Annotated in this window: 59 protein-coding genes, 1 rRNA gene and 1 riboswitch (1 of these 61 cut by a window edge); of the genes, 36 read left to right on the forward strand and 24 right to left on the reverse strand. The window is 46.4% G+C overall.

What is annotated here, in order from left to right; translation table 11 throughout:
* Positions 1–67: ribosomal RNA gene (locus R7P67_RS00005) — 16S ribosomal RNA — on the reverse strand; the annotation flags it as partial.
* Between the two features lie 468 nt (positions 68–535).
* Positions 536–1,060 carry a DUF3087 domain-containing protein gene (locus tag R7P67_RS00010; RefSeq protein ID WP_213961339.1) on the reverse strand — a complete coding sequence of 175 codons (525 nt, stop codon included), beginning with the start codon at positions 1,058–1,060 and terminating at the stop codon, positions 536–538.
* A gap of 158 nt (positions 1,061–1,218) precedes the next feature.
* On the opposite strand from R7P67_RS00010, the gene trmY reads away from it, so the two are divergent.
* The gene (gene trmY, locus R7P67_RS00015; protein WP_017634347.1) at positions 1,219–1,818 is read left to right on the forward strand and encodes a tRNA (pseudouridine(54)-N(1))-methyltransferase TrmY; all 600 of its coding nucleotides are present in this window, start codon (positions 1,219–1,221) and stop codon (positions 1,816–1,818) included.
* A 78-nt stretch (positions 1,819–1,896) separates the two neighbouring features.
* Here the strand turns inward: trmY and R7P67_RS00020 are convergent, their stop codons facing one another.
* Both R7P67_RS00020 and R7P67_RS00025 read right to left on the reverse strand, forming a co-directional pair.
* Positions 1,897–3,240, reverse strand: a complete 1,344-nt coding sequence (locus R7P67_RS00020; RefSeq protein WP_318085838.1) for a TldD/PmbA family protein — start codon at positions 3,238–3,240, stop codon at positions 1,897–1,899.
* Positions 3,240–4,625 carry a TldD/PmbA family protein gene (locus R7P67_RS00025; protein ID WP_318085839.1) on the reverse strand — a complete coding sequence of 462 codons (1,386 nt, stop codon included), beginning with the start codon at positions 4,623–4,625 and terminating at the stop codon, positions 3,240–3,242. Before R7P67_RS00025 ends, R7P67_RS00020 begins: the two co-directional genes overlap by 1 nt.
* A gap of 356 nt (positions 4,626–4,981) precedes the next feature.
* Positions 4,982–5,092, forward strand: a riboswitch (TPP riboswitch).
* Positions 5,093–5,196: 104 nt separating this feature from the next.
* On the opposite strand from R7P67_RS00025, the gene thiD reads away from it, so the two are divergent.
* The 8 genes from thiD (at position 5,197) to R7P67_RS00065 (ending at position 11,715) form a co-directional block, all read left to right on the forward strand.
* Positions 5,197–6,069 carry a bifunctional hydroxymethylpyrimidine kinase/phosphomethylpyrimidine kinase gene (gene thiD, locus R7P67_RS00030; protein WP_318085840.1) on the forward strand — a complete coding sequence of 291 codons (873 nt, stop codon included), beginning with the start codon at positions 5,197–5,199 and terminating at the stop codon, positions 6,067–6,069.
* The gene (locus R7P67_RS00035; RefSeq protein ID WP_104035718.1) at positions 6,059–6,814 is read left to right on the forward strand and encodes an ABC transporter ATP-binding protein; all 756 of its coding nucleotides are present in this window, start codon (positions 6,059–6,061) and stop codon (positions 6,812–6,814) included. The genes thiD and R7P67_RS00035 overlap by 11 nt, the downstream gene beginning before the upstream one ends.
* Positions 6,807–7,607 (forward strand): ABC transporter permease, encoded by an 801-nt coding sequence (locus tag R7P67_RS00040; protein WP_009706843.1) that lies wholly within the window; start codon positions 6,807–6,809, stop codon positions 7,605–7,607. Before R7P67_RS00035 ends, R7P67_RS00040 begins: the two co-directional genes overlap by 8 nt.
* 47 nt (positions 7,608–7,654) lie before the next feature.
* Positions 7,655–8,605 carry an ABC transporter substrate-binding protein gene (locus R7P67_RS00045; RefSeq protein ID WP_020195161.1) on the forward strand — a complete coding sequence of 317 codons (951 nt, stop codon included), beginning with the start codon at positions 7,655–7,657 and terminating at the stop codon, positions 8,603–8,605.
* Between the two features lie 54 nt (positions 8,606–8,659).
* Positions 8,660–9,328, forward strand: coding sequence for a thiaminase II (gene tenA / locus R7P67_RS00050; RefSeq protein ID WP_318085841.1), 669 nt, complete (start codon positions 8,660–8,662; stop codon positions 9,326–9,328).
* 12 nt (positions 9,329–9,340) lie between these two features.
* Positions 9,341–10,132, forward strand: coding sequence for a hydroxyethylthiazole kinase (gene thiM, locus R7P67_RS00055; RefSeq protein WP_151515186.1), 792 nt, complete (start codon positions 9,341–9,343; stop codon positions 10,130–10,132).
* Positions 10,133–10,192: 60 nt separating this feature from the next.
* Positions 10,193–10,807 carry a thiamine phosphate synthase gene (thiE, locus tag R7P67_RS00060; RefSeq protein WP_253657617.1) on the forward strand — a complete coding sequence of 205 codons (615 nt, stop codon included), beginning with the start codon at positions 10,193–10,195 and terminating at the stop codon, positions 10,805–10,807.
* 182 nt (positions 10,808–10,989) lie between these two features.
* Positions 10,990–11,715 (forward strand): phosphatase PAP2 family protein, encoded by a 726-nt coding sequence (locus tag R7P67_RS00065; RefSeq protein WP_262606669.1) that lies wholly within the window; start codon positions 10,990–10,992, stop codon positions 11,713–11,715.
* A 71-nt stretch (positions 11,716–11,786) separates the two neighbouring features.
* Here the strand turns inward: R7P67_RS00065 and R7P67_RS00070 are convergent, their stop codons facing one another.
* Positions 11,787–14,234: a molybdopterin guanine dinucleotide-containing S/N-oxide reductase gene (locus R7P67_RS00070; protein WP_318085842.1), complete on the reverse strand. Its 2,448-nt coding sequence runs from the start codon at positions 14,232–14,234 to the stop codon at positions 11,787–11,789.
* Positions 14,235–14,256: 22 nt separating this feature from the next.
* Positions 14,257–15,351: a NapC/NirT family cytochrome c gene (locus R7P67_RS00075; RefSeq protein ID WP_258460828.1), complete on the reverse strand. Its 1,095-nt coding sequence runs from the start codon at positions 15,349–15,351 to the stop codon at positions 14,257–14,259.
* Positions 15,352–15,621: 270 nt separating this feature from the next.
* Here R7P67_RS00075 and R7P67_RS00080 point away from each other — a divergent pair, with 270 nt between their 5' ends.
* The 5 genes from R7P67_RS00080 (at position 15,622) to R7P67_RS00100 (ending at position 18,497) form a co-directional block, all read left to right on the forward strand.
* Positions 15,622–16,137: a GNAT family N-acetyltransferase gene (locus R7P67_RS00080; protein WP_005374306.1), complete on the forward strand. Its 516-nt coding sequence runs from the start codon at positions 15,622–15,624 to the stop codon at positions 16,135–16,137.
* A gap of 9 nt (positions 16,138–16,146) precedes the next feature.
* Positions 16,147–16,878 carry a glucose 1-dehydrogenase gene (locus R7P67_RS00085; protein WP_262653078.1) on the forward strand — a complete coding sequence of 244 codons (732 nt, stop codon included), beginning with the start codon at positions 16,147–16,149 and terminating at the stop codon, positions 16,876–16,878.
* A 1-nt stretch (position 16,879) separates the two neighbouring features.
* Complete coding sequence (locus R7P67_RS00090) at positions 16,880–17,350, forward strand: GNAT family N-acetyltransferase (protein WP_025768770.1); 471 nt, start codon at positions 16,880–16,882, stop codon at positions 17,348–17,350.
* Positions 17,351–17,468: 118 nt separating this feature from the next.
* Positions 17,469–17,936: an HAD family hydrolase gene (locus R7P67_RS00095; protein WP_262653080.1), complete on the forward strand. Its 468-nt coding sequence runs from the start codon at positions 17,469–17,471 to the stop codon at positions 17,934–17,936.
* A gap of 33 nt (positions 17,937–17,969) precedes the next feature.
* The gene (locus tag R7P67_RS00100) at positions 17,970–18,497 is read left to right on the forward strand and encodes a GNAT family N-acetyltransferase (RefSeq protein WP_064369517.1); all 528 of its coding nucleotides are present in this window, start codon (positions 17,970–17,972) and stop codon (positions 18,495–18,497) included.
* A gap of 37 nt (positions 18,498–18,534) precedes the next feature.
* On the opposite strand, the gene R7P67_RS00105 is transcribed toward R7P67_RS00100, so the two are convergent.
* The 3 genes from R7P67_RS00105 to R7P67_RS00115 all read right to left on the reverse strand — a co-directional run bounded on the left by R7P67_RS00105 (position 18,535) and on the right by R7P67_RS00115 (position 20,532).
* The gene (locus tag R7P67_RS00105; RefSeq protein ID WP_262591170.1) at positions 18,535–19,125 is read right to left on the reverse strand and encodes a type II secretion system protein; all 591 of its coding nucleotides are present in this window, start codon (positions 19,123–19,125) and stop codon (positions 18,535–18,537) included.
* A 153-nt stretch (positions 19,126–19,278) separates the two neighbouring features.
* Positions 19,279–19,566 carry a hypothetical protein gene (locus R7P67_RS00110; RefSeq protein ID WP_005374318.1) on the reverse strand — a complete coding sequence of 96 codons (288 nt, stop codon included), beginning with the start codon at positions 19,564–19,566 and terminating at the stop codon, positions 19,279–19,281.
* Between the two features lie 66 nt (positions 19,567–19,632).
* Positions 19,633–20,532 (reverse strand): DMT family transporter, encoded by a 900-nt coding sequence (locus R7P67_RS00115; RefSeq protein ID WP_017634359.1) that lies wholly within the window; start codon positions 20,530–20,532, stop codon positions 19,633–19,635.
* 92 nt (positions 20,533–20,624) lie between these two features.
* Between R7P67_RS00115 and R7P67_RS00120 the strand changes: the two genes are divergently transcribed.
* Positions 20,625–22,061, forward strand: coding sequence for a PLP-dependent aminotransferase family protein (locus R7P67_RS00120; protein WP_258457225.1), 1,437 nt, complete (start codon positions 20,625–20,627; stop codon positions 22,059–22,061).
* 96 nt (positions 22,062–22,157) lie between these two features.
* Here R7P67_RS00120 and R7P67_RS00125 read toward each other — a convergent pair whose 3' ends face one another.
* The 3 genes from R7P67_RS00125 to R7P67_RS00135 form a co-directional block, all read right to left on the reverse strand.
* Complete coding sequence (locus tag R7P67_RS00125) at positions 22,158–23,294, reverse strand: glycerate kinase (RefSeq protein ID WP_262653083.1); 1,137 nt, start codon at positions 23,292–23,294, stop codon at positions 22,158–22,160.
* Between the two features lie 16 nt (positions 23,295–23,310).
* Entirely contained in the window at positions 23,311–24,663 is a 1,353-nt protein-coding gene (locus R7P67_RS00130; protein ID WP_258495487.1) for a GntP family permease, read from the reverse strand.
* 158 nt (positions 24,664–24,821) lie between these two features.
* Positions 24,822–25,964, reverse strand: a complete 1,143-nt coding sequence (locus R7P67_RS00135; protein WP_005374330.1) for a sugar diacid recognition domain-containing protein — start codon at positions 25,962–25,964, stop codon at positions 24,822–24,824.
* Between the two features lie 233 nt (positions 25,965–26,197).
* Here R7P67_RS00135 and R7P67_RS00140 point away from each other — a divergent pair, with 233 nt between their 5' ends.
* A complete protein-coding gene (locus R7P67_RS00140; protein WP_005374332.1) occupies positions 26,198–26,371 on the forward strand; it encodes a hypothetical protein in 174 nt (57 codons plus the stop codon).
* Positions 26,372–26,441: 70 nt separating this feature from the next.
* On the opposite strand, the gene R7P67_RS00145 is transcribed toward R7P67_RS00140, so the two are convergent.
* The gene (locus tag R7P67_RS00145) at positions 26,442–26,804 is read right to left on the reverse strand and encodes a hypothetical protein (protein WP_017634365.1); all 363 of its coding nucleotides are present in this window, start codon (positions 26,802–26,804) and stop codon (positions 26,442–26,444) included.
* 276 nt (positions 26,805–27,080) lie between these two features.
* Between R7P67_RS00145 and R7P67_RS00150 the strand changes: the two genes are divergently transcribed.
* From R7P67_RS00150 to R7P67_RS00170, 5 genes are all read left to right on the forward strand, one after another.
* The gene (locus R7P67_RS00150; protein ID WP_262653087.1) at positions 27,081–28,928 is read left to right on the forward strand and encodes a M3 family metallopeptidase; all 1,848 of its coding nucleotides are present in this window, start codon (positions 27,081–27,083) and stop codon (positions 28,926–28,928) included.
* A 65-nt stretch (positions 28,929–28,993) separates the two neighbouring features.
* Positions 28,994–29,530, forward strand: a complete 537-nt coding sequence (locus R7P67_RS00155) for a DUF924 family protein (protein WP_140313474.1) — start codon at positions 28,994–28,996, stop codon at positions 29,528–29,530.
* Between the two features lie 24 nt (positions 29,531–29,554).
* A complete protein-coding gene (locus tag R7P67_RS00160) occupies positions 29,555–29,884 on the forward strand; it encodes a DUF4144 domain-containing protein (RefSeq protein WP_033907198.1) in 330 nt (109 codons plus the stop codon).
* Positions 29,885–30,023: 139 nt separating this feature from the next.
* Entirely contained in the window at positions 30,024–30,509 is a 486-nt protein-coding gene (locus R7P67_RS00165; protein WP_005374344.1) for a VOC family protein, read from the forward strand.
* A gap of 173 nt (positions 30,510–30,682) precedes the next feature.
* Positions 30,683–31,108, forward strand: a complete 426-nt coding sequence (locus R7P67_RS00170) for a VOC family protein (RefSeq protein ID WP_017634369.1) — start codon at positions 30,683–30,685, stop codon at positions 31,106–31,108.
* A 76-nt stretch (positions 31,109–31,184) separates the two neighbouring features.
* Here R7P67_RS00170 and R7P67_RS00175 read toward each other — a convergent pair whose 3' ends face one another.
* Positions 31,185–32,312: an MBL fold metallo-hydrolase gene (locus tag R7P67_RS00175; RefSeq protein WP_137282900.1), complete on the reverse strand. Its 1,128-nt coding sequence runs from the start codon at positions 32,310–32,312 to the stop codon at positions 31,185–31,187.
* 180 nt (positions 32,313–32,492) lie between these two features.
* On the opposite strand from R7P67_RS00175, the gene R7P67_RS00180 reads away from it, so the two are divergent.
* Positions 32,493–32,738, forward strand: a complete 246-nt coding sequence (locus R7P67_RS00180) for a Rho-binding antiterminator (RefSeq protein ID WP_025553211.1) — start codon at positions 32,493–32,495, stop codon at positions 32,736–32,738.
* A 96-nt stretch (positions 32,739–32,834) separates the two neighbouring features.
* On the opposite strand, the gene R7P67_RS00185 is transcribed toward R7P67_RS00180, so the two are convergent.
* From R7P67_RS00185 to ompW, 3 genes are all read right to left on the reverse strand, one after another.
* Complete coding sequence (locus R7P67_RS00185) at positions 32,835–34,325, reverse strand: MDR family MFS transporter (RefSeq protein WP_033907201.1); 1,491 nt, start codon at positions 34,323–34,325, stop codon at positions 32,835–32,837.
* On the reverse strand, positions 34,322–35,347 hold the full coding sequence (locus R7P67_RS00190) for an HlyD family secretion protein (RefSeq protein WP_054578558.1): 1,026 nt from the start codon (positions 35,345–35,347) through the stop codon (positions 34,322–34,324). Before R7P67_RS00190 ends, R7P67_RS00185 begins: the two co-directional genes overlap by 4 nt.
* Before the next feature lie 214 nt (positions 35,348–35,561).
* Positions 35,562–36,203, reverse strand: coding sequence for an outer membrane protein OmpW (ompW, locus tag R7P67_RS00195; RefSeq protein ID WP_017634373.1), 642 nt, complete (start codon positions 36,201–36,203; stop codon positions 35,562–35,564).
* Between the two features lie 495 nt (positions 36,204–36,698).
* Here ompW and R7P67_RS00200 point away from each other — a divergent pair, with 495 nt between their 5' ends.
* Genes R7P67_RS00200 through R7P67_RS00210 form a run of 3 tightly spaced genes read left to right on the forward strand, consistent with a single transcriptional unit; the run spans position 36,699 to position 38,329 of the window.
* Positions 36,699–37,349, forward strand: coding sequence for a Qnr family pentapeptide repeat protein (locus R7P67_RS00200; protein WP_005374358.1), 651 nt, complete (start codon positions 36,699–36,701; stop codon positions 37,347–37,349).
* Between the two features lie 9 nt (positions 37,350–37,358).
* On the forward strand, positions 37,359–37,670 hold the full coding sequence (locus R7P67_RS00205; protein ID WP_005383281.1) for a cupin domain-containing protein: 312 nt from the start codon (positions 37,359–37,361) through the stop codon (positions 37,668–37,670).
* Positions 37,671–37,708: 38 nt separating this feature from the next.
* Positions 37,709–38,329: an HAD-IB family hydrolase gene (locus R7P67_RS00210; RefSeq protein ID WP_154204125.1), complete on the forward strand. Its 621-nt coding sequence runs from the start codon at positions 37,709–37,711 to the stop codon at positions 38,327–38,329.
* A 116-nt stretch (positions 38,330–38,445) separates the two neighbouring features.
* On the opposite strand, the gene R7P67_RS00215 is transcribed toward R7P67_RS00210, so the two are convergent.
* Entirely contained in the window at positions 38,446–39,624 is a 1,179-nt protein-coding gene (locus tag R7P67_RS00215) for a lytic polysaccharide monooxygenase (RefSeq protein ID WP_047102501.1), read from the reverse strand.
* A gap of 214 nt (positions 39,625–39,838) precedes the next feature.
* Positions 39,839–40,279 (reverse strand): Lrp/AsnC family transcriptional regulator, encoded by a 441-nt coding sequence (locus tag R7P67_RS00220; RefSeq protein ID WP_262653091.1) that lies wholly within the window; start codon positions 40,277–40,279, stop codon positions 39,839–39,841.
* Positions 40,280–40,393: 114 nt separating this feature from the next.
* On the opposite strand from R7P67_RS00220, the gene R7P67_RS00225 reads away from it, so the two are divergent.
* Complete coding sequence (locus R7P67_RS00225; RefSeq protein ID WP_062730858.1) at positions 40,394–40,978, forward strand: LysE family translocator; 585 nt, start codon at positions 40,394–40,396, stop codon at positions 40,976–40,978.
* Positions 40,979–41,156: 178 nt separating this feature from the next.
* Positions 41,157–41,930 carry a siderophore-interacting protein gene (locus R7P67_RS00230; RefSeq protein WP_062730859.1) on the forward strand — a complete coding sequence of 258 codons (774 nt, stop codon included), beginning with the start codon at positions 41,157–41,159 and terminating at the stop codon, positions 41,928–41,930.
* A gap of 99 nt (positions 41,931–42,029) precedes the next feature.
* Here R7P67_RS00230 and R7P67_RS00235 read toward each other — a convergent pair whose 3' ends face one another.
* A complete protein-coding gene (locus R7P67_RS00235) occupies positions 42,030–42,902 on the reverse strand; it encodes a LysR family transcriptional regulator (protein ID WP_017633836.1) in 873 nt (290 codons plus the stop codon).
* Positions 42,903–42,982: 80 nt separating this feature from the next.
* A complete protein-coding gene (locus R7P67_RS00240; RefSeq protein ID WP_005383272.1) occupies positions 42,983–43,789 on the reverse strand; it encodes an arylamine N-acetyltransferase family protein in 807 nt (268 codons plus the stop codon).
* A gap of 293 nt (positions 43,790–44,082) precedes the next feature.
* Between R7P67_RS00240 and R7P67_RS00245 the strand changes: the two genes are divergently transcribed.
* The 5 genes from R7P67_RS00245 (at position 44,083) to R7P67_RS00265 (ending at position 48,550) form a co-directional block, all read left to right on the forward strand.
* Positions 44,083–45,231, forward strand: coding sequence for an S-(hydroxymethyl)glutathione dehydrogenase/class III alcohol dehydrogenase (locus R7P67_RS00245; RefSeq protein WP_017633834.1), 1,149 nt, complete (start codon positions 44,083–44,085; stop codon positions 45,229–45,231).
* Positions 45,232–45,293: 62 nt separating this feature from the next.
* Positions 45,294–46,133, forward strand: coding sequence for an S-formylglutathione hydrolase (fghA, locus tag R7P67_RS00250; protein WP_005374382.1), 840 nt, complete (start codon positions 45,294–45,296; stop codon positions 46,131–46,133).
* Positions 46,134–46,577: 444 nt separating this feature from the next.
* Complete coding sequence (locus tag R7P67_RS00255; RefSeq protein ID WP_005374384.1) at positions 46,578–47,033, forward strand: hypothetical protein; 456 nt, start codon at positions 46,578–46,580, stop codon at positions 47,031–47,033.
* Positions 47,034–47,038: 5 nt separating this feature from the next.
* Positions 47,039–48,136: a GGDEF domain-containing protein gene (locus R7P67_RS00260; protein ID WP_053303994.1), complete on the forward strand. Its 1,098-nt coding sequence runs from the start codon at positions 47,039–47,041 to the stop codon at positions 48,134–48,136.
* A gap of 24 nt (positions 48,137–48,160) precedes the next feature.
* Positions 48,161–48,550, forward strand: a complete 390-nt coding sequence (locus R7P67_RS00265; RefSeq protein WP_017633832.1) for a hypothetical protein — start codon at positions 48,161–48,163, stop codon at positions 48,548–48,550.
* Positions 48,551–48,643: 93 nt separating this feature from the next.
* On the opposite strand, the gene R7P67_RS00270 is transcribed toward R7P67_RS00265, so the two are convergent.
* Together R7P67_RS00270 and R7P67_RS00275 are read right to left on the reverse strand one after the other, a co-directional pair.
* A complete protein-coding gene (locus R7P67_RS00270; RefSeq protein ID WP_017633831.1) occupies positions 48,644–49,447 on the reverse strand; it encodes a Cof-type HAD-IIB family hydrolase in 804 nt (267 codons plus the stop codon).
* A 94-nt stretch (positions 49,448–49,541) separates the two neighbouring features.
* Entirely contained in the window at positions 49,542–50,429 is an 888-nt protein-coding gene (locus tag R7P67_RS00275; RefSeq protein WP_154204122.1) for a LysR family transcriptional regulator, read from the reverse strand.
* Between the two features lie 126 nt (positions 50,430–50,555).
* On the opposite strand from R7P67_RS00275, the gene R7P67_RS00280 reads away from it, so the two are divergent.
* From R7P67_RS00280 to R7P67_RS00290, 3 genes are all read left to right on the forward strand, one after another.
* Positions 50,556–51,422, forward strand: a complete 867-nt coding sequence (locus tag R7P67_RS00280) for an MBL fold metallo-hydrolase (RefSeq protein WP_318085843.1) — start codon at positions 50,556–50,558, stop codon at positions 51,420–51,422.
* On the forward strand, positions 51,416–52,036 hold the full coding sequence (locus R7P67_RS00285) for a DsbA family protein (protein WP_318085844.1): 621 nt from the start codon (positions 51,416–51,418) through the stop codon (positions 52,034–52,036). The genes R7P67_RS00280 and R7P67_RS00285 overlap by 7 nt, the downstream gene beginning before the upstream one ends.
* A 117-nt stretch (positions 52,037–52,153) precedes the next feature.
* Positions 52,154–53,833: an RluA family pseudouridine synthase gene (locus R7P67_RS00290; RefSeq protein ID WP_262653095.1), complete on the forward strand. Its 1,680-nt coding sequence runs from the start codon at positions 52,154–52,156 to the stop codon at positions 53,831–53,833.
* Positions 53,834–53,930: 97 nt separating this feature from the next.
* On the opposite strand, the gene R7P67_RS00295 is transcribed toward R7P67_RS00290, so the two are convergent.
* On the reverse strand, positions 53,931–55,271 hold the full coding sequence (locus tag R7P67_RS00295) for an MATE family efflux transporter (RefSeq protein WP_017633826.1): 1,341 nt from the start codon (positions 55,269–55,271) through the stop codon (positions 53,931–53,933).
* 507 nt (positions 55,272–55,778) lie between these two features.
* Between R7P67_RS00295 and R7P67_RS00300 the strand changes: the two genes are divergently transcribed.
* On the forward strand, positions 55,779–56,218 hold the 5' portion of the coding sequence (locus R7P67_RS00300; RefSeq protein WP_053308037.1) for a GGDEF domain-containing protein. 709 nt of this gene lie beyond the right edge of the window; only the first 440 of its 1,149 coding nucleotides appear in the window; the start codon lies at positions 55,779–55,781; its stop codon lies off the right edge, out of view.

Here is a 56,218-nt window from a genome sequence, read left to right on the forward strand (position 1 = left end):
GCTCGACTTGCATGTGTTAGGCCTGCCGCCAGCGTTCAATCTGAGCCATGATCAAACTCTTCAATTTAAGATTTTGTTCGGCTCAATGAATACTGAACATTACATAAAGTAATGTTTGAATTGACTGTGCTGAATCTTTCGATTCAATGGTCACTTCGTTTCATTGAAACCTAATTTGATACCGAGGTATCTAATTGGATTATCATCAACGAGTGCCCACACAGATTGATAGGTCTATATTGTTAAAGAGCTTGCTTCATAAGCTTTGCTATCGAAGCGGAGGCGTATTCTAAGGAATTAACTTTCAGTGTCAAACACTTTTTAAAATTAATTTTTAGAAGCTTTCTTTCGCCTTATTGCCAATTGCTTTTGCGTTTCCGCTTTGCCCTGACAACGGAGGCGCATTATAGGGAGATGATTTTTCTTGGCAACCCCTTTTTAGAAAAAAACTTAAAAAAAAGCATCGAGTGATTAAATCTCACTCAAACGCTTAATTTTAGCACTCAGTTGTTAACTTCAAGTAACAAATAGGCAATCAGTATGTGTCTACCCAGCTCTCTTTAAAGCTGGTGATATCAAGACTCAGTGATTGCGCCGCTTCGATTTGCTCGATAGCCTCTAGTTCTTTATTTACACTGCTCATCGTTAATGTGTTGTTGTCTAGCTCAAACACTTGGCGTTGCGTGGTGTAATAGAACTTAAGCGTAGTGAGCGCTTTTACATCGTCATTGCTCGCGGCTGCTTTAATGCTTTTTAGTTTACGAAAGATTTTGTTGTGCAGTTGCTTGAGTTTCCAAACGTACAGCACTTCTTCCATGTATGGTCGAGTTTTAATGTGATTCAATAAAGAGAGGGAAGTTGCAACTGCGAGAACGACACCAATCAAATTCCAATGGAAATTGCCCGTTGATTGTTCTGGTACGACTTCAGTGTTGCCAAACAAAACAATCAACAAGGTACTAAAGGCAAGAGAGGAGATGGCGAGCAACGCAACAAAACCGCCAATCACAAGGTTTACTTTCTTTTTATAAATGTCTTTATTTATCTGTTTGATTTCCATATACCGCTCCTAACAGGTTACCTCTATTTTAACCAGCGCACTCCGCACGACAATCGAAGCTTTGTAAGTAAGTTCACATTTGCTATTAAACTCGCATCCCTTCCCTGCTTGGGTATATACTTCCGCGCATTCACTCTTCCTATATAGAGGCTAAATTCATGCGCTCTTTTGTTTTACGAGCTCGCGCGGCGCCAACCACCAGCAAAGCACTGTTAGAAGGTGTTGGTAATGAAGCGCATACAGAGATTCTTGCTCATACCATGATGAACACTATGTTCGTTGCTCAATCACACCGTGAAGATGTGGTTGTTCACTTGGTTTTGGAAAGCACAAAAGACTTCTCACGCACCATTACTATTCGCTCCAACGACATCACCAACATTGGCGGCTTCCATGAGTCAACCTTGATTGCAGCAGTGGCTCGCGCTTTGGATGCTTCGGTTGGTATGGGTAAAGAGCAACTTCGTGAAGTCGAACCTGGTATTACCGTTCGTACAGTGAGCTTTGAACGCCTAGTACAAGAGCTGGCAGAAGATCACCAACTATATATGTTGGATAAGAAAGGCGAATTTGTTCGTGATGCAGAAATTGGTGAAAATCCATGTTTCTTGCTAACTGACCATATACCGATGCCGAAAAAGTCTTTTAACAGCTTAAAGCGCCTTGGCACAGAGAAGATCAGCTTAGGTCCTAAGATGCTTTTCGCTTCTCAGTGTGTGGTATTGATCCACAATGAGTTGGACATACGCGAATTCTAGTTATTCGCGCACACGTTGCTAGGTAATGAAAGAGGACTCCATTGAGTCCTCTTTTTTGTTTCTATAGGGATGCTAAGTTTACTTACCACCAATGCTCAAACGAGCAAAACGAACGTCTGACGAGAAGAAAGTTCGGCTATCGTTAATTAACTGAGTATCACCCACTGCCTCAACTTCTTGCAGCATCTTGTAGAAGTTACCCGCTACCGTGATCCCACGAACTGGTTGAACGCGCTCTCCATCACGGCACAAGAAGCCACTCGCACCAAATGAGAAATCACCACTCACTGCATCCGCACCAGAATGGACACCTTGAAGCTCGACTAACTCTAGGTACTCACCCGCTTTTACTTCTGACGCACTGCTGTTGCCTGTCGCAATCACTTTGTGATTCGCTGATACGTCTAGGCTCGATTTTGCACCGCGAGCGGCACTTGCTGTCGAGACTGCGCCCAAATAACTTGCGGTCTGGCTGTTGTGTAGCAAGGTTTTCAACTCACCATTAGCAATCATCACATTATCTTGAGTAGCGAAGCCTTCACTATCAAAACTTGTGATTGCCATACCATTTGGCATGTAAGCCGTATCGGTAAAGGTAATCAAATCACTCGCAACACGTTGACCAAGCTTGTCACCCAATGGCGTAATGCCTTTCATCGCGCTTACACCAGAGAAAGCACTGCCGAAAGCACCGAATAAACTTGCTAGCGCATTGATGTGGAAAATAGCAGGGTAGTTACCTGTCGCAACCGGAGCGCCTTCCAGAAGATCACGAGCAAGGTTGTAGCCACCTTCGATACAGTAAGCTGGATTCAACTCATCAAAACGGCGACCCAGTGACATTCTACCCGCCATTGACTGTTTGCCGTCTTTTTCAAACAAGGTATACGCGTAACAAGTGAACGAGCGCTCGAAGTGTTGACACAATGTGCCTTGAGTATTGGCAATGATCAGTTGTGTTTCGCCATCGCTGTAACCATTGTAAGGTGCGCTAGAGGCGTGAGGCAGAGCCACTACGCCTTGCTCAAGTGCGAGAGACAGTTCGATTTTTTCGTCAACAGAAGTTGTATCTTCTTGCGCAATCTCAGCAACATCAGTCGCGATTTGGCTGTTCACGCAACTAATAGTCTGATGTTCATCTTGCTTGGAAAAGCGAGCGCTTTGCAGTGCGTTGGTCAGCATCAAATCTAAGCTTGGTTGCTCTAACGACTCAGAATAGCTTGTTGCAACGCGCGCATCTTTCACAACACGAACACCCAGGACTTGGCTTGAGCTTACTTTGTACTCATCCAGCTTTCCTTGGTTCGCTTTCAGAGAAAAGCTGCTGTTGCGGTTTACAATGACGTCCGCTTCTGCACCTTGGCGTTTTGCTTCTGATAGGACGTAATCAACCGCATTAAGAAGTTGTTGTTCTTGGCTCATTAGTTACCGCCTCCTACCAGAATGTTATCGACTTTCAGCGTTGGCTGACCGACTGTTGTTGGCACTGAGCCACTCACGGAACCACACATGCCCGGCGCAAGCGCCATGTCTTTGCCGACCATGCTGATTTCTTTCAACACTTTTGGACCCGTGCTGATCAGCGTTGCTGTTTTCAGAGGTTTGGTGATTTTGCCATTTTCAATGAGATAAGCTTCACGAACAGCAAAGTTGAACTCACCCGTGCCCGGTTGAACCGAGCCGCCGCCCATCTTCTTCGCATAGATACCACGTTCGATGCCTGCCAGCATGTCATCAAGTGAATGCTCGCCCTCTTCGATAAAGGTGTTACGCATGCGCGAGGTTGGTGCAAACTTGTAGTTTTGACGACGACCAGAACCCGTAGGCTCATAACCTGTCTTCATGCCACCCATTTTATCGACCATAAAGCTGGTTAGCTTACCGTCTTTGATCAATTGAGTGCGCTGAGTCTTCATGCCTTCGTCATCAACATGAATCGAGCCCCATTCGTTGGTCATGGTGCCATCATCGACTGCATTCACTGCGGTGTGAGCAACCATTTCGCCCATCTTGTCGTGGAATACGGACGCTTTCTTCGCAACTGAAGTGGTTTCTAGCAAGTGGCCACAAGCTTCGTGGAAGATTACGCCACCAAAGCCGTTACCAATTACCACTGGCATTTCACCCGATGGGCACGCATCCGCACCAAGTTTGACCAACGCTTGCTGCGCGATAGTTTGACCTAGCTCTTTGGCATCAAGCTGCTCACTGAACTCCCAACCAGCAAGAGCGCCAGGACCTTCCATACCAGAAGACTGCTCATTGCCTTTTTGAGCGACAGTATTACCAGCAACTCGGATGTAGTGACGAGTATCGTCAACCTGTAGACCTTCTGAATTGAAAATAGACACTTGCTGTTCGCGCTGAAGTACGCTGCCAATGAACTGGCTGATATGTTCACTCTCAGCACGTGCTGCTTGGTCAACTTGCAATAGGAAAGCAATTTTAGAATCTAGGTTAGCGTCTTTGCCAAGTGGCATACGACAACCATGTTGAATTGGGTAGCGGTTCAGATTGAGAGAACCTGCTGACGCGATTTGCTCACGCTTATCTTTTGCAGCAAGTAGTGAGGTTACGCGTTTTAGTTCGGCTTCATCTGTGCTGTTGGTGTAACCGTAAAGCACTTTATGACCGAAGAAGAGACGAATACCGATACCAAAATCGATACCCGAGTTCACCTTATCTACCTCGCCAGATGCGATCTGGACAGTGTTGGTTTGATGGTGTTCAACGAATAGCTCAGCGAAATCAGCCCCTAAAAAGAGGGCATGATCGATCACCGCTTTCGCTGTTACAGAATTAAGCATGAAATCTCCTTGCTCGTTGATCGTCCTAGCCTTCCCCACCTTTGAGTTAGACTCTGTTTATAACAGTCACAACCTAAATTGGATGACTCAAAAGCATATTGGCAACGCATTAAATATTAACACTTTTTTAACCTTGTTTTATGCTAATCCTTGCTAAGTCAAAGAACGAATCGTTACGTATTATGTCGACATCTCACTATTAGATAGTGTCTTGAACTGCCAGTTTCAATGCAGCACGTTATTTACACTAAATTCTGTTCTTTCGTTACTGCTCTCAAGTCTCATATTTAATCGATTGCCCCCTCTTGGCCGGAAAAAACACGTGCACCGTAACTGAGTGAACTGCTATTATCTTGACGAAATAGTCGGGGGGCCCATGCAGTGAATGCGTCGGCTGAGATCGAAATTCGAGACCCGTTGAACCTGATTCAGTTAGCACTGACGTAGGGAACTATCATCACTTTGCCACTAGCCTGCTTCAAGTCTGTATCGACGCAGCTAGCCTCAACGGATCCATACACCGATCTTCAATGGCCAAGTCAGTTCCTTTACGTCTGTAATAGGAGCGACCATGGCGCAGCAGTCAAGCCAAGAAAAACCATCAACACAGCCACAAGCAGCAACTTCAACAGATACACCGATCGTGTTGACGATTGCAGGTTCTGATAGTGGCGGCGGCGCAGGCATTCAAGCCGACATCAAAGCGATGTCCGCAACCGGCAGTTTTGCTTGCTCGGTAATCACGGCGATTACTTCGCAAAATACCCAAGGCGTTTCTGCGATTTTCCCCATTCCTCTCGACCATGTAGAGAGCCAACTCGATGCGGTATTTATCGACCTCAACATCGTTGCAGTCAAAGTAGGCATGCTGGCCGATTCCGACATCATCAAAGTCGTTGCCAACAAAATTAAACAATACCAGCCAAAACACCTCGTGATTGACCCTGTAATGGTGGCCACCAGCGGCGATCTATTACTGGAACAGTCAGCAATCAGCACTTTAAAAGAAGAATTGATTCCGCTTGCAGACATCATTACCCCTAACCTACCCGAAGGCGCAGCATTGACGGGTAAGCCAGTACCTCAATCAGAATCTGAAATGAACGATATGATTGCTGATTTACGCGCGCTAGGTGCAAAAGCGGTGCTGTTAAAAGGCGGCCACTTAGAAAAAGACGAAAACAGCAACGATCTGCTGATCATGCAAGACAGCGCCGAGTTAATCAGCGCTAAACGCTTTCCAACCAAAAATACCCATGGCACAGGCTGCACGCTGTCTTCTGCTATCGCGTCTTACCTTGGTCAAGGCAACAATCTGCACAAAGCGGTGCACCTTGGTAAGCAGTACATCAGCCAAGCTATCGCGCACGCAGATGAATTGGATGTCGGTAAAGGTCACGGCCCTGTGAACCACTTTTTTGCAGGTCACACGCATGTGCGCTAATGCACTGGGCATTCAGCTTACCGAAGCAAGTCTGCAATACAAAGACAGCCAAACACCAACATTAGCAGGGTTGAGTATGACTATCCCTGCCAATCAATGGACTGTTTTACTTGGTCGCAGTGGTTGCGGAAAAACGACGATCCTTCGTTATCTAGCTGGGTTGTTAGACGACAAAGTCGAATGGCATGGTGAATTAACCACAACGGATGGCATCGCCCTGCACGAGCGTATTGCCTACATGGCACAACAAGACTTGTTGTTGCCGTGGTTAAATGTGTTAGACAACGTCTGCCTCAGTTCTCGATTTTCTCAAGACCAATCACCAGAGCAAAATAAACAACGCGCACTGACTTTACTAAACCAAGTAGGACTCGCAGATTACGCGGATGCTAAGCCAGCTCAGCTCTCTGGCGGCATGAGACAACGTGTTGCCCTTGCTCGCACTCTGATGCAAGACAAGCCTTTGGTTCTGATGGATGAGCCCTTCTCTGCGCTGGATGCGGTTACTCGCCATAAGTTGCAAACCTTATCTGCCGAATTATTGAAAGATAAGACGGTTGTTCTGATTACCCACGACCCACAAGAAGCGGTGCGATTGGCTCACCAACTCTATGTACTGCAAGGCACGCCTGCACAAGCTCAGCACTTGGTTGTTCCGGATTCCAAGCCGCCACGAGTTCTCGATGGAGAGTGCGCAGCGCTACAACAAGCGATTTTGGATCAATTGGAGAAAGACTATGAGTGATATGACTCAGTACAACTCCGTTTCGGCGCGCATTAGTAAAAAAGAACGCGTGACCCATCCGGCTCTACGATTGGTCATCAGCACAGCGGTGATCTTGGGATTGTGGCAGTTGGTTGTTGTGGTATTCGACATGCCAAGCTTCATCTTACCTTCACCAATTGAAGTGCTGGATAGATTGGTCACTCGTTACGATGTCCTGCTCAAACATACTTGGGTTACCGCGCAAGAGATTTTACTTGGCTTGGCGCTTGGATTATCAATGGGTTTGCTGTTCGCATTGCAAATGCTGATGTTCGAGCCGCTGAAGCGTTGGTTATTGCCAATTCTGATTGCTAGCCAAGCGATCCCCGTGTTCGCCATCGCGCCAGTACTGATGCTTTGGCTGGGTTACGGCATTGCATCGAAAGTCGTCATGGCGGCAATCATCATCTTTTTCCCCGTCACGACATGTTGCTACGACGGCTTGCGCAATACACCAACAGGTTACCTCGACCTTGCCAAGACCATGGGTGCGTCTAAATGGCAGTTACTCCGTCATATTCAATTGCCAGCCGCCCTACCAACTTTAGCTTCAGGTATTCGTGTTGCCGTCGTTATTGCGCCAATTGGAGCAGTGGTCGGTGAGTGGGTAGGTTCAAGTGAAGGCTTGGGTTATCTGATGCTCCAAGCTAACGCTCGCATGATCATTGATGAGATGTTTGCGGCGCTGTTTATCCTCGCCGTGCTGTCTATCTCACTCTACTTCATCACCGATAAATTATTGAAAAAAGCCATCCCTTGGGAAAGCAAGTAATTACAGAAAATAACCAAAGAAAATTGGGAAAGAAAAGGAAGAACCCCGTGAATAAAAACAAACTTATGAGCGCTGCTGCTCTACTCGCTTCAGTGGTATCAACCAACGTGCTTGCCGCTGAAAAAGAGATGACACTGATGTTGGATTGGTTCGTCAATCCAAACCATGGTCCTATCGTTATTGCCAAAGAACGTGGTTACTTCAAAGAACAAGGTTTGAAGGTCAACATTCAAGAGCCAGCAGATCCAAGCACGCCACCTAAGTTGGTCGCGGCGGGTAAAGTCGACATGGCGATTTCTTACCAACCAAGCCTAACTATCGATGTCGCGGCTGGTTTGCCACTAATCCGCTCTGCGACTTTGATTGCTACGCCACTCAACACGTTGATGGTGTTGGACAACGGTAAGAATGAAAACCTTGGCGACTTGAAAGGTAAGAAGATCGGTATTGCGATCGCAGGCAACGAAGAAGCGACAATCGGCACCATGCTTGCGCAAGAGAACGTGAAGTTTTCTGACGTACAAATCATCAACGTAGGTTGGGCGCTGTCTTCGTCTCTTGCGTCTGGCAAGGTGGATGCGATTTGGGGCGGTCTACGTAACTTCGAAACCAACCAACTAGCATTAGAAGGTTATAAAGCTAAAGCCTTCTTCCCTGAAGAACACGGCGTGCCAGCGTATGACGAGTTAGTCTTCGTAGCCAATGCAAAAACCTACGACAAAGAAGCCATCAAGGCATTCAACAAAGCACTAGAGCAAGCGACCACTTACATCGTTAACCATCCAAAAGAGTCGTGGAAAGAGTTTGTGGCTTATTCACCAGACACACTCAACAACGAGCTTAACCAACGCGCTTGGAATGACACGCTAACTCGTTTCGCTCTTCGTCCATCTGCAGTGGATCTGAAACGCTACGATGATTATGCCGAATTCATGTATTCACAAAAAATCATCGAAACACTGCCAAAAGCGAAAGATTACGTACCGAGCTTTGACTAATTCTACTGACCTTAGGATCTAAGCCTAGGGTCTTTTGATAACGAGATACCCATAATGAAATACCAAGATTTGATCGACGCTTGCCGCCAAGATTGGCAAGAATACACTGAGCATGCTTTCGTGCAGCAATTGGCGAAAGGCACTCTGGCTCAGCCTTGTTTTCTGCATTACCTAAAGCAGGATTTTCTTTTCCTAAAACAGTACGCACGAGCTTACGCATTAGCGATCTACAAAGCACGTACTTTGGATGACATGCGCCGTGCCCTACCAAGCGTACATGCATTGCTCGATTCTGAAATCGCCCACCACGTGACTTACTGTGAGCAATGGGGACTGACAGAATCCGACTTAGAAAACGAGCCAGAAGATTTCGGCACTGTGGCTTACACCCGTTACGTATTAGATGCTGGCATGACGGGCGATCTTGTTGATCTATACGCGGCACTAGCACCATGCTCTATCGGTTATGCCGTAATCGGTAAGATGCTGATTGAAGACGAAAGCACTGTGCTCGAAGGTAACCCATACGCAAGTTGGATCAACCTCTACGGTGGTGAGGAATTCCAATCTGGTGTCGCAAAAGGTGCAGAACACTTTAATCAGTTATTGGCGGAAATCGATATCAATAGTCAGCGTGGTCAAAACCTGATTCAGGTATTCAAAACTGCAACGCGTATGGAAGTGGCATTCTGGCAACAAGGTCTAAACGCTCAGCAAGATTAATCGGAGAGTCTCATGTTAATTGAACAAATCACCCAAGCATTAACCGCAGTACGCCAGCAAAAGCCATTAGTCGTCAACATCACTAACTACGTGGTGATGAATAACACAGCAAACGCACTATTAGCGATCGGCGCTTCTCCAATCATGGCGCACTCCAAGCAGGAAATGGCAGAGATGATGTCGTTCGCGGGTTCACTGGTTATCAACATTGGTACCCTAGACAGCGTTTGGACACCACGTATGAGCTATGCCGTAGAGCAAGCCAATGCCAATGGTAAAATCGTTGTACTCGACCCTGTCGGTTGCGGAGCAAGCTCACTACGTACAGAGACATCACGTGAAATCGCACGCCTTGCAGACAAGTTGATCATTCGTGGTAACGCTTCAGAAATCATCGCTCTCGCTGGCGAGCAAGCACAAAGCAAAGGCGTTGATGCGTTAGACAGCAGCGACGCAGCACTTGGCGCAGCCAACTTCTTAGTCGCAGAGTATGGTGCAAGTGTAGTGATTTCTGGCGAGACTGATTACATCGTCACGAAAGAGCAAACCGTCCAGTTGAATAATGGTCACGAGATGATGCCTTACGTAACCGGAATGGGCTGTACACTAACGGCACTGACGGGTGCTTTCGCTGCTGTTGGTGATGATACCGGCCTTGCTGCAGCGGCGGTACTGGGCGTTGTTGGCGAGATTGCAGCGGAACAAGCTCGCGGCCCAGGTAGCCTGCAAATGAACCTGTTGGATGAGCTTTACCAGTTGGATGAAGAAACGCTGGCAAAACGCTTAAAGCTGCAAGTGAGCTAAGCTTTGCTCTAATAAATACCGGCCTCTCATTCCATCTAGGAGAGGCCCAAAGGAAACACAATGAACGCCTATCGTTTATATTTGGTCACCGACGACCAACAAGATTTAGCCACACTAAAGCGTGTTGTGAGAAAAGCCGTGAAAGGTGGGGTCACCATGGTACAGGTGCGCGAAAAACATGGTGACGTTCGTGCATTTATTGAACGAGCTCAAGCCGTGAAGACGATCCTTGAAGGCACTGGCGTCCCGTTAATCATCAATGATCGTGTTGATGTTGCCCTTGCCGTCGATGCCGATGGTGTTCACCTCGGGCAGTCAGACATGCCAGCAGAGATCGCTCGTCAATTGATTGGCCCAAACAAGATTCTCGGCTTATCGATTGAGACTGAAGAGCAGTTGGCAGAGGCGGGGTCTCTGCCCATTGATTACATCGGCTTGAGTGCCATCTTCGCGACGCCGACCAAAACCAACACCAAAAAACATTGGGGTATTGATGGTTTGAAAATGGCGTTAGAGACGACTTCACTGCCGATTGTTGCCATTGGCGGCATTAACGAAACCAACATTCCTGCCCTGAGTGCGACAGGTGTACACGGTTTGGCTTTGGTTTCTGCCATTTGTCATGCAGAAAACCCAACCAAAGCAGCAGAGTACTTACTTTCTCTGATGGATTAAGACCCCAACGCTTAAGGATGAGCGCCTTTACCCTCCGGATAAATGTCATCAATTCATCACTCAACCTTCATTCCCTCGTCAAATTGACAGAGCGTTGATAAGTTTTTCACGCCAGATAACGTAAGATAAGCCCCTTATTTTCACGTGGTTGAATAACCCTCAATAAAAACAAAACGCTCTCAATGAAAACCAAAAAATATGGATTGATGATGCTCGCCTTGCTTGTTCTTGGCATCATCCCGATGTCGCTGTTTGGCTCTTATCACAATCTCACGTCACAGGTGCCTGAAAGTCTGGGTATTACTTTTACTTTGCTCACAGATTCTGCTGGTAGCAAAGGCTTTTTAATTACGTTAACACTGCTACTGCTTTCTTTATTTCGCTTTAAACCAAATCGCACTGAGTGGATGCAAAAACTCTCAATGTTAGGGTTGTTACTGGTGATTGGCTTTGCCAGCAAAACGGGGCTAAAACTGATGACAGAAAGCCCGCGTCCCTACACGGAATTGCTCGCAGCAGAACAATTGATTGAAACACCAGAAACGTTTTATCAGTTGGATACAAAGCAGCAAGCCAACGTAATTAACCAGATTTCTGAACACGTCAGTGATTGGCGAACGCGCCATTGGCAAGGCGAAAAAGACTATTCTTTCCCATCCGGCCATACGATTTTCGTTTCGATTTGTTTGGCTTTCTTTGGCGGGTTGTTCTTACAGAACAAGTGCTATATCTCTGCACTGTCATTATGGATGTGGGGAATGAGCGTCGCATATAGCCGCTTATGGCTGGGCATGCATCGCCCTGAAGATTTAATAGGCTCAGTCTTGTTTGTCGCGATTGTATTTACTTTACTCCCGACATTTCAGATTAAGAAACAGATGCCGTTTGTTTCTCTTGCTTCGCGCTAATGTGAACGATGACTAGATAAAAAAAGAAGCCAGCGATTCGCTGGCTTCTTGCTTTAAAGCGCTACTTTTTTCTAACCATTTCTTGGTGGTTCAAACGCTGTTAGTTCTAATTCTGGGCCAGTGTATTTTTCAATACGAACCAGTGCCGAGTTCGCCGCACAGCCGTTTGCAAGTCGAGAGGTCGGAATATCCAACGTTAACACGTTACAACCGCCGTTCTTACAAATGCCGGTTTTCGGATCCAAATCCGGCCAACCGCCTTCATGAATACATACTGAGCCTTGCTTGATTCGGTCAGTCACTTCTGCACCAACCAATACTTGGCCACGGTTGTTAAACGCACGAACTAGATCGCCCGTTTTAATACCACGCGCTTTCGCATCTTCAGGGTGAATCCAAATAGGTTCACGGTTTGCAATTGCGTACTCTTCGCGAATCTTCGCGTAGTTAAACTGGCTGTGTAGACGATGCGCGGCGTGCGCGGTCATTAGCTGCAACTCGCCATCTTTTGCATTGCCGGTGTACTCGGTTGGTGCCATCCACGTTGGGTGTGGAGGACAGTCTTCCAACTGGTAACCTTCAATGGTTTTCGAGAAGATTTCGATCTTACCACTTGGTGTACCGAGTGGATCCATGATCGGGTCTTCACGGAAATCCGCGTAACGAACAAACTGTGCGTTCTTCTCGTTCCACTTCATCTCGATCAGTTGGTTATCTTCCCAGAACTTGCTGAAGTTCGGCATTGCTACGCGAGAGCCACGGCCACCTTGTTGCGCCGCCTTGTAGAAGCCGTACAGCCATTCCATTTCAGTTTTGCCTTCGGTGTATACGTCACGGCCACCAGGAGCTAGCATCTCTGCCATGTCCGCGAATACATCGAAATCATTACGCGCTTCACCTTGCGGCTCAACCACTTGCTTCATTGGCACCAAATGTTGGTTACTGTAATCACCCGTCATCGTTAAGTCGTTACGCTCGAACGATGTGGTAATTGGCAGAACGATGTCCGCATGCTTCGCAGCCGCCGTCCAGTAAGGCTCTGAAATCACGATCAGCTCAGGCTTTTGCCACGCTTTAATCAAACGGTTGGTGTCTTGGTGGTGAGTAAAGTTCGCACCACCGGCCCACCAAATCATCTTGATGTCCGGGAACGTCAGTTCATGACCGTTATGATGGTAGGATTGACCTGGGTTTTCCAACGCCTCGACAATACGCGCCACAGGGAAGCTTTGCACCGCGCCAGACACCGCCCAGTCGTTCCCCGCAGAAGAGCCGCCACCCAGCGATGCCGAAATCGCAGGAAGCACGCCAGCGTCACGAGCAGGGTTACCACCGTTTGAGTAGTGGTAAGAGAAACCAAAACCACCGCCCGGTAAACCGATCTGACCCAACATCGTTGCCAGTGTAACCAGCATCCAGTGACGCTGCTCACCGTATTGTTGGCGCTGCATGCCCCAACCCGCCATCAGCATGGTGCGGTTTTTACTGAAGATGTCAGCCAGTAGCTCAAGTTGCTTCGCAGGTACGCCACAGATTTGTGATGCCCATTCTGCTGATTTTTCTACGCCGTCTTCTTCGCCCATCAGGTACGCTTCAAACTTGTCGTAACCTGCGGTGTATTTATCGAGGAAGGCTTTATCGTGCTTACCTTGTTTCACCAAGGTGTGTGCGATACCCATCATCATTGCCACGTCGGTCATTGGGTGAGGAGCAATCCACTCCGCATTCTCGCCAAAGAACTCGATGGTTTCAGAACGAATTGGGTCAATCGCAATAACCGTCTTGCCTGATTTTTTCAATTGATGGAAGAATTCAAGACCAGCACAGTCTGTTGAGCTCCACGCGATTTTTAGAGTGTTGATTGGGTTTAAGCCCCAAAGCACAACCACATCGCTGTGCTCTAATACCACTGGGTACGTGGTTTGTTGCTCGTACACTTCGATAGAGCCCACAACGTGCGGCATGATGATCTGCGCAGCACCCGTTGAGTAGTCACCCAAGTGGCCTGAATAGCCGCCCGCCATGCTCATGTAACGTTGCAGCAAGGTTTGTGCTTTGTGCAGCACGCCACTTGAACGCCAGCCGTAAGAACCAGCAAACACAGAAGCCGGGCCATATTCTTTACGAATGCGCATGTGCTGCTCGTGGATCAGCTTGTAAGCTTCATTCCAAGACACCCGTACAAATTCATCGCTGCCACGAACTCCTTCGGGAGCTGATGGGTTTGCCAAGTAACCTTTGCGAACCATTGGGTACTTAACACGCGCCTTGGTATGCACTTGGTCAGGCCCAGTAGTTTGTAGACTATTTGGTACAGTTTGTGGAAGAGCATTAGTAGTCGAAACCAACTTACCATCTTTCACTTCACACAGCATTGGGCCCATGCGGCCCGCCGTTAGAATGCCTTTGCCGCGAGCATTAGAAGACGCAACAGACATAGGTGCAAATGAAGTGAATGCCATTGCACCAGCCGCCATACCAGTGCCTTTTAGAAATCCGCGACGGGTCATATTAGTCATAATCTTATCCTTCTATTTATCGTTAGTGACCAACCACATCTTTCGCGTGGTGCTGGAAGAACTTGGTTAGAATTTCTAGGTTCTCGGCTGAAATATCAGTTCGATCACCCATACTTTTCGCTACCGGTCCCCATGCATTCACTGTGAAGTGATTTGAAGGAATTTTCGCGTGACAAGTTGCACAGTAAACGTTGTCCAACTCTTCTGCGTATGACCATACGGGTTCAAGCGTGTCTACAACTGGAGAATCAATAGCACCTGTTAGAGAAACCGCGCGCCATTCGTTGCCGTAAACATCTGCCTCAAATTCACCAGTTTCAAGCGCTTGTTGGCCTTGCTCTGTTAGCGTTGCTACGATGGCACGTTGACCTTCTCCCATGTAAAGCACTTGCTCTGCGCCTTTCATTTGGAATGCGTTCAACTTAACAGTGCGGTTGTCGCCTTCAGAGCTGATTACTTCCAACTTCGTCGTTGGGTTAATTTTACCCATCTCACCCATTACGATTTCAGTCACAGGGTAAACGACTTTGGCACCAGGTGATGTTTTTGTGGTGAAGCTCATCAACGTTTCAAATGCCTTACTGTCTAGCTCTGCTTCTGGTGCAAAGTGCGCCACACCTTTATGACAATCGATACACGTTTGATCGTTTGCTTTCGCGTAAGCGTGCATCTTCGCCGCATCACGTGATTGCTCAAACTCTTCCATTGCATCGAAATCATGACACGAACGACACGTCGCTGAATCATTTTCACGGAACTGAGCCCATACCGTTTCAGCCATATCTTTACGATGTGCTTCATATTTCTCTGGCGTGTCGATCTTACCTGTCACAAATTCATGGTAGATGTCTTTCGACGCGCGAATTTTGGTGATCAGGTAATCCATTGGTTCTTGAGGAATATGACAGTCAGAACATTCCGCGCGAATGCCTTTCGCATTACTGAAGTGCACTGAGCCTTGGTACTCTTTGTAAGGGGTTTCCATAGAGTGGCACGAGAGACAAAATTCAGTATCTGAGGTGTAATGCATTACTGCCGCACTCCCCCCCAAAGTTAACCAGCCCACACCAATGCCGGCAGCAACCAGCAGTGCAACATATCGTTTTTTTATTGACATAATTAGCAACACTTCCAAATAAAATGTAATTATAGGTCGCAAATTACTACTTTATGGGTAGTCCTCTCTTGATCCACATCATTTCCGTGTTGCTCTGTATGCCTCAAGTATGAAATTTTGTTATTTGCATCTCAAAGATGAATATATGGCAATAATCCATTACCCAGCCAACTATTCACCACATAAATCACTTTTATGAATGCAACTATTTGATTAAACAGATAAGAGGATGAGAGACTGAATCTCCACATTGATGCAGTAAGGACACGCATGTCAGTTTACATCGAGACGCACAGAAGCCAATTAAGACCCATCAAAGCCAGTGACTGGGAACTCTTTCAACGATTACTCTCCGAACAAGAGGTTATTGCGCTCTGTTTCGATCGTCCCAGCGAAACAGAAATAAGAGAAAAATTTGCTTCGCGATTATTACCATGGACCCCAAATTGCCAGCATTGGCTTTGCCTTGTAATACTCGATAAGCAATCTGAACAACCCATCGGCATCACTGGCTTTGCTATTGAAAACGGTAAGGCAGAGGTAGGTTACTTACTTTTGCCGGAATTTCATGGCCAACAGTTTGGAACAGAAACTCTTCAAGCGCTTTTATACTGGGCAACCTCGACACATAACATCAACCACTTTTCCGCGACGGTCACTGAAGGCAATATTGCGTCAGAGCGTGTCCTGATAAAATGTGGTTTCGAACTCATTGAGGTCATTCCAGACGCATACCAAATTGGTGGCAAACCCTACGCCGATAAAATCTACTCACTACATAAATAAGGACGTATTTTGAATAAAGTAGTCATCATTACCGGCGCAAGCCGAGGCATTGGAGCCGCAGCGGCAAAAAAGCTGGCCGAGCAAGGCTATCGCGTTTGCGTTAATTACCGCACTCAGCAAGAGGCCGCCGACCAAGTTGTGGCAGAAATACAAGCAAACGGTGGCAAAGCGATTGCCATCGCCGCAGACGTAGCCGATGAGAAGCAAGTGCTCTCCTTGTTTGATGAAACAGAACGTGAATTTGGTGCAGTGACGCACTTGGTCAACAACGTTGGCATCCTATTTACTCAATCGCCTTTGTCAGAAATCAGCTTGGAACGCTTTCAGAAAGTAATGAACACCAATGTGAATAGCTGTTTTCTCTGCTGTCGAGAAGCGGCGAGGCGATTCAGTGCAGGCGGTGCAATTGTGAATGTCTCCTCTGGAGCGTCGCGCTCAGGAGCGCCATTTGAGTATGTCGATTACGCCACATCAAAAGGCGCGATGGATACCTTAACTAAAGGGCTCTCGCTAGAGTTGGCAGAGCGCAATATTCGCGTCAATGGCGTTCGACCTGGTTTCATTTACACTGATATGCATGCCGACGGCGGAGAACCAAACCGAGTAGGTAGACTCAGCCCTCAAATTCCTCTTAAACGCGGTGGCACGGTAGAAGAAGTAGCAAATGCGATCGCTTGGCTATTAAGTGACGAAGCCTCTTATGTCACAGGATCATTTATCGATATTGCAGGGGGCAGATAGAATGCAAGTCCATATCCGACAAGCGATTCCCGATGATTTAGACGAAATTTTTCAGCTTAATTTTCAAATTAATTCACTGCATTTTGCGAATGCGCCAGAAGCCTTTGTTGCGCCTTCAGAAGCTGACCGCGAATTTCTTGCACAAGCACTAGAGAACAAAGAGCGACTCTTTTTGATTGCCGAACGCGAACAGCAAATTCTCGGCTTCTTAACCGCGATGATCACCCAAAACGACACCGTCAGTTTTCTGATCAAAGACCCAATTTGTCGCGTGGGAACAATTGTTGTCGATGAAGCGCAAAAGCAGCAAGGAATCGGCCGCCAACTGCTCCTAGCCTGTGAGCAATGGGCGCGCGACGCCAATGCCACACAAATTCGATTGGAAGTGATGGAATTCAATCAGCCAGCACAGCGCTTTTACGATAATCAAGGTTTTAAAACTAACTCACGCATTATGCTGAAACATTTGTAACGATAACGACAATTAAGCGCTTTTCACGACTAAACCCACCTAAATCGTATTTATCGATGCAATTTACCCCCTAATTTTAGAAAAAGACGATATGATGTGCGGATAAGGAGATTCGAACATGATTTATCTTTTCGATTGGGGGAACACCTTGATGGTAGATTTCCCTCACGCACAAGGAAAAATGTGCGATTGGGAACACGTAGAAGCAGTTCCTAAAGCCAGAGAAACACTGGCAATACTTTCCCAAAATCATCCCATCTACATTGCGACCAGTGCATCTGATTCCAACATGGAAGAGGTTCAGCGTGCATTTGTTCGCGTCGACTTAGACCAATACTTAAATGGCTATTTTTGTTTTGCCAACCTCGGCATCGCTAAAAACCAACCTGAGTTTTATCTCGCCATCGCAAAACAGTTAGGGGTTAACGTGAGTGGAATAACCATGGTTGGCGATTTACCTCACAAAGATATTTACCCTGCGATGAAAGCGGGCGTAAACACAATTTGGTTTAACCCAACGGGCGCTGATGCACCAGCCGAAGCCATTCCTAACCAAATTCGTTGTTTATCTGAGCTTATCCCCTAACCGTTACTAACCTGCACTAATCAAGGAAGATGAATGCAAATCAGATCCATCAAGGTGAGCGATATCGCGCGCTTCACCGCGCTGTGGAATCGAGTGTACTCCGAAGGGGAATTTTTGATTTCTCCAGCACCCGATAACGCAACGCTTCGCAGAATCCTGCAACGTGTGGAAAACGAGTCCATCCCTCAGTTTGTCGCGTTTGACCGCCAAAAACTTATCGGTAGTGTTGAAATCTACCCAGCTGAGATGTGCGGTTACGAAAGAGAGCAACGCCTTCGCGTCGGTATTCTTGGTATTCACATCGACAAAAACTACCGAGGCAAAGGATTGGGGCGAAAACTGTTGGCTGTCGCGATCGCACGTGGTTGGGAATTTGGTTACGACCAAATCGCACTCTACGTATACACAACCAACACACCAGCGATTGCTTTGTATGAACGGTTTGGATTTGAACATCAGGGGGAACTTGGGGAAGTGACCTTGCCAAATGGTAAAGTCTTGATGAGTCAAAAAATGATATTGTATAAAGCGCAAAGCCGTTCGAAAAGCCCAGATTTGTAGACTCACGATAACCGTTGTTCGCAACACTTATTCGGGGTTAACACCCTTGCGTCACATGCCCTCGAACAATTGAATCGTTAGAGGCTTGATTCACGTAGTAGAAATAGCATGCCTCTTCTGCCAGTGTGTAACCTTGCGGCCAAATGTACACCACGCGATCAACACCCGATTTATCTAAGAACTGATAATCAGGAATAGCGACAAAATGAGCACTGTTTGGGTGCTGCTGACCGATGATGCAAAAATCACTGCCTTTGCACGGCACGTCAATTTTCGAGTAACCTCTGGCTGGTAGATCGATTTCTAACAAAGCTCGAATACTATCGGCACTCGCTTCTGGCATGCCTTTGCGTGTTTTGACTTGTTGGTCAATGTAGTGAACGTGCTCTTGGCCGTAAGCGTTATCAATCACTGATTGAGCATGGAAGAACTTGAGAGCCGTACCCAAAGAAGACTGAGAACTGTGCAGCATCGCAGCGTATGCTTGGCGATGAATATCGAGTAGTACTGGTAAAGCAGCTAATGCGATGAAAGCCAAAGTGGTAAGCACTATGGTGATTTCCATCAGCGTAAATCCCTTTGATTTCACGTTTCTTATCTCAACTAGCCCAAGACAATAGCCCCACATCCATGTGAGACCGAGCCAATATATCGCCAATTTTTTACGATTAAAGGCCCAAAGGGTAAGAAGAGACAAACACCACGCAAACTTGAGAACAGCACCCAAAGAGCAGTGTAACAAAACGACGCTATGTGTCAGATATTAGACGATTTTTACTCTCTAGTTACTGAGTAAAGGCACATTATTTCGCACCAGACCACGACGAACATTCGTGCACATTTTGCCAAAACGACGAATCTCATCGAACTGCGGAACAATGCCGCGCTCCATGGCTGACTCCCAATAAGTGACTTCTGAATCGACCATTTCCAACAATTTCTTCGGACAGCCAATGCACTGCCCTTCTGGTCCACATACAAACGTTTCTGGTTCATAAATTGGTAGTTCCGCTTTTACTTGCTCGATGATGCTACGCATGGCGGTCATTCGATCTGGCTTTACCTTCATCATTCTGCTCCACGGATTAAGATGAAGCAGATTGTACCCACTGATACGCAAATGTCCCTACCCAATTTAGGTATATTCTGTTTGAATCGATTTCTTTATCGTCAGATCCGGCTTTTTAACCACCAAATACACCGCCGTAGCTGCCAGTACGAAACCAGAAATCCCCATCCAATCAAATGACTCTCCAAACGCGAGCCAAGCCTGAATCGCCGTCGTTGGCGGCACCAGGTAGAATACAGAAGCTACGCTCGATGCAGCACCGTTCTTAACCATGTACAGCAGCAGTAGAATAGCTACACAAGAGAGTACGACGACCAACCACAACACAGTCAAAATAAACTCCAGTTCCCACTGCACTTGCATGGTTTCAAACTGCATCGCAACGGGCAGAAACATGACGAGAGCGGCCAAATATTGCACCGTCGCACCACCCACCATATCCACTTGTTGGCAATGTTTTTTCTGATAAAGCGTCCCTAGCGTAATACCAACCAAAGCCAATAAACACAAACCAATAGCCAGCACTTTATGCTGCTCGGATTGCCACTCCATTTTGCCCATCAACACCATAGCGATACCGACAAAACCAAGAGCCAAACCCAGCCATTGCGAGGGCTTAAACTCCTCACGAACAAACGCCACCAGCAAAGCCGCGGTTAAAATCGGTTGAATGCCCACCAGCAACGAACTCAACCCCGCAGGCATACCCAAGGCGATAGCGAAATAAGTACCGCCCAGATAGAAACCGTGGATCAACGCACCAACCACACAGCTGTGCCAAAAATCTTTTCCTGTCGGCAACCTTCTACGCAATACCGCCACAAGAACCAAAAACAATAAGACATTGAATGCCATACGGATAGAAAGTAGTGTCGCTGGCTCGGCATATTGCAAACCAAAACGCGCACCAACGAATCCAGAAGCCCAAAGGATGACAAATACAAAAGGGATGGCTCGGATTAACATGATCGCCTCACTCACGCTTGTTTTATGTTTTGAGATACTGCTAATGTAATTAGGTACAGTGTTTTCAAAAAGTGACAGATGGAAGTGTTTTTATGGGTACAGATTTATTGGGAAGCGGTGAAGGGAATAAGTACCTCGTGGTGGAAAAACACCTCAAACAAGCCATCAATGGTGGCGTTTATCAGGCGGATGATCGACTGCCCTCCATTCGCTTGTTGAGCCAAGAATTAAACGTCAGTAAAAATACCGTGATTCGTGCGTATCAAGAGCTGGAAGCACAAAACTTGGTTTACTCGGTACCCAAATCGGGTTATCGAGTTAAAGTCGCCTTGCCGACCTCTCGCTCAATTCCGGATCCGACTCGCGTGGATTTGCTCTCGATCTGCAAAGAAATCCTTACTTATCCTGAATACCAAGAGCGTTTGCCTACCGGTTCTGCCCACCCAAACATTGACTCCCCCGCAATCAAAAGCTTGTACGCCGAGATCGGCCGCCACAGTCGCCAGCAAACACATGTACCGAGCCATTACCAATTACCACCCGGTGATCACCTCTTAATCAAACAACTAGCGAAAATCACGCAAGATTTGGGCACACCAGCCAAGTTGGATGAGATCATGGTGACGCACGGCGCTCAACAAGCAATAAGCCTAGCGCTGCGCGCAACGACACAAAAAGGCGATATCGTCGCGGTGGAGTCTCCTTGTTATTTTGGTAACTTATTGATGCTCGAATCACTCGGCCTCAAAGTGGTGGAAATCCCGAGTTGCCCACGAGACGGTATGTGCCCCGAAGCCTTAGCAAAAGCGATGTCGACATGGGACATAAAAGCGATCATCGTAACGCCAAACTTCACCAATCCTACTGGTGCCATGATGCCGTTAGAAAAGCGCCAGCAATTGCTATTGGCGTCCGGCAATGTTCCTATTATCGAAGACGATGTGTTTGGCGGGTTAAGCTATGACAAGCCGTTGCCAAGCTTGAGATTGCTCGATGACAAGCAACGCGTAATTTACGTAAATTCGTTATCCAAAACGCTCGATTCGCGTTTGAGAATTGGTTGGATGTTGGCGGGGCGATATCGAGATCAAATTGAGCAATATCTACTGTGTGAAAACATGGGCAGTTTGAACCTAATGCAATCCGCCGTGGCAACGTTTCTAACGTCAGGCAAGTATCGAACGCATACTGCGCGAATGGGTCGGGTTTATCAAAACAACATGCGCCGATTTATCCAGATGCTTCATCAATACTTAGATGAGCACGAATCTCTAAAAAATCGATACCAGATCAACGCCGTGCAAGGTTCGTTCTTGCTTTGGTTGCGACTGCCCGAAGACACGGACAGCTATGCGTTGTATCAAGCATGCAATAAGCACAGAATCAGCCTACTTCCCGGCACCGTATTTGGCACTCAAGGGCAATATCGGCATTGCGTACGCCTCAGCGTGGCAAACTTTGGTCATGAAACCGATTGGAGTCACGCGATGCAAACTCTGGCAAAATTGATAAAAAAACATGCCTGTTAACTCGCTCTTGCTAAATGAATTTATGCCGACATACGCAAACAGGTAACAACAAAAAACTCCACGCAAAGGTGGAGTTTTCTCGTATCGTCATCGCTTTCAGTGCGACTTAATTTGCCACATTCTCGCGACGTTTTCGGCTAAATTAGCAACGTTGACGTCGGCCTCTTTCATGGCCTCGGGTAAGCTCATCGCCCTTGGTACACAAGCAAACACCGCATCAATGCCGCACTCATAAACCGCCTGATAGTTGTCGCCCACACAGCCTGCTAATGCAATGACTGGTAAATTACACTGCTTGGCCACCTGAGCAACGCCCATCGGCGTTTTGCCATGTGCGGTTTGATGATCGATTCGACCCTCGCCTGTAAATACGATATCCGCATCCGCAACATGCTGAGCAAGTTTGACCGTATCAAGCACAATCTCAATTCCCGGTTGCAAACGTGCTGGCGTATACCCGAGCAAGGCCGCGCCCATACCACCAGCAGCACCCGCCCCTTCACGAGTCAGTACATGCTTACCCGTCGCTTGTTCCGTCAACTCGCCAAACTTGCGCAATGCGTTATCGAGCAGAGTGACGTCTGATACGCTCGCTCCCTTTTGCGGGCCAAAGATAGCCGACGCGCCTTTGTCACCACAGAGTGGGTTATCAACATCGCACGCTACCAACACTTCGCAAGTTGCTAAACGAGGGTCAAGGCCAGAAATATCGATGGACGCAAGCGCCGCTAACCCGCCTCCATTTGGGGTAATTGCATGACCAGATTCATCAAGAAACGCCACCCCCAACGCGGTCAACATGCCCACGCCACCATCATTGGTAGCGCTGCCGCCCAAACCAATGATTAAGCGTTGAATGCCTCTGTCTAGCGCGTGTTTGATCAGCTGTCCAGTACCAATGCTACTGGTCAGTTTTGGGTCGCGAGCATCACTCGGCACAAGGTGCAGACCACTGGCCTCCGCCATTTCAATAACCGCGGTTTCGCCGTTGCCGAGGATGCCATAAAACGCTTCAACATCATTCCCTAATGGCGCGGTCACCGTTGTGAAGACTTGTTCGCCTTGAGTTGCATCTATCAAAGATTGAACCGTGCCTTCGCCACCGTCTGCGACCGGAACCGTAACAAACTCGGCATCATGCCATACGCGAGCAAGACCCGTCTTGATCGCCTCACTCACTTGTTTGGCGGTTAAGCTTTCTTTAAATGAATCAGGTGCAATTACCACTTTCATACGTATTTCCAGAGACTTATAAGAGAACGAGGCTCAAAATGTACACCAATACCATTGCCGTGACACCTTGAACGAGCGTAGCCATGGTTTGCGCGCGGTACGCTAAGCCCACGGACATGCGGCTAAACTGCGAAACTACCCAGAAGAAACTGTCGTTTGCATGAGAAACCGTCATCGCACCTGCACCGATCGCCATCACCGTTAATACGCGCCCCATTTCTGAATCGAGCCCCAATTGCGTAAGCATAGGCGCAACCAAAGCCGATGTGGTCACCAATGCAACCGTTGATGATCCTTGCGCCGACTTTAGCGCAGCCGCAACGATAAATGGCATGAAAATACCCACGCCCAGCGCCGATAGCGTCGTACCTAAGTATTCACCTAGCGGCGTGGCTTTTAATACCGCGCCAAATGCACCACCCGCACCGGTAATCAAAAGAATAGGCGCAGCAGCCGTAATACCTTGGCTGATTCGCTCGCCAAATTCTTTAATCTTGTTGTCTGACTTGAGTAGGCGAACAGAAAGGAACAGGCCAATCACCAACGCCGTTAGTGGCTGTCCTAAGAAAGTCAGAACATCAAACACAAAACCTTCGCCCAGCGGTAGGCTTGGGAATTTCGCGATAGAGCCAAAACAGATCAATAAGATAGGAACAAAAATAGGAGCGAATGCTTGGCTCGCCGTTGGCAATTTGCCGTAAGACGCTTTGAGTGCTTGCCAGTCTTGCTGAATTTCTTCTGCGGCTTCAATGCCATCTGGTTCAACATGTTGGAATCGGTTCGCCCACAACATCCCCGCTAACGCCGCAACCGCTGCAACAAACACACCCACACCAATCACTAAACCAAGGTTAGATTCCAGGCCTAAGTTACCCGCAGCGGCAATCGGACCAGGAGTTGGCGGCACAAACGTGTGCGTTGCGTATAGGCCAGTTGCCAACGCCACACTCATCGCAACGCTTGAGGTTTTTAAACGCTTCGCGAGTGATTCTTTGAGCGAGTTCAGAATGACAAAGCCTGAATCACAAAATACTGGAACAGAAACGATGTAACCGATGATACTCATGGTCAATGTAGGGAAACGCTCACCCAACACTTTGATGACCGTATCGGCCATGGTGATCGCCGCACCACTTTTTTCCAAAATAACACCAATGATGGTACCTAAAACGATAACCAAACCAATGTAACCAAGGATGCCGCCAAAGCCAGAAGCAATGGTTTTGGCAATGCTATCTGCCGGTAAGCCGTAAGCAAATGCCGCAAGGAACGCCGCGATTATCAGCGCTAAAAAGGGATGTAATTTGAATTTGGTGGTCGTGAGCACAATAAATGCGATCACCCCGAGCAGGATTAATATAAGGTTCATGATAACTCCATTTATTCTTATTTTGCTGAGCGAGTCCGTGTTGGCTCACTCAACATGTAGGGACGCATGAATTATTAATCGTTTGCTTTAGAATTCCTTTAGGCGGAGTGACAAATGATGTGGTCAAAAAATGACGCGTATTGTGCAGATGCACAATATCACGACATTTTTGAGAGCCGAGTCGCAATATAAAGCTCCGCTAACCCCACAAAATTGGTAGTTGGTAGCCCTGTTATCTCGGTGATTTTCTCTAACCGATAGCGCAGAGTGTTCCGGTGAATAAACAGCATTTTAGAGCATTCTGTTACGTTGCCATTGCATTCAAACAGTGCATCTAGGGTTTTCAATAATTGCCCAGATTTGTCTTTCTCTTTCAACCGTTTCACACCATCAATAATTTGTTCACCTTGCCAAATATCCGCCAACGGCGCTAACAGCACAGGCAAACGAAGTTCATCGAACAGGTACTTACGTTTCTCTGGGTAGAACTGCTTGCCAATGGCTAATACCTGTTTCGCGCTTTGGTATGACAACGCGACATCTTTAGGTTCATTAAACAGCTGCCCTAGCGCAATGTGAAACGTATGTGAATCGTGATCGCTTAAACGCGACATCAACTTATCAATGCGTTCACTTTCAACTTGGCTATCCCACTGCTTGGCGGAATGACACGGTTTCAACACCACAATTTCATTCACCGAGACAATCGCAACCAGGTTGTTACGCTCTGGGTATTCAAGCAGCTCAACAATATTGCGCACACTCTTCATGCTTTTCGAGGCGGACGGCGTCGAGACTTCAATCACCGTTGCCACCCGTGGTTGAGTAACATCGATAGAAAGACGCATCGCCCAATCTTTCAGCTCTTCATCGGTCAATTTGCCATTGATCCAAGCCAGAATAAACTCTTCACGATGACGTCTGTCCCACTGAAATTTTTCCACCAGCGCAGCTTGCTCGATTGTTAGTTCAGCGGTCATTTTAACCAGTTTTGCAAAATCTCGGATTTTCTCCGGCTCTCCTGTGACGCCAACAATACCGACCACGTCGCCATGTAATTTCAACAACATATTGATACCGGGTTTGACACCCTGCAACGTCAAACATTGCTGCTCATTAAGCTCTAGCGAATCGCCATGATTCAGCGCCAGTACCGCGCCATCATGCACTTGCCCAACACGTTTAGGGTCGCCACTGCCAATGATGATGCCTGCCGAGTTCATCACATTCACATTGTGACCAATGATGGACATGGTTCGATCAACAATTTGTTGTGCTAAAGCGTGGTCGAGAATCACCATTTCGAGTTTCCAAATTGACCGTTTAATCACTCAATAAATCACAAATGGCAAACTATCGCGATGCTGCGGTTCTAAATAACGGAAGCAGCTCAAAGCATTATCCAATTACCCATATTTAAAAAGTGGATTAACCTTCATTTTTAGCAGCGGGTTATATACTTAGAACAAAGGTTACCAATGCATTCTTCACTGTGCATTGATGCCACTCGTCTACCTACAGAGGAGAGATCAACATGGAGTTACGGAATAAATCGGGGGAAGTTGCAAATATTGCTGATAACCTCACTTTGAAGGAAATCACAGAAATGGGCTACACCGTAGATTTATGCGATGAAGCATTTGCTCCTGGAGAGCATTGGAAAGCGGAAGGTAAAACGCAAGGTATGGGCGAGTATCCAGAGGAGTAAACGTCCTGACGAACCAGCGCAAAAAAGCGCTCCACAAACAGAAAAGCCGAGCGACTTAACGCTCGGTTTTTTACTTCTGAACTTCTTGAATAAACAAGCTCATCTCTTCAAGATAGTTGCCGTTTGAGCATCCCCAGTCGGTGACCTCAATCAACTCTGTAACTAACTGTCCAGACTCATCATCTTGCACTCTCTGCACAAACGCTTCAAAACGTTCCAGTTGCGCCTGACTCTTAACGCCATGCACGGCATATTCTACAAGCAAGCCGTTATAAGTCTGCCAGCGCTGGTCGCCAGCAACATCATTGCTTAAAATCACAGAACACTTTTGTTGAATGCTTTCAACCGCATCATTTCTTGGTGGCGCGACTGTAGAACATCCAACTAAAATCGTACCTACCGCCAATAACGTAACTTTTGTTTTATTTATCATATTGTTTCCAACTGTATCGCCACGATATGGAAATCTTATTACACCTGATAAGGATCATCGATAGCGCATCGCGGATTAATTACTTAATAAACTGTAAACTCCATACCAGTCTTAATACTGCAAGCTCAGAACTCCTATTAACTCACCCAAAGGTAAACAAATAGTAAAATCACCTTTACGCGATGCAAAATCGACAAATGAGATTAGCGTTCCTTTCTCGCGACCAAGCGTGCAATAATCAACTGTCTACATAACGAAACCATTTGAAGGATCAAAATGACCGCAACGGATTACCTCAACGACCTCAATCAACGTTACCTTGCGATTCACCGCACCAAAGAAGATTTCTTTTGGGAAACTTACATGGGGATCAGCGATGACCATGATGGCTCGACGCAAGCACAAACGGCATGGACAAGCTTTTTAAGCAACGCCGAGCAAATTACTGCCATCAAACAACAGCTTGAAGCCGCGGACTCAATTACCGACCCACAAGAGAAACAACAAACCATGACGGGTCTATCTGGTTGGCTGGCGATGTTTGAATCTCACGCTATCGAGGGCGAAAAAGCACAAGCGTTGAAAAATCAGCTCATTGCCTTTGAAGCTGAGCTGTTCGAGAAAAAACAGAACCACGTACAAACGTTTACCGATGAAAACGGCGAGCAAGTGGAAGGTTCACTGCCAGTATTGAGCTCAACCATTCGCACCAACAATCATGAAGAAGTTCGCCAATCGGCTCATCAAGCGTTGCTGAACCTTGAACAATGGCTACTGCAAAACGGCTTTATAGAACTGATCAAACTACGCAACCAGTTCGCTCGCTCACTGGGTTATGCGACCTTCTTTGATTACTCCGTGCAAAAAACGGAAAAGATGAGCTCTGAGCAGCTATTCGAGATTTTGGAAGATTTCGAACAACGCACGCGAGATGCGCACCTAAATAGCTTAGAAAACTTGGCGAAAGAGAAAGGCGCAAGCGCACTAACAGGCTACAACTTTGTTTACTCGTTCGCGGGTGACGTCATGCGTGACCTTGACCCATACGTGCCGTTCTCTAAATCTCTGAGACGCTGGGTAGAATCGTTTGGTCGTCTAAATATTGATTACTCTGGCGCGACGCTAACGCTGGATTTGTTAGACCGAAAAGGTAAGTACCCGAACGGGTTCTGCCATGGCCCTATCCCTTCTTTCTACAATCAAGGCGAATGGGTCGCAGCACAGGTGAACTTCACCAGCAATGCCAAACCAGACCAAGTGGGCAGCGGCTACGATGGCATAAACACGCTGTTCCACGAAGGTGGCCACGCAGCACACTTTGCGAACGTAAAAATGAACGCGCCTTGTTTTTCGCAGGAGTTTGCGCCGACGTCGATGGCTTATGCAGAAACTCAGTCGATGTTCTGTGACAGCCTGTTAACCGATGCCGATTGGCTAAAACAGTACGCACTGGATGATGAAGGGAATTCGGTTCCTGATGAGACAATTCAAGCGATGATCAACAGTCGTCAGCCATTCAAAGCTTATGAAGAACGTAGCATCTTGGTTGTGCCTTACTTTGAGCGCGCGTTATATCAACTGAGCGATGATGAGTTAACGCCAGAGCGTATCACTAAGCTGGCTCGCGATTGTGAGAAACAGATCCTTGGTTTGGAATGCAGCCCTCGCCCACTGATGGCGATTCCACATTTGCTATCCGATGAAGCGGCTTGCGCGTATCAAGGTTATCTACTCGCGCACATGGCGGTGTATCAGACCCGCGCATACTTCCTTGAGAAGTTTGGCTACCTGACGGATAACCCAGAAATTGGCCCACTGCTGGCAAAACACTACTGGCACGCAGGCAATCACTTGTCGCACAACGAAACCATTGTCAGCCTGACTGGTGAAGGCTTTAACGCCAAGTACCTTGCAGACGTGTGTAACCTATCCCCAGAACAGGCGTGGGAAGTGCAGCAGAAGAAAATCGACTCACTTGCGACGCGAAAGCGAGCACCAGTCGCTTCACTGAACGCGACGATTAAAGTCGTCGACGGCAGTAAAGAACTGGCAAGCAACGCCATCTCTGACGAACAAATGTGTGACGATTTTGAACGTTACATCGTAGAGACTTACGGTCGATAACACGCCAAGAGCCAGAAGCCACGCTTCTGGCTTTTTGCTATTAAGGCACAATAAAAGGAAGCGCCATGCATCAACAAATCATCAAGTTCTGGTTCGAGGAGCTAACGCCTCAAAACTGGTTTGAAAACAACCCAGAACTGGACAAACATATTGCGTCACGATTTGCCTCGGTACTCGAACAAGCCGCTCGTTGTGAACTGTTTAATTGGCGTGACAGCGCACAAGGACGATTGGCCGAAATCATCGTCCTCGACCAGTTTTCACGTAATGTGTATCGCAACACCCCAAAAGCGTTTGCGCAAGACCCGCTCGCATTAGCATTGGCTCAAGAAGCAATTCGGTTAGGACACGATCAAGAATTAGCGCCTGAGCAGCTAAGCTTTTTGTACATGCCGTTTATGCACAGCGAATCTCGCCTCATTCATGTCGAAGCTGAGAAATTGTTTCGCGCATCAGGGCTTGAAAATAACTACGATTTTGAGCTAAAACACAAAGCCATCATCGACCAGTTTGGGCGCTATCCTCATCGCAATGCGATACTGGGAAGAAAGAGCACTCCCGAAGAGTTAGCGTTTTTGCAACAACCTGGGTCAAGTTTCTAAATAACAATGAATAATGAGTTAACCATGAGAGACCACGCAGTATGCTGGCCATGCTTGCTAAAACTAGACGGCGACGATGAGCTGATCTACACGCATTCCCAGTCCGACTTAGACTCTGAATGCGAAGCCCTCATTTTTGGGCAAGATGATTACGTTATCGACTCAAATGGCAACACGTTTGAATTGAAAAACAATGGTTCGAACACCACTCTTTTACATCCAAAAGAACGAACGCTGTCCGTAGAAGAGGTTACGTCATTAATCCAATCGCATGAATTCAGCCTCGCGCAACGGTGCATTATCAAGATTCATTTCACCTCGGTGAGGCAAGCTGTTGAGGCCTTAGCTCACTAACTCAATCCCAACATGCATAACATTAAATAAAATTATCATTTTTATAATTTATGATAATTTCATGTAATCAACATCACACCATATACTCTCCCACATCGAAACAAGACAACGTTCAAACACACATGTTGGGAGCAAACAAATGAAAATGAATCATGTCGGTATTATGGTCGGAGATATGGACAAAGCGGTTGAGTTTTACACGCAAGCGCTAGGTCTAAAAGTCGTTATGGGCAACACGAAAGTAATTGAAGAACGCGAAACGGCAATTGGCAGAATGTGTATTGCGGTCTTTGGGGAAGGCTTTAAAGGCTTCAACATTGCGCACCTTGTGACAAGTGATGGCATTGGCCTTGAGTTATTCGAAATGAAAGAGCGTCAAGAGCGCCATGAAGTGGATTTTTCTCGCATCGGTATCTTCCATTTCTGTTTGCAGACAGACGATTTTGAAGGTGCTATCAAACGCACCGAAGCACTAGGTGGCAAAGTTCGCATGGACATCATGCGTTACCACCCAGAAGACGATAATAAGCCTGCGAAAATGGTTTACCTAGAAGACCCATTCGGCAACCTATTCGAGCTTTACTCACACACTTACGAAGAAACTTACGCTTCTGATTACGAGTAATAGCCCCATCCATATTCCAAAAGGCTAGCAATACGCTAGCCTTTTTTGTTTGCTTTGAGTTGCAGTGTTTCTGCACTCGCTCTAGAAAAAAACATCTGGAATTTGATCATTTCTCTCACCACTTTTAAGGTCACTTTATACTTACCTCAACACAATGCAAAAAGGAGTGAAGCATGCCCACCAAAAATCCAATCGCCATCAAAGCGCTTGATCATGTTGTTTTAAGGACCTGTAACCTCGATGCTATGTTGCATTTCTATCGAGACATTTTGGGCTGCCCTGTCGAACGCGAAGTAACGGAACTTGGTTTAACTCAACTTAGGGCAGGTAACGCATTAATTGATGTAGTGACGGTAGACAGCGAATTGGGCCAACTCGGCGGTAAGCCACCAGTTCAAAATGGTCGTAATATTGACCATTTTTGCCTGCAATTGGCGCCTTTTTCCGAGGATGAATTACTGGAATATCTGCGTGCGCGCGGCATTGAAACCGAAGAGTTTGCGAAACGCTACGGCGCACAAGGATTCGGTCGCTCACTCTATATTCATGATCCGGAAGGAAATGTCGTCGAGTTAAAACCTCAAGTGATTGATGAGTAAGCGAGTAAAAACCTTGTTATATTCTGAAAATAACAAGGTTAATTTCTAAAATAATTATTGAAGTAAGAACATATTATTAAGTCAAAATTATATCTGGCTCACCTATTTCTTTTTCTCGCCACCATTGTTTATTTATATGTTCTTGATGAACGTAAAAACTCTCCCCCGGCATTGGCGTCAGCAGCGTTATATGTTCTTTTTGACAATGGGTAAGCAAATCTAAAATCGGTTCGTCCCAGCGGTGAGTAAACAGTTCGTATGTAGCCCAATGTACTGGCAACAGTTTTTTCGCATTTAAATCGCGAAACGCTTGCACGGTATGATGAGCCTGCATGTGCCCCCAGTTTTCGACCGGATAACCTTGGCCTTTCACATCAGCAGCCACTTCCAAACAGGCAATGTCGATTGGTCCACATCGCAGTGCGATCTCGGAAAAGTGCGAATCGTAAGCTGAATCGCCACTAAAATAGAGCGTCTCTTCTTTACCTTTGATGACCCAAGAAGCCCACAAGGTCGAGTTTTTATCGAAATAAGTACGACCAGAATTATGGTTAGCGGGCGTACAAATCAGTTCGATTCCGGCATAGTGCACGCTATCCCACCAATCGAATTCCACGATGTTGTCTGCGCAAACGCCCCACTTTATCAGATGCTTGCCAACCCCTAAGGGTACATAAAACGTCACGGGTTTATCGGCGTAGAAACGTATGGTCGATGCTTCTAAATGGTCGTAATGATCGTGCGAAATCACGATAATTTCAGGAATCGGCAAACAATCTCTGGCATGGGTATTGGGAATATTGCGTTCAAACCACGCTTTTGCGATGAACGGAGAAGCGTAATCAAATACCGGATCAGTCAGAATTCGAATGCCATCGACCTCCACCAGCATGGTGGAATGGCCCAGCCAAGTAACGCGCATCGATTCACTTCGCTGCGCAAACTGCGTAGGTTGAATTGGGAAATGTGGCAGATGTTCGTTAGGACTCAATGGCGTTCTACCACCAAGATAGCTCCAACACACCTGCCAGAATGATTGCGGGCTAGGGACATTTGGCATCTCGTTTTTAACGCGGCCGTTTTCAAATTGAGGCGAGTGGTAAACACGGTGCGCCAACTGCGCATGGTAGGTTTGAGGCGGAATCAGTGAACTTGGCTTTTGTTCACTCGTTAGGTATGTGCGCTTAAGTATCGTCTCAGACATATCGTTATTTTGTCTCGCTTGTGAACGCTCAACAGTAGGTTTATTAAAACGTGCGTGTATGTCTATTTCGTGACCAAAATGAGGTGTAAGATGAAGATTCAGTTTCAATCAAACGTCTTCTATTTAAGGATACGGTTCTCAAACCTTCTGAATACTGCGTCGGTTTGAAAGGAGAAAACTATGGTGACTTGCAACCAATACGATTTTATTGAAATCGCCTGTATGTTTAAGCTCCCTATCGAGATCACGCTAAAAAATGGTGAAACTCATCAGGGCAACGCGTTCGACACAGGCTACGACATGCAGCGACAAGAGTGCTTGTTTTTAGATATGGATGGTGAGCACACCGCCTTCCCGACTGAACAATTAGTCGCAATGCGCGCGCTCAAAGCCAATCCGCATTTTGACGAAGTGACGTTTGAGTAAACGTCCGTCTTTCATTGACACCGTCCAATAAAAAACACCTCTCAAGCTGACACAACTTGAGAGGCGTTCTCTGACACAGTTCACCGGAACTTGTTGTTATTCACGCGATCGGATGAAAACCAGCATCGGCATCATGATCACGAACATTACTCCCACAAGCTGGAAGGTGTGCACAAACGCGACCATTTGCGATTGCTGCTGCAACATCTGTTGGTATTGGTCTAACGCAACCGGGTCGGTAATAGAAAGCCCCTGATTGGCCGCCCAGTCATGCAAGTTAGGATTATAAGGATTAATACCCTCTCCCAGCGCATGCCATTGCTGCTGACTATCACGATATTGGAACGTGGTGGCGATAGAGATACCAAACGAACTACCAATAGTACGGAACAGATTGTAAATACTTGCCGCCGCGACAGATTGCTCTTTCGGAATCGTTAAATACGCCAAGGTGGACAGCGTCGAGAAGGTTAAACCAAGCCCCATCCCCTGAATCATACTCGGCATCACAATCCAAAATGTATCGATCTGCAGTGAGTATTGCGTCATCAAATAACTACCAATCCCGATGCAGCTTAAGCCAAAGACTATTTTGATTCTGGGATCGAATTGCGGATTGAGCTTAATCACCAAAATCAACATCGCCGCTGACGCCAACCCACGCGGTGCCATTAATAAACCAGTGGTTGAGACCGGATAATCCAGCAAGCTTTCCAACAGCATTGGTTGTTGAGTCGTCAGACCAAACATCGCCATCGACACCACGGCAATCATCAATGACGAGACCATAAGGTTTCGGTCTTTCAGTAGCCACAATGGCGCTATTGGACTTTTGGTTTTCCAACTGCGATAGATCCACATCACCAATCCCATGACTGCGAGCAATATCGCGGTCTGAATCATACGTGAGTCGAGCCAGTCGTCTTCATTCCCTTTATCCAACACAAACTGCAACGCGCCCACACCTAACGCCATGTAACCGATGATCCACCAGTCAAAGTTAGGTTTGGATTTGTTGTCGATATGGATATAGCGATAAATCAAAGAGGTACAGATCAAACCGAATGGCAAGTTGATGTAAAAAATCCAGCGCCAGTTAATGTTGTCGGTGATCACACCACCTACAACTGGGCCCAAAATAGGACCAAGCAAAATGCCGATGGAGAAAATCGCCATCGCTTTGCCTTTTTGCTCATACGGATAGATCTGCACTAACGTCGACTGCGCCAATGGAATCACCGACGCGCCGAAAGCGCCTTGGATAATGCGAAATAGCACCATCTCTTCAAGAGACTGTGCTTGCCCACAAAGCGCACTGGCAATCACAAAACCGACCACGGCAACCAGCATGACTTTGCGTTCACCAAAGCGCGACACCCAGAAACTGGTCATCGGAATGAAGATCGCTTCCGCCATGCTGTAACCCGTCAGCACCCAAGTAATTTGGTCTGCCGTTGCGCCCAACGCGCCCATCATGTGCGATAGCGACACGTTCGCAACGGTCATATCGATTAACACCATGATGGCAGAAAGCATCACGGCGACGGTGGCAATCCCCCGTTTGTCTGCCGTAATTTGATGGCTCATTGCACGCTACTTTGCAAATCAATGGTGACTTCTGAGCTCGCACCCACGCGAAGTTGCGGCGCATCGGCCGGTACTTCTAATGCCAAACGTACAGGGAAACGCTGTTTGATTTTAACCCAGTTACCCGTTGCGTTTTCTGGTGGCATCAAAGAGAACGATGTACCACTCGCAGGCGACAGCTGTTCTACCGTTGCTTTCCACACCACGTCTGGGTACATATCAATCACCACATCCGCATGCATGCCAGGTTTGATATGCGTAAGATCGGTTTCTTTGAAATTCGCGCGTACCCAATAGCTGCCTTTTAAAATCACAGGGAACAGCGTTTGACCCACGCTAACGACCGAGCCTACGTGCGTATTGATTTCACCGGCAATGCCATCCACTGGTGACGTAATGTCGGTGTAGCTCAAGTTCAGCTCCGCTTGCGCTAACTGTGCTGCAGCTTGTTGAACGACCGCAGCCTCTGCGCCTTCTTCACCACGGTTCGCAATGGCTTTTTCTACCGTCGCGCGCGCTTGCTCTAGGCTCGCTTGGGCATTGGCGAGTTTGTTTTTCGCCGTATCTAAATCTTGGTCCGACGCCAGTTTGCGTTTCACTAGGGAATCCGTACGTTTGTACTCTACTTGCGCTTCTATCAGGTTAGAGCGCGCCGCATCTAAGCCCGCAACAGCTTCAGTTACCTGCTTATCGGCAACGTCATGTTGCTGGACCGCCAATTGGTATGCCGCTTTTGCTTGCTTCACTGCCAACAAATATGGGCGTGAATCTATCTTCAGCAGTAGGTCACCTTTGTTAACAGATTGGAAGTCTTTGACATCCACAGAAACCACTTGGCCTTTTACCTGAGGCGCTACCGACAAAATTTTTGCCCTAACGTAGGCATCTTCCGTGCTTGGGTGACTGTCTGAATACTGCCAAGACCAATACATCGCACCAAATGCGATAACACAGAGAGTAAAGAAAAGAGTTTTTACCAACTTAGATCTGGAGGAAGAATGCTTTGCGATGTCGTCGCTCATTTATATTGTCCACTTGTTCAATTATGTGATCAGTGTAGGACTTTTCGATCTTCCGACAATAAAATGATCTGCAAGGTAAAGATCCAATTTTGCATGTTGCTAAGTGGAGTAAATGATGTGCAATCAAAACGAGGATAAAAAAGAGGGGCAGTCCCCGTAACCACCCCCAAAGTCATGCCAATAATAGTAATGTGCGTGTAACTACTGGTTTTTCTTAGAACTTGTAACCGCCGCTGATCATAAATACCCAAGGGTTAATTTTGACGTCGGTTTTTTGCTTCACTCCACCTGCTTTATAAGTTGCTTCTGTCTCAATGTTTGCGTACCACGCAGCGGCGTTGAGGAACCATTGATCGTTGATCATGTAATCCACACCAATATTCGCTGCTAGACCGAATGAATCATCTAATTTCAAATCTGACAGGTCAGCGCCTTTACCCGTACTATTGAAATCTTCATCAAAGAATATGGTGTAGTTCAGACCTGCACCAACGTATGGACGGAACTTACTTTGAGACTCGCCAAAATAGTACTGCACCATTAGCGTTGGTGGTAAATGTTTGGTTTTCGCGATATCACTACCAACCAAATCTGTCGAAATGTCATGGCTGAATGGTGTTGCTGCTAGAAGCTCTAAACTGATGTTGTCTGTGAACATGTAGCCAAACGTCAAACCAAGCTGCGTATTTGAGTCAACTTCTAACTCTTCTTGAGAACCAAGAATCTTATCACTGCTGTCATTTGGAACGACAGACGCCGCACCAACACGAAGAACGAAGTCACCTTGTTTATGAGCGAAAACACTTGGTGACACGAGTGCAGCAACCACTGCTAGACTGCAGATTGTTTTTTTCATTTTTATTTCCTTTCGTAGGGCTTCGTTATGTCGTACCCAAAGGGGTGCCTGCTAACTGATCTGAGATTTCAAGTAAACTCAGCGCCTTGAAGCACACGGGTATCTATATCTTTTTGAGCTGTGCGCAATCTAGCACATATAAACCCTACTATTTTGATGGAAATCAATTTGTGAAAAATATAGGTTTTTTGTATGGAGAAACGCCATATTGATCAACAAATTATGCAAATAGGATACAATTCTGTAATGCAAACTGTGCGTGTGAGTTGCCATGCATACCCATAAATGCGAATCCTCTCGTTAAGGCTCGTAGCCAGCAAAAACTTTTTTCGTCCTCTACGTCTTCTATTTTCAAAAAACAACCCACTTAAAACGCTCGTTTGCCCCCTTAAAATCGCGATTTGAGGGGTTTGTAAAGCACTGAAATACAAGAAGTTATTTTTCTGGAAAATCAGTCACTTGGAGTGCTAGTCTGCTCGCAGCTAAGGAGAAGACATGTTAAAAACCGATCTCATTTTTGAACGAGAAAACTTTTCTCATCACGATTTTCAGAATGCTACCTTTAAAAACTGCCACTTTTATATGTGCTGTTTCGACCATGCCGATCTGCGCGATGCTAAGTTCATCGACTGTCGCTTTATCGAATCCAAAGCGCTAGAAGGGTGTAGTTTTCGCTTCGCGAACTTAAAAGACGCTAGCTTTACGAACTGCATGTTGGCGATGAGCCTGTTTAACGGCGCAAATTGTATGGGCTTGGAGCTACGTAAGTGCGATCTCAAAGGGGCAAACTTCCAAGGTGCGAACTTTGCTAATCGCGTCAGTAACACCATGTTTTTCTGTTCTGCTTTTATTACTGGCTGCAACCTCACCTACTGTAACTTCGAACGAGTGTTACTAGAAAAATGTGACCTCTTTGAAAACCGTTGGAACGGTGCGAACCTCGCAGGGGCAACTCTCAAAGGCTCGGATTTATCTCGCTGCGAATTCTCGCCAGAACAATGGGGAACCTTTAACGTTGAGCAATGTGATCTGACTCATGTCGAACTAGACGGGCTGGATGTTCGCCGCGTTTCTCTGTTTGGTGTTAAAATTTGTGATTGGCAACAAGAGCAATTGCTTGCGCCTTTTGGACTGATCATTCTCTAAGGAAAGGCCATGAACCTGTTTAAAGACTTACCGAATAACCTCGACGAGGAAGTGTTCGAAGACCTGCTGACCCACAAAAACCTGCGTATAGAACGCATTGTCTCAACGGGGCAAACCTCGCCCGAAAGTGGCTGGTACGATCAAGAAGAACATGAATGGGTCTTGGTTCTTAAAGGAGCTGGAGAGCTGACTTTTGAATCAGGTGTAGTGCAACGACTTGAGGCAGGCGATCACGTTACGATTCCAGCTCATACCAAACACAAAGTGAGCTGGACTGACCCAACGCAAGAAACCATCTGGTTGGCGGTGTTTTATCAATAAACACAAAACGATCTTAAACCCAAAAATAGGCGCTGAGTTTGCTCGATACTACTAAGCCGTCACTGGCACTGTTTGATTTTGATGGCACCATCACCCGAGAGGATATGTTTAGCCTTTTCCTCCACTATTCTGCTTATGGCCTGCGCAAACGAGTAGGAAAGGTCGCTATCATGCCATTTTATGCGCTGTACAAACTCGGAGTGTTACCCGCTCGTGTTATGCGCCCTCTCAGCAGTTTTATTGCATTTTCAGGGAAAGAAACGCAGAAAATTGAAGCGATTGGCACTCAGTTTGCCCATGAAGTGATCCCGCTGTACTTACGGCCAGAAGCGATGGACAGGCTGGCTTGGCATCAACACCGAGGCGATACCATCGTAGTGGTGTCGGCATCACTCAATGCGTATCTCAAGCCTTGGTGTGAGGCGAACGGTTACCACTTGCTGTGCAGTGAACTGATCTCAGAACAGCCAAAACTGAGTGGCTTTTACCAGCAAGGTGATTGCAGTTTAGAAAGAAAAGTCTCACGCGTGAAAGCGGCGTTTTCGCTCGACGAATTTGCGTCTGTTTATGCCTACGGTGATACACACGAAGACATTCCGATGCTAAAACTGGCAGACTACGCGATGCTCAACTGGAGCGAGTGGAGAGCAAGCGAATAACGATATGTGCTCTGATTTTCAAGACAACCACTCAACCAAAGTGATCGTTTTAGACTGAAAAAACAAACCCTTCTCACATAAGAAGGGTTTTATTGATCAGGGCCCAAATAACTGGCTTAACGCCATACACCCCATTGACCCGTTGTGCCTGGTTCCTCACCAGACGTCCACCACTGGGCAGTCCATTCTTTGCCGTTGTGCGTCACCACATCACCTTGGTTGTAAACGGCCGTCTTGTCCCACAAGTTGGTTGGTTCAACTGGTGGCGGTACATCCGCTTTGATCAGTGACAACGCATAACTGAAGTCTGCACTTGGCGCTAATACTTGGTTTGCATTCACGTTCTTACTATCGAACATGTAGTGATTCATCTCTTGATGCCAAATGCCCACATACCAATCGCCCGTTTGCTGCGCGTTAAATTGATCTGCTATTTCTGCCGCCCAAGTAGCCGTATTGTTTGTGCTGATTGGTAGTGAAATATCGACAATTTCATTCCCCGTCGCATTAAACGTACGAAAACGGATGGTGTCACCCGCTTCTACTGGTCCGAAACCTTGCTGAACAAAGTAGCCTAGAGATGTCAGATTATTGCCCGGTTCGGTTGGATCAACAGGGTCAGTCGGTGGCGTCGTGCCTGTTCCGTTTAACGTAATGTCACTACAGTTGTAGAAACCTTCCCCAGCGACATCAATACGCTGCCAACGAGTGTAAAGTACCGCATCGCCCGAACGATCAGCAGGGAAAGTCACCTGAATACGGTAGCGTTTTTCCGCATCAACATACACATCACCTGCGGTGTCGATCAGCTCTAAATCACTCCAAGTAAGAGGTTTTGAATCATCATAAGTTGGCTTGGTGAGATAGAATTCCCAGTACGATGGGTTGTGCGGCGCTTTGCCGTAAAACACCAATTCAATCTGGTTATTTGCATCTGGCGTAACATTGGTGCGCTGCCAGTTTGGAGAAGGAATGTTCAAGCCTTTCTTAGCTGTATCGCCAGCAGAACATAGCTCACCGTCGCGAACCACGGCTTTCACATGCTCCATATCTCGGTAATTTGGTACGTTTGCTGCAATTTCGCTACGCTGCACAAACGGATACGCGCCAGATTCATCAAAAGCCGCTTTACACGCTTGGTTAGGGATCTCGTTGGTCCAAAAGCCACCGTCTAAATAACACGTATTTTGACGAGCACTTGGAAACTCTACCCAGCCGTGGGCGTTGACGTTAAATGAGCTCAATGCGGCAACAGCGCTTAAGCTCAAAAGAGGAAGTGTTACATGTGATTTCATCGTTCATCCTTAATTTTGCTGACTCGCCGCTCTGAAACACAAGCGGTTTAAGCAAAACTAGCAGGATGGGATTATTTAGAAGGTGAGAATAAATATGGAAATTGTAAGAGTGCCATCTGCTTTCCAGCATTTGTTGTGAACCATTCTCATACTCGACTGACTCTTTCGAGTCACTTCAAATTCATGTGCCACAAAAACTGTCACCCTCGTTTGGCTATCGCTCGTCTTTTGGTGTGTCCATCACCACCATCGTTGTGATCGACTTGACGTGTTCGCACTCACCCAACACATCAGCGTGAAACGCTTTATAAGCGGCGAGATCTTGCGTTTCCACACGCAGCAAGTACTCGTTCGCACCAGTGATGTTGTGACATTCCACCACCTCGTTTACAAAACGCACATGCTCTTCGAAACCCAACTGCGCCTGCTTAGAGTGCGAGGCCAAACCAATCGACACATAAGCGACAAAACCCACGCCAAGTTGCTGATTATCCAGTACCGCTCGGTAGCCTTTGATCACGCCTTTACACTCTAAATCTTGCACTCGGCGTAAGGTTGCAGACGGAGATAAACCAACGCGTTCCGACAGCTCCACATTGGAGATTCTTCCGTCTCGTTTGAGCACTTGCAATATTCTTTCGTCAAATCTATCCATGATGATGTTTCATTGCTTATTTAGTTTCTAATCATCAAATAAAAGCACAATATTGACCTCAGTTCTACTTATAGTTGTTCTTTACTTATCGAGAACTGAGTCAAGGAACAATCTATGGAATATCATCAACTGGGCGCTTTGGCGTTGTTCGCTTTTGTCTCCACTTTTACGCCGGGTCCCAATAACATTATGTTGATGACCTCAGGGGCAAATGTCGGCTTTAAACGCACTATCCCACATATGTTGGGCATTACCTTTGGCTTTGGTGCCATGCTAATTTTGGTGGGCATTGGCTTGATGAGCCTGTTCCACGCATATCCAATTACACACTCCATTTTGAAAGTGTTGAGCTTGAGTTATTTGCTGTACTTGACGTACAAAATCGCCACCAGCGACAAAACCGAAGCAAAACACGATTTTCGCCCAATGTCTTTTTTAGGGGCTGTCGCATTCCAATGGGTGAACCCAAAAGGTTGGTCGATGGCGTTGACGGCCATTACGGTATACAGCAGTGGCGGTGCATGGCTCGAACTGACTTTTATCGCCGGTATCTTCTGCTTAGCTAACTTGCCATCGGTAACATTTTGGACGGCGGCAGGTATGCAATTGCAGCGTTGGTTGACCACCGATAAACGCGTTAAGGGGTTCAACTACAGCATGGCTGCGCTGTTGCTTTTGTCTACGATTCCAATGATATAAGTCTATTTTGGGTTAAAAAACGACTCACTTTACGTAATTGGGAAAGGACAGATACTGCATTTTGCTTGAGGCTTTGGCGTTAATTCACAGTGTAAATTTGTTTAAAGACGCTACCCTCTTGTTAGGGAACTTGATAATCTTTAAATGAGAAAGAGAATAATTATCGAGTAAAGTAACAATGAAAAAGAAGCCTCAACCTAAAACGCTTGTTGTCACAGACACAGAAACCATCACTCCAAACATGCAGCGCATTACCTTGCAAGGTGAGGCGCTGAGCCACTTTCCTCGTGACTGCGAAGGCAGTTACATCAAATTACTGTTTAACGATATGGGCGGCGCGGATCTGAGCATCCTGCCAGAAGACGACCGACCAATCATGCGCACCTACACTATCCGACGCTTTCATCCAGAAACCAGTTCAATCGAAGTGGATTTCGTCCGACACGTAACGCAAGATCTGCAATGCGGATTTGCAGCGCGTTGGGCAATGGCCGCGCAAAAAGGCGACACGATAAGCATCGTAGGGCCGGGTAGCATCTCCAACTTAAATACTGAGGCGGATTGGTTCTTCATGGCTGCCGATATGACGGCACTTCCAGCACTTTCTGCGAAAATTCGCACGCTGCCAGAAGAGGCCAAAGGCTACGCTGTGATCAGCGTGATGTCTCCAGCCGACATTCAACCCCTACACGCGCCAGCAGGCATGGAGTTGATTTGGCTAACTGAACAGCAAACCTTGGCTGATAGCGTTCGCGAACTCGAGTGGTTAGATGGTAACGCTTCGGTATGGTGTGCGTGTGAGTTCGATTCAATGCGTGCGCTGCGCCAATATTTCCGCAACGAAAAAGAAGTCGATCGCGAGAATATCTACATCAGCAGCTATTGGAAGCAAGGCGTGTCTGAAGATGGGCACAAAGTGATTAAACGTGAAGACGCGGAATCCAACCAATAGTGATTCATGTCTTTTCGATTCCAGCTCTCATCCTAATAAAAACGCCCGGCATCACCGGGCGTTTTAGCGACTTCAGTTGTATTAAAGTTCATGAAAACTCTAATCCGCTAGTTCCTGCGCTAAAAAGTCGATTAACAACCTCACTTTGGGCGATAAATTTCGGCTTTGTGGATACAGTGCCCAAATGCCTTCACGGTCGTCTCGGTAATCGGTCAGCACCTCGACTAGCTCACCGTTATCTAGAGCTTCTTGAACGTAATAGTCCGGCAACTGCACTAAACCCAAACCACGTTTTGCGGCGCCCATTAGCGCAAAACCACTATTGCATTTAATTCTCCCCGATACGCGCAAAGACTTATCGCGTTTATTTTCCTTAAAATGCCAATAATCGACCGAACCAACTAGGCACTGATGTCGAGCCAGTTCGGATAATGTGTGAGGCTCGCCAAATCGCTCCAAATACATAGGGCTAGCACACACGTAATTTTGACGCGACGAAAGACGCTTTGCGATCATGCTGGAATCTTGCAGGCGGCCAAGACGAATCGCCACGTCTACCCCTTGCTCTATCAAATCCAGTTTTTGATTGGTCAGAACTAAATCGAGGTCCACACGCGGGTACTTCTCCAAAAACTGATGCAAGAGCGGCGCGAGGTTCATTTCCCCATAGGTCACAGGCGCTGTCACACGCAGCAAACCTCGCGGTTCGGTCTGCATTTGCGTTACGGCAAGCTCGGCCAGTTCTAGCCCTTCGACCAAATGTTTGCACTGCTGATAATAAAGCTGTCCAGCTTCAGACAGAGAAACTTTTCGCGTCGTGCGATGCAGTAACTTGACCGCAAGACGCTCTTCAAGTGCCGATACGCGGCGACTGATTTGTGCCACTGACGTTTTCAGTTTAGCCGCGGCAGCTGTAAAGCTGTTAGTTTCCGCTACGGCAACAAACTCGCTGACTCCTTCCCAATTCGCCATGCTGTATTCCTGTCGACCTCTTCTAGACAAATAGTGATTACATTGTTCTCGTCGCGCTACGCTTTGAAAACTGGAAAACTTTACGCGTCAGGTAACGGACGAAGATCGTCGTATTGCGCATCAAGCTCAATGCCAAAATATTCTTTCAACGCATCCAGGTAGGTTTGACCTGGCTCTAGCTCTATTTCTGTTAGCTCTTCATGATTGGTGCATCTGAGTGTGTAGTTAAGCAGCGTCACCAACCCACTTTCTGTCGCTCTAGCAGCGACTCTTGCGCTAGTAAAACGCGAATTAGGCGAAGTCGAGGTAAAGAAGTTGCTACATGCAATGTCACCAGCACACACGAACTCTAGGTCAAAGCTGTATAGATTGTTCCACACGTCCGTTCCATCGGTTGAAAGCACTTGGAGGAAATAACCAAACTGAGCATCTTTGACAAAACGGAAGGTTTGTAAATCCGTCTGAATCACTTGGTCAAGGATAAATGGCAATGGCGCTCGAGGGGTATTGGAGCCAAAACCCACATCGACAATCCATGTTTGTTCCTCTAACGTCACTAACGTGATTTGATGACTACGACCTGTTGGTGTACCAGACACATGTACACGCCCTAGCAAACTTCGCGCTTCAAACCCAAGAGTGTTGAGCACATCAAGCATTAAACCATTTAATTCAAAGCAGTAACCACCGCGAGAGTGGTACACGGTTTTTTGAATAATATCTTCAATCTCAACAGAGACGCCTCGCTGCAATGCGATGTCAAAATTCTCAAACGGCAGGCAACGATGCTGCGCCACGTGAACTCTGTGCAATGACTCCAAATCGGCGGGCAATTCACTAGGCAAGCCTAGCTTGGTTAAATAGGCACTCAGATCCGTCTTATTCATAATCACTCTTACTTAGCTGATGGTTTGACTGCTTTCTACTTTAGCCCCTCTATCTAACTTCAGGTCAATCACCTTTTCCATTTCCCTTCCGCTTTAAGGAGGCATCGCACTCTTTTTACACGCTCACCTTATCATTATTACGCATATGTAAAAATCATTTTCAAAATGGACGGATTATCATTTTTACTGAAACACCTAAAATGAGCACCAACAAAACGACGAAGCGCGGTAAGCAAACCTTAACTACGCTTATTACGTCACTCCATATACTGAAAATATAAAGGAAACATCCAATGTCGCTTGAAATCAAACCTGGTCAAACTCACATAAAATCAAAAGCAATGGTCGCTTGGGCTGCAGGTGAGCCGCTTAAAATGGAAGAAGTTGATGTACAACTTCCAAAAGCCGGCGAAGTGCTAGTACGCATCGTAGCAACTGGTGTTTGTCACACTGACGCATTCACACTATCAGGTGACGATCCAGAAGGTATCTTCCCTTCAATCCTTGGTCACGAAGGTGGCGGTATCGTTGAAATGGTTGGCGAAGGCGTAACAAGCGTTGAAGTTGGCGACCACGTTATCCCACTTTACACTGCTGAATGTGGTGAGTGTAAGTTCTGTAAATCTGGCAAAACGAACCTATGTCAGGCCGTTCGTGAAACGCAAGGTAAAGGCCTAATGCCAGATGGCACAAGCCGATTCTCTATCAACGGCGAAACTATCTTCCACTACATGGGTTGTTCTACTTTCTCTGAGTACACGGTTCTTCCAGAAATCTCACTAGCGAAAGTAAACAAAGAAGCACCACTTGAAGAAGTTTGTCTTCTAGGTTGTGGCGTAACCACTGGTATGGGTGCGGTATTAAACACAGCTAAAGTTGAAAAAGGCGACACAGTGGCAATCTTTGGTCTCGGCGGTATCGGTCTTTCTGCAATCATCGGTGCTCGCATGGCTGGTGCCAGCCGCATCATCGGTGTAGACATCAACGAAAGCAAATTCGACCTAGCGAAACAACTTGGTGCAACTGACGTAATCAACCCACAAAAATTCGACAAGCCAATTCAAGAAGTGATTGTTGAAATGACAGACGGTGGTGTTGACTACTCATTCGAATGTATCGGTAACGTAAACGTGATGCGTCAAGCACTTGAGTGCTGTCACAAAGGTTGGGGTGAGTCAGTCATCATTGGTGTTGCTGGTGCAGGTCAAGAGATCTCAACTCGTCCGTTCCAACTAGTAACTGGTCGCGTATGGCGTGGCAGCGCTTTCGGTGGCGTTAAAGGTCGCTCTGAGCTTCCAGAAATCGTAAACCGTTACATGGCTGGTGAATTCGGCTTACAGGAGTTCATTACCCACACAATGGGATTAGCAGACGTCAACAAAGCGTTTGATCTGATGCATGAAGGTAAGAGCATCCGAACAGTTATCCATATGGATCAATAATGCTGCCTCAGGCTCTCCTTTTGGGGAGCCTGAATTCCTTCTGCTAATTAGAGAGTTTATTCATGACCATTGAAAATGTAAGCCAAGCCAAAGTGTTTGGCGGTTGGCACAAGCAATATACACACGAATCCAATGCCCTAAACTGCACCATGCGCTTCGCGATATTCTTGCCACCTAACGCAACGAAATCAAATCCCGTACCCGCGCTATACTGGCTCTCTGGTTTAACGTGTACCGATGAGAACTTTATGCAGAAAGCGGGCGCATTTCGTATGGCGGCCGAGCTTGGCATTGCGATCATTGCACCAGACACAAGTCCGAGAGGCGAAGGTATCGCTGACGACGAAAGCTATGACCTAGGAAAAGGAGCTGGCTTTTACCTTAATGCGACGCAAGCACCTTGGTCACTGCATTACTGTATGTACGACTATGTGACTGAGGAGTTGCCTGCGATCATCGAAAGTAACTTCCCAGTCTCTGACGTGAAGTCAATTTCCGGTCACAGTATGGGCGGCCACGGAGCGCTCACCATTGGTCTGAAAAATTCAGAACAGTACCGTTCTATTTCAGCGTTCAGTCCAATCAGTAACCCAATGCAATGCCCTTGGGGACAAAAAGCCTTTACTGCTTACTTAGGCAAGGAGCTTGAAAGCTGGAAGCAATACGATGCAAGTGAACTTCTAAAACAACAACAATCACCATTACCCATTTTGGTTGATCAAGGTGATGCTGATGGCTTCTTAAATGAGCAGCTTAGACCGGAAGCGCTGATTGCTGCGGCAAAAATACACGATTCAAACCTAACCTTGAGAATGCAACCAGGCTATGACCATAGCTATTACTTCATCTCAAGCTTTATTGAAGAGCACCTCAACTTCCATGCAAAATATTTGTTTGCATAGTTAATTTAAGTAAGCTCATGAAATAAAAAATAAAGTCACCAAAACTAGGTGACTTTATTTTCTTTACGTACTAACAAATACATATCTGAATATCGATGATTTAAATATGTAAAATAATGTAACTTAAGAACAAATTCGACGTCCATTTCTCGCCTTATTAAATTCTCATTTCCGACACAGTATCTTTATTAAAAATGAAACAAAGTTGCACTAAAAACCAATTAAATACCGCGAAATCATTACGAAACTCTACCATCATCCCAAGACTCTGAGCTTTTAATTAAGAAGCAACTTAATAACCTTGACGTGACGTAAACCGACAGTTATTTTTGAAACATAACGTATTATAAAATCTCATCCGGTTGGCTCTATAATTATAAATAAATTACCGCTAGCACCTTTGTCCTAGCTAAGAAAAAAGAATAAAACTCAAAAGGGCATATGATGAAAAAGATAGTCGCGCTAGGTCTGTTTTTTGTTGCGCCATTCTTGTCTGCAAATACGATCGTATTTAGTAGTAGCCAGCAGCCTAGTGTCATACTGGAACTGGAAGAGATCCAAGCTTTACCTACCACTAGCTACACGATGACATTGCCTTGGCTTCCTGCCTCGTCAGAGTTTTTAGGCGTTAAACTCAGCACGCTTCTTACACACGTCTATGGAAAGGTACCAGAGCAGGTTGATATCAGCAGCTTAAACGACTATCACTCGACATTGTCCCGACAAGATATTCTTCGATATCAACCAATACTGGCTTATCAACAAGATCAGAATTACATAAAAGTCAGAAATAAAGGCCCTTTCTGGGTGATATATCCACTCAATCTCTATCCAGAGCTAAACTACAATAAATATCATGCGCAAATGGTATGGCAAGTAAATGAAATAAAAGAAAAATAATAAGAATGAAGTTATCAGAACCCTATTCTAAGAAACAAAGAATATTGCAATATTCTACCACCAGCAAAATGCTGCTGGTGGTGTTTGCCGTTTCTTTGCTTCTCGCGAATGTCGTACTTTTACAGCAAACACGTTCACTCTCACAAAATTTTAATAACGAACAAAAACAAGCGACTTGGTTTTTATTCCAACTCTCCAAAGAACTATCAGAACTTGTCGGCGAGGCCAGACGGTTAGATGAAAACGTATTGAATATTGACGGTGCAGAGCTTCAATACGAGTTAGCGTGGAGTCGCTTTGACTTATTGACCAGTAGCACGAAAGCCAATAAGTTCTTTTCTCGGAACAACATGCACCTTTACTTCATTAACCTTTTTGAAGAGTTCAAAGAGCTAGAAAAACAACTAGTAGAAGCTAGAACAGGTGATAGCCAAGCAGCTGCTGCATTTTATCGTTCAACTCAAACACTATATTTAGGCTTAATAGACTTCGTTAATCAAAACTTCCGTCTAAGTAGTAAAGCTTATGAAGCACAAAAAGGTCAAACCCAGCGCTTAATGCAAGCACAATATATGTTGTTTGCGACGTTCGTTTTGTCGATTATCTCTCTAACTTATTTCTTTTATCGTGAATCCCATTTTCATAGAAAATTGGCGCTAAGCGACCCTTTGACGAACCTAGGGAACCGCAATGCACTATTCATTACCCTAAACAAATTTACTCAAGAAAAAAGGCCCTTTTCTCTCTGGATTCTAGATTTAAATGGTTTTAAAGAAGTCAACGACACACACGGACACCAAGTTGGCGACACTGTACTGCGGGAAATCGCTAGGCGGCTTAATTCTATGACACTCAATGATTTTACTGTTTATCGCATGGGAGGAGATGAGTTCGCGGTTATACTTGAAGGTGAACATCTCAATGAAGAGAACGTACGTGAGCAGATAAATACCGTCTTTGATGCACAAATATTAAACTCCGATAAAGTCTCAACACTTTCAACGAGCATGGGCTTAGCGCAATACCCTAAAGACAGTGACAATGTTGACTTTCTTATCAGCATAGCGGATAAGCGCATGTACAAAATGAAATTTCAACGTTAAACGGTATATATGATGAGAAAGTTCATGCAAGTACTGCTTCTACTGGCAGTCATTGCGGCAGGTGTGTTGGCTTGGGTATTTATTCCATCGCACGAAACCATCGGGCAAAAAACGCTTGAGCAGGCACTCAACGACGACTACAGCCTAGTTGGGCATCGAATCTACTCAACCGATCCGGATGCTGGCAACCGATTCGGCTACTTCGTATTGGCAACGGGCCAGAGCATTGAAGAGCAAGAGCCGTTTTTGGTCACTTCGGATCAGTTTATTCGCATGGAGCAAACGGGTGATAATACCTTGTCTGTGACCATCAATGGCCGTATTTACCATTATCATAACGACTTGTGGGTGCCAAAATCAGACGGGAAATTGCAACACTTTTTAGTCAGCGCAACCGCCAAGTACGTACGCTAAAACGGGAACCTTACTCCCCCCAAAAAAACAAAGCCCCGCAGTGTATGCGGGGCTTTTTACGTGAAGAAGAAAATAACATCGAAAAAATGAGCGTTACTTCGCTAACACTTTCTCTTTAATCACTTTGAGTACCCCAGCCTCTTGGTTGCTTGGCGCAGAATAACGAGCAATTTTCTTAATCTCTTCGTGCGCGTTGGCAACCGCGTACGAATGCTCACTGACTTGCAGCATTTCGAGGTCATTGAGGTAATCACCAAACGTCATTGTTTCTGCCGGAGTAAAATTCATCGTCTCTTGAAGGTGCTGAATGGCCGCACCTTTAGAGGCCTCGGCATTCATCACATCCAGCCAGATTTTTGCACTCACCACGACTTTATGCGTTGCGCCAAACTTTGCGTTCATGGTCGGGAACAGGAGCTCTTCCGAACCGTCAAAGTGACAAATTGCTACCTTAATAAACTCGTCTTCGACCTCAAGCAAATCTGGCACATATTCACAGCGGTGGTAGTACTTTTGAAATTCTTCCAGCGATTGCTGATCATGCGTTTCGATGTACGCCGAGCGCTTGCCACACAATACGATGTTCGCCCCGTCAATCTCACGAGCCGCTTTCACAATCTCCAACACTTCCGCTTTAGGAATGGTACAACTGTAGAGCTCATTGTCTTGGTACATCACTAAGGTGCCGTTTTCAGCCACATACAACAGTCTGTCTTTGATTGGCGCGAACGTGTCTCGCAGACTGTAATACTGACGACCAGACGCAGCGGAGAACAAAATACCTTGCTCTTCCAGTTGCAAAAACAGATCGAAAAACTCCGGATCCAAACGACCGTATTGGTCAAGCAATGTGCCATCCATATCGGAAGCAATAAATTTGATGCGAACTTGTGACATTAACTAAAACTCTAAATGACGCTGCGAAAATATATCCATGTAAGGTACAGGATCTTGTATGAATCTCAAGTCGGGATGACGACGCTTTTCGCATTCACCAAGGGTGCTGTTTAAAGTAATCTTCACTGTGATCGATGAAAGCTCTCACCGCAGGAGACAAGTGTTTACGTGATGAATACAGCGCGTAAATGTTGAGATCATTTGGCTTCCAATCCGGCAACACCGACTCAAGCTGACCCGATTTGAGATAGATATTGCTCAAGTAAGTTGGCAACATCGAAATACCCATGCCTTGTAAAGCGCCATGCAATAACGCCGTGGCCTCATTGCTGGTTAGGCGACACTCAATTCCCACCGATTCGAACTGGTCGCCCTGAGACAAATGCCACACGTGACGCTCAAAGTTTTTGTATCCCAAACAGTCGTGTGAAGATAAATCTCGCGGATGCGCGATCGCGTGGTGAGTTTGTAAATATTGCGGTGATGCTACCAACACCGATTCGCACACCGCAATCGGCTTACCAATCAAAGAAGGATCGGGATCTGACGCAATTCGGATCGCCAGATCGATGCGTTGTTCGGTTAGATCACTCACTGAATCTTGCAGATCTATGTCGATATACACTTTGGGGTGCTTTTGCATAAAACTGTTTACTACGGGGATCAACTGTGAGAATCCAAATGAAGTACTAGACGCAAGACGGATTTTTCCGGACAGCTCACCATCAGCGGCAATGTTCGACGTTAATGTATCGGCCTGTTTTAACCAGCGCTCAATCTGAGGCAAGCTGCGCTCCCCTGCGGTGGTGAGGGACACCTTGCGCGTGGTGCGGTGTAACAAACGAGTTTGCAGCCAGTTCTCCATAGCCTCTACATAACGAGTCACCATTGGCCGAGACATGTCTAACCGCTCTGCGGTCGCGGTAAAACTGCCAGAATACACCACATCCACAAACACTTTTGCTGCCGTTACTCTATCCATACATTTACTCGAAATAAGAAATAGTGATGCACATTATTGTGTATTTTTCCGAGCGTATCAATTTCCTAATATAGCTCCCGTTCCCAAGCCATCGTCGCTTGGCCCCAAATTCTTTAGGAGCTTATTATGAAAAAATTCACTTTGATTACTGCATCCATTTTAATGGCAAGCCCTGTTCTAGCGGCAAACCACTCTCCCCTTACTCTTGAGGTTTACAACGCCGACGGTAACAGCTTCCACGTAAACTCAACTTTGGTATACGGTGAGACTGACGCCATGGTTATCGACACTGGATTCACCAAAGCTGACGCGATGCGCATTGCCGCTAAAGTGTTGGACTCAGGCAAAACACTTAAAACCATTTTTATCAGCCAAGCGGACCCAGATTACTACTTTGGCGCAGAGGCCTTACACCAACAGTTCCCTGATGCGCAGATCATCACAACGCCTGCGGTTCAAAAAATTATTAAAGAGAAATTGGCTGGAAAGCTGGCGTACTGGGGACCAAAGCTTGGCGCAAACGCACCAGTAAAACCAGTGATCCCTGTCGCGTACGATAAAGCATCATTAGAGCTAGAAGGTCATAAGATTGAAATTCGTGGTAACCATGGCACATCAGCACACCGCCCTTACCTATGGATTCCAGATAACAAAGCGATTCTAGGTAACGTAGCCGTGTACTCAAACGTACATTTGTGGATGGCAGATGCCGCTGACCAAACCACCATCAATGCTTGGGAGCAGCAACTTAGCGAGATGCTTGCGCTTAAACCTCAAGTGGTCATTCCTGGTCACATGAAAGCAGGCACAAAGCTGAACGCAGACACCATTCGCTACTCGCAACAATACTTGCAGGATTTTCAGCAAGCGAAAAAACACAGCAATAACAGCGTTCAACTCATTGACACCATGTCTGCGAAATACCCAGAAGCTCAATTGCCAATCGCGCTAGAAATCGGTGCGAAAGTGCATACTGGTGAAATGTCATGGTAACCGTGCATTACTTCTTCGATCCCATGTGTGGTTGGTGCTACGGTGCATCCCCACTCATCGAAGCCTTGGTGGACACCTCTCAATTTAAGGTGGAGCTTCATCCCGGCGGTATGATTGAGAAACGCGCGATTGAATCTGAATTTCGTCAGCACATCATCAACAGTGACGCTCGTATCGCAACCGAAACCGGAGCAACGTTTGGTGAAGCATATCTGCAACGCGTGAAAAGCGAAGATACGTTTGTTCTTGATTCTTATCTACCCACACAAGCGATCTTGAGTGCGGAGAAAATGGGGCTGAATCCATGGCACATGCTAAAGGCCATCCAATCTGCGCATTATCAGATCGGGTTAAAAGTGAATGAAGCATCGACGCTCAAAGCCATTGCAGAATCGCTAGGTTTAACAAGTGATGCGTGGGAGCAAAACATGACGTTAAGCGAAGCCGAACTAGATGAGAGAATTCACTCCAGCCGACAGTTGATGCGACAGTTACACGTTGGTGGTTATCCAACCCTGATTGCAGAAGTAAATGGCGAGTACTTGACCTTGCCGCACTCGACCTACTACGACAAACCGGCACAGTGGAAGCTTGCATTACAAAAACTGCAATAAGCTCTTCCCCACTCGCTCTTGTTCTTAATCCAAGAGCGATTGCCAACACTGACATGGCAATCCTGACTCAAACAGGTACAATCCTCGCTCGAATTTTTACTCGCGCGGATACCCACCATGCACTCGCCTGAACATTGTTTTACTCGTTTTACTGCTGATACTTCTGATTATGAATTACCAACGCAGTTTACGTTTCCGTTCTACTACACGCCGCATCCTCTTTGCGTTATAGCCGCAAAGCAATTGGAACAGCATTTATTAGCGCAAACCGACTTCGAACACGATTTTGGTTTGGTTAATGAAGAAACGGGGCGAGGCAAAATGTTTGGCGTATTGCTGGTAAAAAGCCCTCAAGGCGAGCTCGGCTTTTTAAGTGCGTTTTCTGGCAAAATTGCCGACCAAAACTTGATTCCAAGATTTGTCCCTCCTGTGTACGACATGCTGACCGATGAAGGCTTCTTCCGCGCAGAAACGGATGCCATCAACGCCGCCAATGCGGAGTACAAAACCTGTGCTGCGAATCCGGAATTGGCAGATCTTAAAGCGCAAATCCAAGCCGACCGAGCCGCTTATCAGCAAGAGGAGCAAACACAGCGCCAAGTGATGATTGATGGCCGCGCCGCACGCAAACGACAGCGCCAACAGGGCGAGCAAACGCTCAATGCCGATGATCTCAAAATCTTGTTGGATGAGTTGGGTAAGCAAAGTGTCGCCGAGAAAAATGTTCTCAAATACTTAAAGCAAGCGTGGGATGAAAAGCTTGCAACCAAAGAAGCACGATTGGCCGAGTTAGAGCAGCAACTTGCTCACCTGAAAGAGCAGCGCAAGACGCTCTCCAACGCTTTACAGCACAAACTGCATAAACAATACCGCTTCCTAAACAACCATGGCGAAGCACGCGACTTGGTGGACATTTTTGCAGACACCACAAACCCAATCCCACCGGCAGGTGCGGGGGAATGTGCTGCGCCAAAACTGCTTCAATACGCGTTTAAACACGGATTCAAACCGCTGGCGCTGGCAGAATTTTGGTGGGGTGTGTCGCCAAAGTCTGAAGTTCGCCAACACAAAAAATTCTACCCATCGTGCAACAGCAAATGTCAGCCGATTTTGGGCCATATGATGCAAGGGCTGGATGTCGAACCTAATCCATTGGCGGAGAATTGGGCAGAAGACAAAGAACTAGAGATAATCTACCAAGACGACGCTATGGTCGTCGTCAACAAGCCCTCGGGCTTACTTTCAGTGCCTGGTAAAACTATCAAGGACTCTGCTTATACGCGCCTACAAGCGATGTACCCTGATGTGGAAGGGCCGTTTGTGATTCATCGCCTCGACATGGCGACCTCTGGCATTTTGGTGTTTGCCTTAACCAAGCGCGCGAACAAAAGTCTGCAAAAACAGTTTATGGCTCGCGGCGTAAAAAAACGTTATATGGCACTGCTCGAAGGCGTATTAAACGAGCCTGAAGGGGAAATTTCACTGCCAATGCGTGGTGACCCCGACGACCGCCCACGTCAACTGGTGTGTTTTGAACACGGGAAACATGCAGAAACCTACTGGCAACTGATTGAAGTCAAAGATGGACGCAGCAAGGTATACATGTATCCGAAAACAGGGAGAACTCACCAACTACGTGTACACAGTGCTCATCACATGGGGTTAAACATGCCGATGGTTGGTGATGGTTTATACGGCGAAAAAGCGAATCGCTTGCACCTGCATGCTGAGATGCTAGAGCTGGATCATCCATACAGCAAAGAGCGCATGGTGTTCAAAGCTGAGTGCGAATTCTAACGTCTTCCCGATTTTAAATAACAAAAAGGCACTGACTAACAGTGCCTTTTTTGTTTTCTAACAACAGAATAAGCGTGATGCGCAATACCGAAAACCGTTAGCTCACCTTAAACTTGGTCCACACCTGAGAGCGCCAACGTCTTGCCATGATGATACCACGTACCCATTCATCGAGTGCGATTGCCATCCAAGCCCCTAAAACGCCATAACCCAAGTGGATGCCAAAGATGTAAGAGAAAAGCACGCCTAATCCCCACATACTCAAAATCCCCATTTGCACTGGGAACTTGATGTCACCCGCGCCTTTGAGCCCCGCGATAAAAATCAGGTTAAACACACGTCCGGCTTCGAGCAAAATTGAGCCCATGACTAACGAGCTTGCCAATGCGAGTATTTCCGGTTGATCGGTAAACACGCGTAGAATCTCTTCTCTAAACAGGTAAATCAGTGTGGTTGCCGCCGTTGATGCCACAAACCCCACTAAGAAGTAGATTTGTACGCGTTTTAAAATGCTACTCACCCAACCTTTACCGATGTAGTAACCGGTCTGAATTTGCGCTGCCTGACCAATTGCCAGCGCGAAAGCAAACGAGAAACGGGCAATGTTTTGCGCATAAGTGAAAGCCGCTAACGATGCCGTCCCCATTTGCACCACAAAATACACAATGCAGATTTGCGCCACGTTGTAAGACAGCACTTCACCCGCGTTCATGCCGCCGATTTTTAAGATCTTTTTGTAAATCTCTGCGGGCACTTGTTTCATGGTCGACATCGGTAGTTCAATGCTACTGCGAGCGAGAATAAACCATAACATTAACGTACCGATGACTTGGCTGACGACGGTTGCTATTGCTACACCTTGCACACCATACACAGGTAAACCGAATGGCTGGTAAAGCGCAATATAGTTACCAATGATGTTGAACACACCCGAGATCAAATTCACCACCATTGGGGAACGTGAATAACCATGACTACGCAGAATAGTTGTAAAAACAACGCCAATCGTAACGTTAAACGTCATCGCACCGCTTATCAGCAGATATTCATGAGCGTACTGCTCGACTTGCGCTTCCAAGCCGTAATACGGGAGTAGATATATCGCACCAAGCACGGCAATCACACTCAATAGCACACCGACGAGCACAGACAACGCAATACTCGCAACACCAACGCTCACTGACTCTTGCTCGCGTCCAGCGCCATTGTATTGGGCAATCAAAATCCCCGTACCGCTACTGACAAAGGTCGAAACGATGATTAAAAAGAAGGTAATCTGCGTGATCACACCAACAGCGGATACGGCTTTGTCTGAGTAGCCACTCAGCATGAACACGTCACTGGTTCCTAAAGCCGTCCGTAGCAAAATTTCGACAAGAATTGGCCAAGCTAATGCCACGATGGACATTCGTTGGTTGATGTTTTGGCTTTTAGGCATGCTTGTAACCTTTCCTACAACTAAAAACTGCCTCACAATATTTGTGAAGCAGTTTAAAAATAGTGACTCGAACGAAGCTCGATATGAGGTTGTGATTTAGCGCGGATTCTAGTCGCATATTGGTCATAACGACAACAATATTTCGCCCTGTTTCGGAAAAATATTTCTAATGCATTTTCGAAACGACATATGCCTTGACGATACGTAGAGCAGAGATTGGTGAACAATACTCTCAATCAAAGAGCACCGAACAGAATCAGGATAATCAATAGAAATATCTCCAACTAGATACATTACTTTGAGTTATCAGTCCAACCATATAGAGCCATGAAGAACCGTCATGAAAACCTGCATGCGCCACCATTCCTCTTTGAACACTCGCACCAAATCACACTGATGGCTTTGCACTAAAAATGACTGATATCACATTTGGAAACTTTGTTGTTCTATTTATCGCGAAAATACCGCCTAGAATAAGCGTACACGTTAATTAAGCAAGGATACGTAATGTCGACATTGGCTGGGGCGCGCTTAGAAGAAATGGCGGACATCCGCTCAACAAGAAAAAAGAAAATTGTCTTTTTATGCTCCAGTATCGCCGCTGCCTGTTTAACTTATGGTTCCATTGCTCAATCACTTGAGAATAACTGGGGTTTAAGCTTTTTCCATGCTTTGTGTGCCTTGGCATGCTTAGCAATCAGTTATGTAATAAAAGTCCAGCGGCACCATCAATACGCCGACTTATGGCTAAGTGCTGTCTTAATGTTCGAAGGGTTATTGTTACTTCTGTATAACGACGCTCCGTCAGGCAAAATGTTATGGCTATATCCTATTGTCGCCACTCTGGTATTAATTAATGAGTTTAAGGTCGGTCTGTTGTTCAGTGGCACCTACATTTTACTGATCTTTTTTGGGGTCGCTTTTTTAGATCGACTGCCAGCAGCCAC

The sequence above is a fragment of the Vibrio sp. Vb0937 genome (assembly GCF_033338855.1).

What these genes read in the sequence shown, in the direction of transcription:
- R7P67_RS00010 (WP_213961339.1), bottom strand. Translation starts at nt 1,060, where the DNA reads ATGGAAATCAAACAGATAAATAAAGACATTTATAAAAAGAAAGTAAAC.
- trmY (WP_017634347.1), top strand. Translation starts at nt 1,219, where the DNA reads ATGCGCTCTTTTGTTTTACGAGCTCGCGCGGCGCCAACCACCAGCAAA.
- R7P67_RS00020 (WP_318085838.1), bottom strand. Translation starts at nt 3,240, where the DNA reads ATGAGCCAAGAACAACAACTTCTTAATGCGGTTGATTACGTCCTATCA.
- R7P67_RS00025 (WP_318085839.1), bottom strand. Translation starts at nt 4,625, where the DNA reads ATGCTTAATTCTGTAACAGCGAAAGCGGTGATCGATCATGCCCTCTTT.
- thiD (WP_318085840.1), top strand. Translation starts at nt 5,197, where the DNA reads ATGGCGCAGCAGTCAAGCCAAGAAAAACCATCAACACAGCCACAAGCA.
- R7P67_RS00035 (WP_104035718.1), top strand. Translation starts at nt 6,059, where the DNA reads ATGTGCGCTAATGCACTGGGCATTCAGCTTACCGAAGCAAGTCTGCAA.
- R7P67_RS00040 (WP_009706843.1), top strand. Translation starts at nt 6,807, where the DNA reads ATGAGTGATATGACTCAGTACAACTCCGTTTCGGCGCGCATTAGTAAA.
- tenA (WP_318085841.1), top strand. Translation starts at nt 8,660, where the DNA reads ATGAAATACCAAGATTTGATCGACGCTTGCCGCCAAGATTGGCAAGAA.
- thiM (WP_151515186.1), top strand. Translation starts at nt 9,341, where the DNA reads ATGTTAATTGAACAAATCACCCAAGCATTAACCGCAGTACGCCAGCAA.
- thiE (WP_253657617.1), top strand. Translation starts at nt 10,193, where the DNA reads ATGAACGCCTATCGTTTATATTTGGTCACCGACGACCAACAAGATTTA.
- R7P67_RS00065 (WP_262606669.1), top strand. Translation starts at nt 10,990, where the DNA reads ATGAAAACCAAAAAATATGGATTGATGATGCTCGCCTTGCTTGTTCTT.
- R7P67_RS00070 (WP_318085842.1), bottom strand. Translation starts at nt 14,234, where the DNA reads ATGACTAATATGACCCGTCGCGGATTTCTAAAAGGCACTGGTATGGCG.
- R7P67_RS00075 (WP_258460828.1), bottom strand. Translation starts at nt 15,351, where the DNA reads ATGTCAATAAAAAAACGATATGTTGCACTGCTGGTTGCTGCCGGCATT.
- R7P67_RS00080 (WP_005374306.1), top strand. Translation starts at nt 15,622, where the DNA reads ATGTCAGTTTACATCGAGACGCACAGAAGCCAATTAAGACCCATCAAA.
- R7P67_RS00090 (WP_025768770.1), top strand. Translation starts at nt 16,880, where the DNA reads ATGCAAGTCCATATCCGACAAGCGATTCCCGATGATTTAGACGAAATT.
- R7P67_RS00095 (WP_262653080.1), top strand. Translation starts at nt 17,469, where the DNA reads ATGATTTATCTTTTCGATTGGGGGAACACCTTGATGGTAGATTTCCCT.
- R7P67_RS00100 (WP_064369517.1), top strand. Translation starts at nt 17,970, where the DNA reads ATGCAAATCAGATCCATCAAGGTGAGCGATATCGCGCGCTTCACCGCG.
- R7P67_RS00105 (WP_262591170.1), bottom strand. Translation starts at nt 19,125, where the DNA reads ATGTGGGGCTATTGTCTTGGGCTAGTTGAGATAAGAAACGTGAAATCA.
- R7P67_RS00110 (WP_005374318.1), bottom strand. Translation starts at nt 19,566, where the DNA reads ATGAAGGTAAAGCCAGATCGAATGACCGCCATGCGTAGCATCATCGAG.
- R7P67_RS00115 (WP_017634359.1), bottom strand. Translation starts at nt 20,532, where the DNA reads ATGTTAATCCGAGCCATCCCTTTTGTATTTGTCATCCTTTGGGCTTCT.
- R7P67_RS00120 (WP_258457225.1), top strand. Translation starts at nt 20,625, where the DNA reads ATGGGTACAGATTTATTGGGAAGCGGTGAAGGGAATAAGTACCTCGTG.
- R7P67_RS00125 (WP_262653083.1), bottom strand. Translation starts at nt 23,294, where the DNA reads ATGAAAGTGGTAATTGCACCTGATTCATTTAAAGAAAGCTTAACCGCC.
- R7P67_RS00130 (WP_258495487.1), bottom strand. Translation starts at nt 24,663, where the DNA reads ATGAACCTTATATTAATCCTGCTCGGGGTGATCGCATTTATTGTGCTC.
- R7P67_RS00135 (WP_005374330.1), bottom strand. Translation starts at nt 25,964, where the DNA reads ATGGTGATTCTCGACCACGCTTTAGCACAACAAATTGTTGATCGAACC.
- R7P67_RS00140 (WP_005374332.1), top strand. Translation starts at nt 26,198, where the DNA reads ATGGAGTTACGGAATAAATCGGGGGAAGTTGCAAATATTGCTGATAAC.
- R7P67_RS00145 (WP_017634365.1), bottom strand. Translation starts at nt 26,804, where the DNA reads ATGATAAATAAAACAAAAGTTACGTTATTGGCGGTAGGTACGATTTTA.
- R7P67_RS00150 (WP_262653087.1), top strand. Translation starts at nt 27,081, where the DNA reads ATGACCGCAACGGATTACCTCAACGACCTCAATCAACGTTACCTTGCG.
- R7P67_RS00155 (WP_140313474.1), top strand. Translation starts at nt 28,994, where the DNA reads ATGCATCAACAAATCATCAAGTTCTGGTTCGAGGAGCTAACGCCTCAA.
- R7P67_RS00160 (WP_033907198.1), top strand. Translation starts at nt 29,555, where the DNA reads ATGAGAGACCACGCAGTATGCTGGCCATGCTTGCTAAAACTAGACGGC.
- R7P67_RS00165 (WP_005374344.1), top strand. Translation starts at nt 30,024, where the DNA reads ATGAAAATGAATCATGTCGGTATTATGGTCGGAGATATGGACAAAGCG.
- R7P67_RS00170 (WP_017634369.1), top strand. Translation starts at nt 30,683, where the DNA reads ATGCCCACCAAAAATCCAATCGCCATCAAAGCGCTTGATCATGTTGTT.
- R7P67_RS00175 (WP_137282900.1), bottom strand. Translation starts at nt 32,312, where the DNA reads ATGTCTGAGACGATACTTAAGCGCACATACCTAACGAGTGAACAAAAG.
- R7P67_RS00180 (WP_025553211.1), top strand. Translation starts at nt 32,493, where the DNA reads ATGGTGACTTGCAACCAATACGATTTTATTGAAATCGCCTGTATGTTT.
- R7P67_RS00185 (WP_033907201.1), bottom strand. Translation starts at nt 34,325, where the DNA reads ATGAGCCATCAAATTACGGCAGACAAACGGGGGATTGCCACCGTCGCC.
- R7P67_RS00190 (WP_054578558.1), bottom strand. Translation starts at nt 35,347, where the DNA reads ATGAGCGACGACATCGCAAAGCATTCTTCCTCCAGATCTAAGTTGGTA.
- ompW (WP_017634373.1), bottom strand. Translation starts at nt 36,203, where the DNA reads ATGAAAAAAACAATCTGCAGTCTAGCAGTGGTTGCTGCACTCGTGTCA.
- R7P67_RS00200 (WP_005374358.1), top strand. Translation starts at nt 36,699, where the DNA reads ATGTTAAAAACCGATCTCATTTTTGAACGAGAAAACTTTTCTCATCAC.
- R7P67_RS00205 (WP_005383281.1), top strand. Translation starts at nt 37,359, where the DNA reads ATGAACCTGTTTAAAGACTTACCGAATAACCTCGACGAGGAAGTGTTC.
- R7P67_RS00215 (WP_047102501.1), bottom strand. Translation starts at nt 39,624, where the DNA reads ATGAAATCACATGTAACACTTCCTCTTTTGAGCTTAAGCGCTGTTGCC.
- R7P67_RS00220 (WP_262653091.1), bottom strand. Translation starts at nt 40,279, where the DNA reads ATGGATAGATTTGACGAAAGAATATTGCAAGTGCTCAAACGAGACGGA.
- R7P67_RS00225 (WP_062730858.1), top strand. Translation starts at nt 40,394, where the DNA reads ATGGAATATCATCAACTGGGCGCTTTGGCGTTGTTCGCTTTTGTCTCC.
- R7P67_RS00230 (WP_062730859.1), top strand. Translation starts at nt 41,157, where the DNA reads ATGAAAAAGAAGCCTCAACCTAAAACGCTTGTTGTCACAGACACAGAA.
- R7P67_RS00235 (WP_017633836.1), bottom strand. Translation starts at nt 42,902, where the DNA reads ATGGCGAATTGGGAAGGAGTCAGCGAGTTTGTTGCCGTAGCGGAAACT.
- R7P67_RS00240 (WP_005383272.1), bottom strand. Translation starts at nt 43,789, where the DNA reads ATGAATAAGACGGATCTGAGTGCCTATTTAACCAAGCTAGGCTTGCCT.
- R7P67_RS00245 (WP_017633834.1), top strand. Translation starts at nt 44,083, where the DNA reads ATGTCGCTTGAAATCAAACCTGGTCAAACTCACATAAAATCAAAAGCA.
- fghA (WP_005374382.1), top strand. Translation starts at nt 45,294, where the DNA reads ATGACCATTGAAAATGTAAGCCAAGCCAAAGTGTTTGGCGGTTGGCAC.
- R7P67_RS00255 (WP_005374384.1), top strand. Translation starts at nt 46,578, where the DNA reads ATGAAAAAGATAGTCGCGCTAGGTCTGTTTTTTGTTGCGCCATTCTTG.
- R7P67_RS00260 (WP_053303994.1), top strand. Translation starts at nt 47,039, where the DNA reads ATGAAGTTATCAGAACCCTATTCTAAGAAACAAAGAATATTGCAATAT.
- R7P67_RS00265 (WP_017633832.1), top strand. Translation starts at nt 48,161, where the DNA reads ATGCAAGTACTGCTTCTACTGGCAGTCATTGCGGCAGGTGTGTTGGCT.
- R7P67_RS00270 (WP_017633831.1), bottom strand. Translation starts at nt 49,447, where the DNA reads ATGTCACAAGTTCGCATCAAATTTATTGCTTCCGATATGGATGGCACA.
- R7P67_RS00275 (WP_154204122.1), bottom strand. Translation starts at nt 50,429, where the DNA reads ATGGATAGAGTAACGGCAGCAAAAGTGTTTGTGGATGTGGTGTATTCT.
- R7P67_RS00280 (WP_318085843.1), top strand. Translation starts at nt 50,556, where the DNA reads ATGAAAAAATTCACTTTGATTACTGCATCCATTTTAATGGCAAGCCCT.
- R7P67_RS00285 (WP_318085844.1), top strand. Translation starts at nt 51,416, where the DNA reads ATGGTAACCGTGCATTACTTCTTCGATCCCATGTGTGGTTGGTGCTAC.
- R7P67_RS00290 (WP_262653095.1), top strand. Translation starts at nt 52,154, where the DNA reads ATGCACTCGCCTGAACATTGTTTTACTCGTTTTACTGCTGATACTTCT.
- R7P67_RS00295 (WP_017633826.1), bottom strand. Translation starts at nt 55,271, where the DNA reads ATGCCTAAAAGCCAAAACATCAACCAACGAATGTCCATCGTGGCATTA.